Below are 56,458 nucleotides of genomic sequence, written 5' to 3' on the forward strand. Positions count from 1 at the left end.
CGATCTTGGCGGCGATGTCTTTTTCAGCGGCGAGTTTCACCGGCCCAGTCCTAGTCCCGTCGAGTTAAAATGCGCTTTAAGGCCGCGCCCGCTTGGCGCGGACGCGCGTCACGCCTAGAAGCCAAGCCATGATCCTCGTCGTCGATAACTACGACAGCTTCACCTACAATCTCGTCCACTACCTCGCGGAGTTGGGCGCACCGACGCATGTGGTGCGCAATGACGACCTGACGGTGGACGAGGCGTGGGCGCTGAAACCCGCCGCCGTCCTACTGTCGCCCGGCCCGTGCGCGCCCGATCAGGCGGGGATCTGCCTGCCGTTGATCACGACCGCGCCAGAGTCGATGCCAATTCTGGGCGTGTGCCTGGGTCATCAGGCCATCGGCCAGGCCTTCGGCGGCGACGTCATCCGCGCCAAGACCCTGATGCACGGCAAGACCTCGCCGATCTTGCATGAGGGCCAGAGCGTCTTCGCCGGCCTGCCCTCGCCGTTCACCGCCACACGCTACCACTCGCTGGCGGTCAAGCGCGAAACCCTGCCCGATTGCCTGGAGGTCACCGCCTGGACCGCCGACGGCGAGATCATGGGTTTGCAGCATCGCACCCGCCCGATCCACGGCGTGCAATTCCACCCGGAATCCATCGCCACCGAACACGGTCACGACATGCTGGCCAACTTCCTGGATATCGCCGGCGTAAAGCGCCTCGCGGCCGCCTGACCATGGACGACGGGTTCAAGCCGATCCTCGCCCGGCTGGTCGGGGGCCATGCCCTGACGTCCCAGCAGGCGCACGACTTCTTCGCCGCCTGCCTGCGCGGCGAGCCGACCCCGTCGCAGGTCGCCGCCGCCGTCACCGCCATGCGGATGCGCGGCGAGACCGTGGACGAGATCACCGCCTTCGCGGGCGCCATGCGTGAAGCCGCCCTGACGCTGGATCATCCCTATGAGGTGATCGACACCTGCGGCACCGGGGGCGACGGTCAGCACACCTACAATATCTCGACCGCCGCAGCCCTGGTTCTGGCCGGAGCGGGCCTGAAGGTCGCCAAGCACGGCAATCGGGCGATGTCATCGAAATCAGGGTCTTCAGACGTCTTGTCGATCCTGGGCGTGAACCTGATGGCGTCGCAGGCGCAGCAGAAGAAGGCGCTGGATGAGGCCGGTATCTGCTTCCTGTTCGCCCCTGCCTATCACGGGGCGATGCGTCATGTCGGGCCGGTGCGAGCCGAGATCGGTTTTCGCACTGTATTTAACCTGTTGGGACCGCTTTCGAACCCGGCGTCTGCAAGGCGACAAGTCATGGGCGTCTATGATCCGCGCCTGCTGGAGCCGCTGGCCGAGGTGCTGGGCCGGCTCGGCGCCACCCGGGCCTGGACCGTTCACGGCCAAGGCCTAGACGAACTGGCGACTTCCGGCCCCACGGACGTCGCCGAATGGAAGGACGGTGTGGTTCGCCGCTTCCAGGTCACGCCCGAGGACGCCGGCCTGCCGCGCGCCTCTATCGCAGACATTCGCGGCGGCGACGCCGAGGAGAACGCCGTCGCACTGCGCGCGCTTCTGGCCGGCGCGGCCGGACCCTACCGCGACATCGTGCTGCTGAACGCGGCCGCCGCCCTCGTGGTGTCGGACCGCGCGGCCGATCTGGCCGAGGGCGCCACGCTCGCCGCTGCCGCCATTGACGACGGTCGAGCCGCCGAGGCGCTGGATCGCTTGGCGCGCATAACCTCCACGCCGTTGGAAAGCGAAGAGTCCGAATGACCGACGTTCTGGACCGCATCGCCGCCTACAAGCGCGAGGACGTTGCCGCCCGCAAGTCGGCGACCTCGCAGGACGCGATCGAAGCCTTGGCCCGCGCCGCTTTGGCCCCGCGCGGCTTTCGCGCCGCCCTGGAGCGGGTCGGAGAGGAAACCGGTCGTCCCGCCCTGATCGCCGAGATCAAGAAGGCCAGTCCGTCCAAGGGCCTGATCCGGCCCGATTTCAATCCGCCGGCCCTGGCCCGCGCCTATGAGGCCGGCGGCGCGGCCTGTCTGTCGGTGCTGACCGATGCCCCCAGCTTCCAGGGCGACGACGCCTATCTGGGCCAGGCCCGCGAGGCCGTCGCCCTGCCCTGCCTGCGCAAGGATTTCCTGGTTGATCCCTGGCAGGTCGCCGAAAGCCGCGCCCTGGGCGCCGACTGCATCTTGATCATCTTGGCCATGGTCGATGACTGGTTGGCCGCCGAGTTGCTTTCGGAAGCCGAACGCTTTGGCATGGACGCGCTCATCGAGACCCACGACGAGGAAGAAATGGCCCGCGCCTGTGCGCTCGGCGGCGATCTCGTGGGGGTCAATAATCGTTCGCTCCGCACGTTCGAGGTCGATCTGGAAACCACAGAACGGCTGTCGATGCTCAGCCCCGTTCGGGCTCTGCTGGTCGCCGAGAGCGGCATCTTCACGCCCGACGACGTGGCGCGCGTTTCGGCTGCCCATGCCCAGGCGATCCTGGTTGGCGAGAGCCTGATGCGGCAGGCCGATGTCGAGGCGGCGACCCGTCAGTTGCTGGCCGTTTGAGCCAAGACGCGGCGGCAAGCCTCGCCGTTAAGTTGACATTAGCAAGGAACACTTACAGAACATCGACAAATGTTCACGGCCCGTTCCGATTCGTCGGCGGGCGCATGAGGGCCTGGCGATGCTCACGCGCAAACAGCACGAACTGCTGATGTTCATCCACGAACGCATCCAGGAGACCGGCGTCTCCCCTTCGTTCGACGAGATGAAGGAGGCGCTGGATCTGGCTTCCAAGTCCGGCATTCACCGGCTGATCACGGCCCTTGAGGAACGCGGCTTCATCCGCCGTCTCGCTCATCGCGCCCGCGCGTTGGAAGTCACTAAACTGCCCGAACAGGCGACGGCCGGCGCGCCGCGCGGTCGCGCCGGGTTCAAGCCCGACGTCATCGAGGGCGGCGGGGGTGTCCGACCTGCGGCCCCGATGGCGGCCAACGACACCCGCGAGTTGCCGCTGATGGGCAAGATCGCCGCCGGGACGCCGATCGACGCGATCGAGCATGAAACCGCCCGCTATCCGGTTCCGGAGTCGATGCTGGGCTCGGGCGAGCACTACCTGCTGGAGATCGAAGGCGACTCCATGATCGAGGCGGGCATCCTGAACGGCGACATGGTGGTGATAAAATCGACCGACAACGCCGCCTCCGGCGAGATCGTTGTGGCCCTGGTGGAAGGCGAGCAGGCGACGCTGAAGCGCCTTCGCAAGAAGGGCGCCTCGATCGCGCTGGAACCCGCCAACCGCAACTACGAGACCAAGATTTACGGCTCGGATCAGGTCGCGGTTCAGGGCAAGCTGGTCGGCCTCATGCGCCGGTATCACTGACGTCCGGATCGGACTGACGCGTCCAGGGGCGGTCGCCGCGAATGTCGGCCGTCCACACCGCGCGCCATCGATTCGGCTCGCCCGAACGGACACGCCACAACTCCACCGCCCCGCCTCTGGCGAAATCGATGCCGTCGAGCACCAGTCGATCCTGACAAGCGCTTGGGATCGATGTGAGGACCGCGCGCACGCTGATGACGAGCGCCGCGCGGCATAGGGCCACCATCTGGTCCAGACCGGGAGCCTTACGTCCCCACCAGATCGCGACAGGACCGACTTGCTCAGTCTCTGGCCGACAAGAAAAGCGCTCGCAAGCCCAGCCCGTCGCCGGCCGATCCATCATGGTCAGGCCGCGCCGACGCGACCACAGATCGACGGCGAACTCTCGGACGCCGGGCCTGACGACGACCGCCTCCTTCTCGCGGTGAAATGCGGCGTTTGTCCCCCCGTCTCCGATCCACAGATCCGGCGTCGGCGCGCGTGGCCAGACCAGAACGGCCGCCGCCAGCGGCAGGCCCAGCCACCTCAGTCGTCCCTGCCACAGACAGACGAACAGCACTCCCAGGAAGGCGATCGGCAGGACATAGTCCGGCGCGCTGGCCACCGTCCGCACCGCCCCCGGCAGCCCCGCCGTCCAGGTTCCGATCGCCAGCATCAGATCGACGCCCCATCCCGCAACCGCCAGGAAAGGCCCGCCCAATCCCAGCGGCTCCAACGCCGCGCCGATGGCCAGGGCCGGCATCAGGATGAAGTCTGCGACTGGCGACGTGCCCAGGTTCGCCAACAGCCCGTACATGGCCGTGCGATTGAAATGCTGCATGGCGAACGGCCCGGTCGCCAGCCCCGCCACGACGCTGGCCGCCAGGGCCGCCGTCAACCAGCCGCCGAACCGCTGGATCGCCAGAATCGGCCACGGGGCGGAAATCTCTCGCGTCCGCTTGGGCCAGGCCTCGACCAGGGCGACCAAGGCGGCGGTCGCCGCGAACGACATCTGGAATCCCGGCGTGACGATGGCTTCCGGCTGGATGGCCAGGACGATGAAGGCCGCAACGGCCAGGCCATGCATCGTCACCGCCTGCCGATCCAGCAGGATGGCCAGGAAGGCGATGGAGGCGGTGATGGCCGCTCGCTCGGCCGGGGGCGGCGCACCCGACACCACCAGATAGACGCCCACCGCCGTCAGTCCCGCCACGGCCGCGACCTTCTTGCCGTGAACCCTCAAGGCCAACCAAGGCCAAGCCGCCACGCCCAGACGCACGGCGAAGAAGACGAAACCGCCGACAATGGCCATGTGCAGCCCGGACACCGAAAGGATGTGCGCCAGGCCCGAATCCCGCATGACGTCCATATCCTCCTGACTGATCCAGGTCTCGTGGCTGGTGGTCATGGCGGCGGCGATTCCGCCAGTCCGCTCGCCCAGGCGCGCCACGATCCGCTCCGCCAAGGCATAACGCGCGCCATTTACGGCCATCGCCAACCGAAGCCGCCATGGGGGCGGCGCGAGATCAGCCGACCGCGTCTCACCCAGGGCGAAGGCCACACCGCCCATGCCCTGGAAAAAGGCGTTGCGGCCGAAATCATAGGCGCCGGGGCTGGCCGGCGCCGGTGGGGGATTGAGGATGCCGAAGAGACGGATCGCCTCGCCTGGTCTGGGCGGTTCGCCTCGCACCGTCGCCCGCAAACGCACGGGCGTTTGATCTGGCGTAAGCCCCCGTACCCAGACCGGTGCAATCACGATCCGCGCGCCCCTCTGGCCAGGACTGTCGACGTCCACGACCCAGGCCTCGATCACGGTCGGCTCGCTCATTGCGGGCGCGATGGGCGCGGCGACCATTTCGGTGCGGACCTTGGCGGCCGCCAAACCGCCGGCGACACAGGCCAGCATCAACAGCGGCCAGGTCAGACGCCGCGCCCATCCCCGCCGTCTCGCCGCGATCCAGGCTGAAAAGGCGACGACTGCGCCCAGCAACAGAGGCCACAACCCCGGCTCGGCACGCAGGGCGAAATAGACCGCAGCGCCGGCGCCGAATGCGACCGGCGTCCACAACCGCCATCGCAGCGTCTGTGCCGCGACCTCCTCCCCCAACCACGCGCGCAATCGCGCGGCGGGGGTAGGCTTTGCCGCGTCGGGGCGTATAAGGGCCTCGCTTACGGACCCATCGCCTATGACCTCACCCTCCTCGACTGTCGTCACCCGCTTCGCCCCCTCGCCGACAGGCTATCTGCATATCGGCGGGGCGAGAACCGCTTTGTTCAACTGGCTGTACGCCAAGAGACACGCTGGGCGTTTCCTGATCCGGGTCGAGGACACCGACCGCGAACGCTCGACCGATGAAGCGGTGAAGGCGATCTTCGACGGCCTGAGCTGGCTGGAGCTGTTCGCCGATGAAGAGCCGGTGTTCCAGCACAGCCGCGCCGACCGCCACCGCGAGGTGGTCGATCAACTGCTCGAAGCGGGCCACGCCTACCGCGACTTCACCTCTGCCGAGGACACGGGCCGTCTGCGCGACGAAGCCAAGGCCGAGAAACGCACCTTCGAATCGCCTTGGCGCGACCGCGAGCCCACGGTCGATGACCTGGCCCTGCCCCACGTCGTGCGCTTCCGCCGCCCCAAGGCGACGACCGTCACCGTCGCCGACGAGGTCCAGGGTTCGGTCAGCTGGTCCACCGAAGATCTCGACGACCTGGTGCTGCTGCGCTCGGACGCCGCACCGACCTATAACCTCGCCGTGGTGGTCGATGACCACGACATGGGTGTGACCCACGTCATCCGCGGCGACGATCACCTGAACAACGCCGCCCGCCAGAGCCTGATCTACGACGCCCTGGGCTGGACGCGTCCGACCTTCGCCCACATCCCGCTGATCCACGGTCCGGACGGCGCCAAGCTGTCGAAACGCCACGGGGCCCAGGCGGTCCACGAATATGCCGAGATGGGCTACTTGCCCGAGGCCATGCGCAACTATCTGGCTCGCCTGGGTTGGTCCCACGGCGACGACGAATTGTTCAGCGACGCCCAGGCCATCGAATGGTTCGATCTCGCCGGCATCGGCAAGGCGCCGGCCCGCTTGGACTTCGACAAACTGGCCCACGTCAATTCGCACTGGCTGCGTCTCGCCGACGACGAGCGGCTCGCCAAGCTCACACTGGATGCGCATCTGCAGAAGGGCCACGCCCTGGCGGAGGCGGACGAAGCCCGGCTTCAGCGCGCCATGCCTTTCGTCAAGGACCGCGCCAAGACGATCCTCGATCTGGCCGACCAAACCGCCTTCGTACTGAAATCGCGCCCGCTGACCCTGGACGACAAGGCGAAGGCGCTGCTGTCCGGTGAGACGCTGGATCGCCTCGCCCGCCTGCGCGAGCGGCTGTCCCTGTTCCAATCCTGGGATGTCTTTGCGCTGGAAGCCGAGCTCAAGGCCTTTGCAGAATCCGAGGGCGTTGGGTTCGGGAAAATCGGCCCGTCGATGCGCGCGGCCATTACCGCAGGGTCAACATCACCTGATATTGCACGAACTTTGTCGGCTCTTGGGCGCGACGAAAGTCTCGGGCGCTTGGATGATGCGCTGCAACAGACTAAGTGATCACCCACAAACCAAAAAGCGGCCGACGCCTCCCCGCGCCTGGACGTGTGATGCAAAGGGGCATTCATGACTGAACAAGCCAAACCCGCCGGCTCGGCGACCCTGTCCTTCGAGGACAAGACGATCGAGTTGCCGGTCCTTTCGGGCTCCACCGGCCCGGACGTCATCGACATCCGCAAGCTCTATGCGGGAACCGGCGCCTTCACTTTCGATCCCGGCTTCACCTCGACGGCGGCCTGTGAATCGGCTCTGACCTATATCGACGGCGACGCCGGCATTCTGCTTCATCGCGGCTATCCGATCGACCAGCTGGCGTCGAAGTCGAACTTCGTGGAGGTCTGCCATCTGCTGCTGCACGGCGAACTGCCGACCGCCGCTCAGTACGAAAAGTTCGAAAACAGCATCACCACCCACACGATGCTGCACAGCCAGTTCGATCGCTTCTTCGAAGGCTTCCGCCGCGACGCCCACCCCATGGCCATCATGGTCGGCACCGTCGGCGCCCTGTCGGCCTTCTATCACGACAGCCTTGACATCCACGATCCGATCCAGCGTGACATCTCGGCCATTCGCCTGATCGCCAAGATGCCCACGATCGCGGCCCGCGCCTATAAGTACCACGTCGGCCAGCCGTTCGTGTCGCCGCGCAACGACCTGTCCTACGCTGAAAACTTCCTGCGCATGTGCTTTGCCGTGCCGGCCGAGGACTATCACGTCGATCCGGCCCTGGTTCGCGCCATGGACCGCATCTTCACCCTGCACGCCGACCACGAACAGAACGCCTCGACCTCGACCGTGCGTCTGGCCGGTTCGTCGGGCGCCAATCCGTTCGCCTGTATCGCCGCCGGCATCGCCTGCCTGTGGGGCCCGTCGCACGGCGGCGCCAACGAAGAGGCGCTGACGATGCTCAAGGAAATCGGCACCCCGGACAAGATCCCGGAGTTCATCCAGGGCGTGAAGGACCGCAAGTACAAGCTGATGGGCTTCGGCCACCGCGTGTACAAGAACTACGACCCGCGCGCGAAGGTCATGCAGCAGTCGGCCTATGAAGTGCTGGCCGCCACGGGCCGCGAAAACGACCCGCTGTTTCTGGTCGCCAAGGAACTGGAGAAGGTCGCCCTGTCGGACGAATACTTCACCTCGCGCAAGCTGTTCCCGAACGTCGACTTCTATTCGGGCATCACCCTGTCGGCGATGGGCTTCCCGACCACCATGTTCACTGTCCTGTTCGCCTTGGCCCGCACCGTGGGCTGGATCTCGCAGTGGCAGGAAATGATGGCCGATCCGTCGCAGAAGATCGGTCGCCCGCGTCAGCTCTACACGGGCCCGACCCAGCGCGATTACGTGCCGATCGAACAGCGCGGCTGATACGAAAGCTGAAATGCAAAACGCCGGGGAGACATCCCCGGCGTTTTTCTTTGTCGTCAGACCAGCTTCAGATCCGCGAACCGTGCAGCCAGGTCGTCCAGATCGCGGTGCATATGGGCCACGCCGATCGCAGCAGCGCCCAGAGCCACATCGTCGCCCTCGACGGCCATGGACAGGGCCAGGCTTTGGTCGATTGCGCCCATGGGCTGGGCGGCCCTGCCATCAGACAGAGACTTGAGTTGTTCCACCGCACTCTCCGCGTCCTGCGACCAGGGATCCAGCCGGGCGCCAGCGCCCTCGGCCTGGAAACCACGCCCCAAGATGACGATGTCGCTGCGCACGCGCCAGAAGGCGCGCACGAGCGCAGCCCGATCCGCCGTCTCGCGTTGCGGACCGGGCAGATCGATGACGTTCTTGGCCGCCTGACCCAGCGCATCCAGTCGTCGCTTCAGATCGGCATGACGGCGCGAAATCTCGGAGGCATCCGCCGGGGCGGCCTTTGAGACCAAAGCCAGCAGCCCCGCCGCTTCGCCCGCCGCCTCGCGCGCCTGAAGCTTGAAGGATTGCCTGGCATGGCGCGGAAACAGAGCCAGAATCGCCAGAACCCCCACGCCGCTGCCGACCAGAATTTCCATGACCCGATCGAGCGCGAGGGACGCCGGCCCTTCCGCGCCCGTCCCGCCGGCGATGACGATAGTCGCCGTCACGGGCGCGACCTTCAGCCATGGCCGCCCGGTTGCAAAGAAGGCCAGCAGGCCCGCCGAGACGGCGATGCTGAGGGCCATGCTTTCCAGGCCCGGCGGACGAAGGAAGGCGAACACCGCCCCCGCCAGCGCTCCGGTCGCCGTGCCGATGGCCCGGTCGCGCGCAACGGTCAAAACGCCGCCGCCGACGCTCGCCTGGATGACGACGATGGCGGAAATCACGCTCCAGTAGGGGTGCGGCAGGTTCAGCCAAGTCGCGAGATAGAGCGCGGCCATCGCACCTACCGCCATCTGAAGCGCGGCGCGGACCTCGGCCGCACGTCGCGGACTGCGCGCCCGCGCCATCGTCAGCTCGCCGACTTGTCGGCGATGACCTTCAGCACCGCGTCGGCAGCCAGTTCGGACGGGTCCGGTCCTCCGCGTCCCATCAGGTCCAATGCCGCCGTCTGGCGACGTGCCTGCTCGGCCGCCAAGGCCGGGTCGGCCAGCAGCCGCCCGACCGCCGCCGTCAGAATGGCCGGGGTCGCCTCGTGCTGGATAAACTCGGGTGCGATCCGGTCGTCAGCCGCGACGTTGAACAGGGTGATGTGTTTGGCCGTCACGAACCGCTTCATCAGCTGATAGCTGAGCCCGTCGATCTTGTAGGCGATGACCATCGGCGCGCCCGCCAGCGCCAGTTCGGTCGACACGGTGCCGCTGGTGGCCAGGGCGACGGTCGCGGCGCGCATGGCGTCATACTTTTCGGCTTCGTCGACCAGGTGAACGCGGAAAGGCCAGGCGGCGACGCGGCCAGCAACGTCGTGAGCCACCGTCCCCGCGGCGACCACGGCGACTTCCAGACCGGAGTTGGTGGTCTTCAGTTTTCTGACCGTCGCCTCATAGACGGGGGCCATTCGGGTGATCTCACTGGGCCGGCTGCCGGGCAGCACCAAGAGAAGCTGCACATCGGCCGAGATCCCACGACGCGCGCGGAACGCTGCGCCGTCCGCACCATCCACGTTCACATGAAGCGCAGACGAACCGACCACGGTCGTCGGCAGGCCCTCGCGCTCGAACCAGGGCGCATCAAAGCCATAGAGGGCCAGCAAATGATCGACGGCGCCCGCCAAGGTCTTGGCCCGGCCCGGCCGTGAGGCCCAGACCTGAGGCCCGACATATTTGATCAGCGGCAGGTCCGGCCGCGCGGCCCGGATCGCCTTGGCCACACGGATGGTGAAGCCCCAACTGTCGATCAGCACAACGGCGTCGGGCTTTTCCCGCTCGGCCAGCGCCGCCGTCTGCTCGACGCGCCGCTTGACCTTGCCATAGGCGCGCAAACCCTCGATCCAGCCCAGGATCGACAGTTCGACGATGTCGAACGGGCTGACCACGCCTTCGGCCGCCATCTTGGGCCCGCCGACGCCGACAAAAGCCACGTCGTCCCTCAACCGCACCTTCAACGCCTTGGCCAGACCGGCGCCCAGCGCATCGCCCGAAGCCTCGGCCGCCACCAGCATGATCTTCAGCGGACGGCTCACCGAGCCTCGCCCCAGACGAACAGGCCCAGACGGTTCGCCGTCTCGACGATGGCCGCGCGATCGATCAGGATCAAACGTCCGGCCACGCCGCCGATACCCGCCAGACCCGCCGCCGCCGCCATTTCGACCGTGCGCGGTCCGATCACGGGCATATCGACGCGCAGATCCTGGATCGGCTTGGGCGCCTTGCCGAGCGCGCCCTTGGGACTATCGACCGCTCCACGCAAGTCGGCGGACAGATTGGCGACGCGGGTCAGCATCGCGTCCGTGCCTTCCTGCGCCTCAACCGCAAGGACCAGGCCGTCACAGACCACAGCGCCCTGACCGATATCCAGTTCACCTGATTTTTCGGCGACATGCAGCGCCTTTTTCAGATCGTCTAGCTGCTCCTTGGTCGGCGAGACGTCGCCCAGCGCGCCTGCGCCAAGCGTGTCGCCGCCGAGAATGTCGTCGGCGCCCTCGACGGCGAATCCTTCGGCCTCGAACACTGACAGGATCTTTCGCAGCAGGGCGTCGTCGCCCTTGGAGGCGGCGGCGACGATGCCCGGCAACAGGGTCGCCCCTTTGAAGTCGGGTCTCAACGTCTTGAAATCCGGCCGATTGACGATGCCGGCCAGACACACGGTCGTGCAGCGCTCTAACTTCAACGCCTTCAGGATCGCGCCGATCTGCGCCATGCCGAACTCGGCGCCGGGCCAGCGCGCCAGATGCTCGTCCGCGAACCCCGCCAGCCGGATCACGAAAACCGGCCGCCCGAGCGCATCGCAACGCGCCGCGACGGCCGCCGGAAGATCGCCGCCGCCTGCGATCAGACCCAGCTTTCCAGCCGCGCTCATTCCGCGTTGGGCAGGCACAGCGGACGCCGCCCGCCGTCGCGGATGAAGGCGATGATCTCCATGATCTCCGGCAGGTCGGCATAGCGTTCCGCCACGCCATCGATCCGACCGGCGAACTCGCCGTCGCCCTCGAACAGATCGCGATAGGCCGCGAGCAGGCGCCGCACCTGATCCTTGCCGTAGCCCTTGCGCTTCAACCCGATCAGATTCAGCCCACGCAGCCGCGCATGATTGCCCCAGGCCGAGCCATAGGGGATGACGTCACGCGTCACCGCCGCCAGACCGCCGATGATCGCGCCCTGCCCGACGCGGCCGTTCTGGTGCACAGCGCACAGTCCGCCCAGAAACACCTTGTCCCCGACCTGAGCATGACCGCCCAAAGTCGCGTTGTTGGCCATGACCACATTGTCGCCGACGACGCAGTCGTGACCGACATGGGCACCGGTCATGAACAGGTTGTTCGAACCCACGACCGTGACGCCCGTCCCCTGCGGCGTGCCTCGATTGAAGGTGCAGTGCTCGCGGATCAGGTTGTTCTCGCCGATCTCCAGCCGAACCGTCTCACCCTTGTAACCATTGTGCTGCGGGTCGCCGCCGATGACGGCGAACGGATGGATGACCGTCCCGCCCCCCACGGTCGTGTCCTGCTGGACCACGACATGGCTGACCAGGCGCACACGGTCGCCCAGCACCACATTCGGTCCTACCGTGCACCAGGGGCCGACCTCCACACCCTCGCCCAATGTCGCCGTCGCGTCGATCACAGCGGTAGGATGAACGGTCATCACGCCTCCGGCCTAGGCGAGGGCGTGGGCACAGTCACGACCATGGCCATGAACTCGGCTTCGGCCGCCAGCTTGCCGTCGATGAAGGTCTCGCCCCGGAACTTGTAGGCGTCGCCCCGCGCGCGGATCACCTTAACCTCCATGCGCAGTTGGTCGCCGGGCCGCGCGGGCTTTCTGAAGCGAACTCCGTCGATCGACATGAACATGATGACCTTGTCGGCCACGGCGACATCCAGCGTCTTGGACATCAGCAGGGCGCCGGTCTGGGCCATGGCCTCGACAATCAGCACGCCGGGCATGACGGGATCGATCGGGAAGTGACCGGGGAAGAAGGGCTCGTTGTGGGTGACGTTTTTGATGCCGACGATCGATGTCGCGGGCACGAAGTCTTCGGCCTTGTCCACCAGCAGGAAGGGATAACGGTGCGGCAGCCGCCGCATCACCTCGGCGTAATCGATCTTGCCTTCGACGGCAGTCGTGTCGCTCATCCCTATGATTCCTTCGGAGCCTTCTTCGATGAGGCCTGTTTGGCGAGCCAGACCGTCTCGCGCAAGAACTGTCGGATCGGGCGCGCCGGATAACCCGACCAGGTCTCACCGGCGGGAACATCGGACAGCACACCGGCTCCGGCCGCGACGCGCGCGCCCTCGCCGATCGTGATGTGGTCGCCAATTCCCGCCTTGCCGCCGAAGATGACATTGTCGCCCACGGTCACCGAGCCCGAGATGCCGGTATTGGCGACCAGCAGGCAGTTACGGCCGATGACGCAGTTGTGGCCGACCATGACCAGATTATCGATCTTGGTGTTTTCGCCGATGACCGTGTCGTCATAGGCGCCGCGGTCGATGCAGGAGTTGGCGCCCACCGTCACGCCGTCCTGAAGGATGACGCGGCCCAGTTGGGGAATATCCATGACCCCCGTCGCTGTCCCCGTGGCGCCAAAGCCCGCTTCGCCGATCCGGGCGCCGGCATACAGCTTCACCCGGTCGCCAATCAGGGCGAAGGCCACGCTGACGTTGGCGCCGATCACGCAATCACGGCCGATCTGCACGCCGGGCGCGATGACGCTGTTGGCGCCGATGCGGGACCCGCGACCGATGCGAACGCCTTGCCCCAGGATCGCGCCGGGTTCGACCACGACGCTGTCGTCCTCGCCCGCCTCGTCGCGGGTGATCGCCTTATCCAGAAGTATGGGCCGATGCAGCGCCAGCGACGCCTTGGCCCAGGCGGCTTGAGGCGTGCGCGAGACGATGACCGCGGCGGCCGACGGCGCGGCGTCCTTGGCTTCAGCCGGCACGACAACACAGCCGGCCTGCGTTGTCGCCAGCGCGGCCGCGAACTTGCGGTCGCCCAAGAACGCGATCGCGCCCTCGTCCGCAGAGGACAAGGGCGCGACGGAGGCGATCATGCGATCCCCTCCCCGCTCGACCTCGCCACCGATCTGGGCCGCCAGATCGGCGACGCTGAGGGGCGACAGGGTTTCGAAAAAGCGGGGATCGGGCATCGACGACTTAGTTGGCGGCGGCCGGTTGAGCCTGCGTCTGAGCCGGCACGGCCATACGGTTGAAGCTCAGCGTCGGCAGGGCCGTGTTCAGGCGCTGGATCGCCAGGTCGGTGACGTCCATTGCCGGGTTCATCATGAAGACGCTCTCCCGGTCCAACAGCAGGCCGCAGCCCTTTTCCTGATACAAAGCGGTCAGGATCGGCGAGACAGCCTCAGTGATGGCTTGGCGTTGCATGCCCAGGGTGTAGCGCAGTTCGTTTTCACGCGTGGCTTCCAGCTGTTGCGCCTCTTGCGCGCGCTGCTGCAGAGCCTGACGACGCTGTTGCAGTTGGTCGGCTGGCAGGCTCGAACCCGAGGCTTGCAGCTGTTGGGCGTCCGACTGGATGGACGTGGCGTAAGGTTGCAGTTCACCCTGAACTTCCTGGGCCAGCTGTTGCATGCGGGCTTCGACGGCTTGGCCGGCCGACGACTGGGCCAGCAGACGCGCGTTGTAGTAAACGCAGACGCCGGGGATGACCGGGCCGGGATTGGCGGGCGCGCCGGCCTGTTGCGCCGAGGCGGCGGTGGCGATGAGCGAAGCAGCGGCGGTCGCCGCGATGATCAGAGCTTTCATGGTGTTTCCTCGTGCGGTCGAAAAAGCCGCGATTAGAACTGAGTGGAGGTCGAGAAGCGGAAGGATTCCGTCTTGTCGTATTCTTCCTTGGACAGAACCTTGGAGATGTCGAAGCGGATCGGACCCATCGGCGACTTCCAGTGGATGCTGATGCCGGCCGATGCACGCAGCGACAGCTCGTCGGCGATATTGGTGTTCACCGTTCCGGTGGACGTCAGCTTGTAGCGATCATCCAGCACGCCCAGCGTACCGACATCGGCGAACAGCGAGGTCTTGATGCCGTACTGCTCGGGCAGATAGTTCGGCAGGGTCAGCTCCACCGTGCCGATGGCGTAGAAGTTGCCGCCCAAGGCGTCGGTCGTATTCAGGTCGCGTGGCCCCATACCGGCCGTCTCGAAGCCGCGGAAGCTGTTGCCGCCCTTGAAGAAGCGGTCGTTGATGCGGATCGGATCGCCGTTCCAGCCGCTGACGTAGCCAGTCGAACCCTGAACGCTGACGATCCAGCTCGGCGTGAAGCCGTAGTACCAGCTCGCATCAGCCTCGGTCTTCACATAGTTCACATCGCCGCCCAGACCCGCAAGGTCCTGACGCAGCGACCCAGCCCAGCCGCGCGTCGGACGGATCGGATCGTTGGTGTAGTTGACCTGAAGCGTATAGCCGACCGAAGAGTTGATGAAGCTGCCCACTTGATCGCACAGCGCCGATGACCCTTGACCAACGCCGGAGCAGAAGCCCGTCGGCACGATGATCTCATCGGACTTCAGGAAGTAGCGGGTGCTGAGCAGCATATTGCCGTTCAACGGATAGGACAGACGCAGGCCCGCGCCGGTCGAGCGATAGTCGTACGACGAATATTGGCTCAGATCGTAGCGCGAGTGGAACAGGTCAAAGCCGGCGCGCAGATCACGTCCCAGGAATTTCGGCTCCGTGAAGCGGAAGTCGACCTGCTGACGCAGCGAACCCCATTCCAGACGGGCGACCACGTTCTGGCCGCGCCCACGGAAGTTCCGCTCCGAGATGCCCAGGTTGACCGTAAAGGAGTCGACAGAGCTAAAGCCCGCACCGACGGACAGCTCGCCGGTGGGCTGTTCCTGAACGTTGACGTTGATGACCGAACGGTCCGGCGCACTGCCGCGCGTTTCCTCGACCGTCACGTCCTTGAAGAAGCCCAATGCGCGCAGGTTGTTGCGCGAGCGCTCCATCAGGGCGCGGTTGAAGGCGTCGCCCTCGGTCAGCAGCAGTTCGCGGCGAATAACCGGGTCGATCGTGCGCGTGTTGCCGACCACATTGATGCGATCGATGTACACCCGCTGGCCCTCGGACACGTTGAAGGTCACATCGACCGTGTCCGTCTCGGGATTGGCCTTATAGGTCGGATTGATTTCGACGAAGGCGTAACCGGCCGAACCCGCCGCGAAAGTCAGGGCGTCGACCGCCTGCTCGATCTTGTCGCTTTCGTACAGCTGGCCTTCCCGGATCGGCACCAGAGCCTTCAGGAAGTCGGCGTTCAGGCGGTCGTTCTGGGTGACGACCTTGATCTCACCGAAGTTGTACTTGTCGCCTTCGTTCAGCGTCAGCGTCAGCTGGAACGCCTGATCGTCCGGCTGCAACTCGGCGACCGAAGACACCACGCGGAAGTCGTAATAGCCGCGGTTGGTGTAGAACTTCCGCAACTGCTCCTGATCGTATTCCAGGCGGTTGGGATCGTAGTTGTCGTTGTTGGAGAAGAACTTCCACCAGGTCGACTTCTCGGTGACCATCACACCGCGCACATCACGATCGGAAAACGCCTCGTTGCCCAAGACGTTGATGGCGCTGATGCCGGTCTGCGGGCCTTCGTTGATTTCGAAGATCACATCGACGCGGTTCTGTTCCAGCTGGACCAGCTTGGGTGTCACGGTCGCAGAGATGCGGCCCTGCAGGCGATACAGTTCGACGATGGCGCCGACGTCTTCCTGGACCTTGGCGCGGGTATAGATGCCGCGCGGCGCCAGGGTCACTTCCTTGGTCAGCTTGTCCTTGGACAACGCCTTGTTTCCCTCGAACACCACCTGGTTGATGATCGGGTTCTCGACGATCTGGACGATCAGGTCGCCGTTCTGGATGCCCAGTTGCACATCGGCGAACAGGCCCGTGCGCGACAGGGTGCGCACCGCGACGTCCAGCACCGAGGCGTCGACCGCATCACCGGGGCGGATCGGCAGGTAGGACAGGACCGTCGTCTGGTCGATCCGCTGCGCGCCCTGAACGATGATGCGGTTGATCGTGATCGTCTGCGGCGCAGCAATCTCGACACGCGGTTCGGCGGCGCTCGCCGGGGCCGTCTGGGCTGGCATTTGAGCCGGCGCAGCAGGCGTCGTCGTCGCCGGCGCGGTCTGGGCCGGCGCAGTCTGCGCCAGCGCAGGCGCGCCCAGCCCAGCAGCGACCGCCAGAGCCAGCAGGCTGGAGCGGGCGCTCAGTCGAACGGCGGCGCGAGAGGTCATGTCATTCATTCGGGAAACCGTCGGGGGCTGGCGTCGGCTCACGAGACGAGCCCGCCGAGGAATTGGAAGATATTGAGCTTCTGTAGGTCGTTCCACGTTGCGAACAACATAAATCCCGCCAAAAGCGCAAGGCCTGCACGATAGCCCATCTCCTGGAACCGCGCCGACACAGGCTGTTTCGCCACAGCCTCATAGCCGTAGAAAAGCAGATGCCCGCCGTCGAGGACCGGAATGGGAAGCAGATTTAGAAAGCCGATTCCGATCGAAAGTATGGCGGCCAAGGTTGTCAGAGTCAGGATCAGGTTGATCGCCATCGCGCCAGGCGCTGGATTGGCCTCAACCGCAGCCGTGGTCAGCGAGCCCGTCGCCTTGGCCATGCCCAACGGACCGCTGAACTGATCGCCCGACTCGCGGCCCGTCGCCAGGCGTCCGAGGTAGGTCAGGGTCGAGCCGATGACGTCGGCCGTCTGGCGCGCGCCCTCGGCGACAGCCTCGACGGGGCCATAGCGCACATGGCGGACATCGCCGGCCAACGAGCCCAACCCCAGCCCGATGCGGCCGACCTTGACCCGTCCGGCGATGGGGTCGTTTTCCTCGCGACGTTCCGGCGTGGCGACCAGCTCGACAGGACGCCCGGCGCGCTCGACCTTGAAACGCACAGGATCACCGGTCGAGAGCATGACGGTGCGGGTGACCGCGCTTCCGTCCTTGATGGCCTTGCCGTTCACCTCGGTGATCAGGTCACCGACCTGGAACCCGGCGGCGGCAGCCGGCGATCCCGTTTGCACCTGAGCCACACGCGCGGGGCGCAGGGACACACCGACGGCCATGAACACGACGGCGAAGATGGTGATGGCCAGGATGAAGTTGGCGATGGGCCCGGCCGCGACGATCAGGGCGCGCTGCCACACCGGCTTGAAGTGGAAATAGTCGCGCTCGGCGCCGGGCCCACGTTCGGCGACCACGCGGCTGCGCAGTTCGTCCAGTCCGGCCCGGTCGGGCACGCTGGACGCATCCAGATCGCCCGAGAACTTCACATAGCCGCCCAGCGGCAGCCAGCCGAGACGCCATTCGATGCCGTGACGATCGGAGCGGCTGGCCACAGCCTTGCCGAAGCCGACCGCGAACCGGTCCACCTTCACGCCAAAGGCGCGCGCGACAAGGAAGTGACCCAGTTCGTGGATGGTGACGATGAAGGTCAGCACCAGCAGGAACGAGGCGATGGAGATCAGGACCTGACCCAGGACGCCCAGCATTCGAAAATCGTCTCCCCTGGCCTGCTGTCAGGCCGCATTCGCAAGGCCGGCGATGACGCTCTCGGCCATTCGACGCGTCTCGGCGTCGACCGAAAGGGCCGCGCCGCAGGCGTCTCCAGAACCGAAAGCCATCCCCGCTTTCGTCGCACGCTCAAGGGTTTCGGCGACGACTGCGGCAATATTGAGAAACGCCAGCTTGCGGTCAAGGAAGGCGAAGGCGGCGACCTCGTTGGCGGCGTTGAACACGGCCGGGGTCGCGCCGCCCGCCTTCAGGGCCTGACGCGCCAGATGGAGGGCGGGAAAGCGCGTCATATCGGGCGCTTCGAACGTCAGCCGACCTAGCGCAGCCAGATCCAGCTTGGGCGCCGGCCACGCGATCCGATCCGGCCAAGCCAGCGCGCAGGCGATCGGCGTGCGCATATCCGGCGGTCCCATCTGGGCCAGGGTCGAACCATCCACATATTCCACAAGGCTGTGGATGATCGATTCGGGGTGCACCACGACGTCGATCCGATCCTGCGGCATATCGAACAGATAGGCCGCCTCGATCATCTCCAGGCCCTTGTTGGCCATGGTGGCGCTGTCGACTGAAATCTTGGCGCCCATGCTCCAGTTGGGGTGGGCGACGGCCTGTTCGGGCGTGATGCCGACCATCTGCTCACGCGGCGTCTGGCGGAACGGTCCGCCCGATGCGGTCAGGATCAGCTTGGCAACCCGCTCAGGCACTTCGGCCGGAAACACCTGGAAGATGGCGGAATGCTCGGAATCGACGGGGATCAAGCGCCCCCCTGCCCGCCTGACGCGTTCGATCAGGGCCGGGCCGCAGCAGACCAGGCTTTCCTTGTTGGCCAGCGCCAGGGTCGCGCCCGTTCCCGCCGCCGCCCAGGCGGACTTCAAACCCGCCGCTCCGACGATGGACGCCATGATCCAGTCGGCAGGTCGCGTCGCCGCCTCGACGATGGCGGCGTCGCCAGCGGCGACAGAGACGTCCGTGCCGGACAAGGCGTCACGCAGTTCGTCCAATCGCGCTGGATCGGCGGTCACGGCCAGCTTGGGCCGCCAGCGCTTGGCCTGCTCGGCCAGTTTGGCGATGTTGGCGCCGCCCGTCAGGGCCTCGACCTCGAACGCGCCCGTGCCCGTCGCCTCGGCTTGAGCCATCAGGTCCAGCGTGGAGGCTCCGACCGATCCGGTCGCGCCAAGCACGGTGATGCGACGCCGGATCACGCCCCGCGCTCCAGCATCAGGACGGTCAATCGGCCAGCCGCGACGACCACGACCGCGAACATCAGGCCATCGACGCGGTCCAGCAGGCCGCCGTGGCCAGGAATGGTGTTGCCCGCGTCCTTGACCCCGAACCGTCGCTTCAGCGCCGATTCCCACAGATCGCCCGCCATGGTCGCCAAGGCCCCCGCAAAGCCCAGCACTGCGCCCCAGACGACGCTCAAGGCGCCCATATTGACCCAGGCCGTCATGACGGCGCCCGCAACCGCGCCGGCCGCAACGCCGCCGATGAACCCGGACCAGGTCTTGTTCGGCGAGAAGCGCGGCCACAGCTTGGGTCCGCCAAAGGTGGATCCCGCCAGATAGGCCACGATATCAGCCGACCAGGCGACGGCGAAGACCAGCACGGTCCAATGCAGGCCGATCAAACTGTCGACGTCACGCAGCCAGATCAGCAGGACCGAAGGCCAGCCGAGATAGAGCACGCCATAGGCGGCATCCAGCGCCTCCTGCCCTCGACTTCGGGCATAGACCCCGGCCGCGACCGCGCCGAACACCAGCATGATGAAGGCGACGGACATGGCGCCGAAATGGGCGCTGATCACCGCCGCCACGACGCCGAAGCTGACGGCGCCGCCCATGACGCGGCGCGCATGGGGCGCACTCATCGCCGCCCATTCGAACGCCAGGACGACGCTGGCGACGATCATCAGCCCCAGGAACCACACGCCGCCGCCCCACGTCGCAGCGACAGCGGCGGGCGCCAGCACGACGGCGGACGCAGCCCTGAGGGCGATATCTCGACCCTTGACCGCCATCAGGCCGTCGCGCGCTCAGGCGCAATCACGCGTCCGCCGAAACGGCGATCGCGCTGACCAAAGGCCGAGATCGCCTCAGCTAGGGCCTTCGGGCCATAGTCGGGCCACAGGATGTCTTGGAAAACGAGCTCGGCGTAGGCAGCCTCCCACAACAGAAAGTTCGACAGCCGCTGCTCGCCCGACGTGCGCACGATCAGGTCAAGCGGCGGCGAGCCCGCCGTGGCGAGGCCTGAGGTCAGGATCGCCTCGTTGAAAGGCTCGACCGTCTCGCCCGCCAGCACCCGCTCCATATGGCGACGCGCCGCGTCCACTAGATCCGCCCGACCGCCGTAGTTGAAGGCGACCTGCAATAGGAAACGGTCGTTATGGGCGGTCTGAGCCTCGGCCCGTTCGATGATGGCGGCGATGTCGGCCGGCAGTCCTTCGCGTCGCCCCAGGATCTTCAGCCGGACGCCGGCCTTGGTGAGGCGGGCCAGATCGCTGGCGACGTAGGACCGCACCAGTCCCATCAGGTCTGACACTTCGTCCTCGGGACGGCTCCAGTTCTCGGTCGAGAAGCCGAACACCGTCAGGCAATCGATGCCCAGATCCGGCGCCGCCTGGATGGTGCGCTTCAGCGCCTGGACGCCCTCACGGTGGCCCAGGGCCCGCGGCAGGCCGCGCGCCTTCGCCCAGCGTCCATTGCCATCCATGATGATGGCGACGTGGCGCGGGCCGTCCTGACCCTGCTTGTCTGGGCTTTGGCCTGAAGGCGCGGCGCGGTCTGCCGTCATCTGTCGTGCGATCCCTTCCGGACCCAGCCGTTTCGCCTCAGACCTGCATGATCTCTTGTTCCTTGGTCTTCAAGGTCTCGTCGATGCGCTTGATGGCCGCGTCGGTGTCCTTCTGGACCTCGGTCTCCATCTTCTTTTGCTCGTCCTGGCTGATCTCGCCCGCCTTCTCGGCCTTCTTCAGGTCGTCGTTGGCGTCGCGGCGGACGTTGCGAACCGAGATCTTCTGCTGCTCGGCGTATTTGCCGGCCAGCTTGACCAGATCCTTGCGGCGTTCCTCGGTCAGGGGCGGCACCGGAATGCGCAGGGTCTGGCCGTCCACGATCGGGTTCAGGCCCAGGTTGGCGTTGCGGATCGCCTTTTCGACGGCAACCACCATGCCCTTGTCCCAGACGCTGACGCTGATCATGCGAGGCTCTGGCACGCTGATGGCGGCGACGGCGGTCAGGGGCGAGGCCGAGCCGTAGGCTTCGACCCGCACGGGCTCCAGAAGACCGGCGTTGGCGCGGCCGGTGCGCAGACCGCTGAACTCTTCCTTCAGGGCGGCGACGGAGCGATCCATGCGGTCGCGATAGGTCTTCAGTTCAGGCTTTGCCATGGTCTTGGTCTCTCTTGTCTTTCCTGGTCAGGCGAACGTTCAGGCGACGTCCTGAATGACCGTGAACGTGCCTTCGCCGGTCAGGGTCCGGCGCAGCGAATTGTCTTCCCGAATGGAGAAGACCACGATCGGTATGCCCGTGTCGCGCATCATGGCGATGGCCGAGGCGTCCATGACCCGCAGATCCTTGGCCAGCACGTCCTGATAAGACAGCGTCTCGTAACGCGTCGCGTCGGGATCCTTCTTCGGGTCGGCGGTATAGACCCCGTCCACGCTGGTGCCCTTCAGCAGGGCGTCACAGCCCATTTCCGCCGCACGCAATGCCGCGCCCGAGTCAGTAGTGAAGAACGGTGCGCCCACGCCGGCGGCGAAGATCACAACCCGACCCTTTTCCAAATGACGCAGGGCGCGACGGCGGATGTAGGGTTCGGCGATGGCCGCCATCGGGATGGCGCTCTGCACGCGGGTCGACACGCCGATCTTCTCCAGCGCCGACTGCATGGCTAGGGCGTTCATGATGGTCGCCAGCATGCCCATATAGTCAGCCTGGGCGCGCTCCATGCCGGCCGCCGCCTTGGACAGGCCGCGGAAGATGTTGCCGCCGCCGATGACTAGGCAGATTTCCACGCCTTCGGCCGCGACGTCCGCGACGGCCTTAGCCACAGCATCGACGGTCTTCATATCGACGCCGAACGACTGGTCGCCCATCAGCACCTCGCCCGACACCTTCAGCAGGACGCGTTTGTAGCGGAAGGTCGAGGGGGCGTCGGGCATGCGGGAAGGTCCGTTTGACTGCGGCGCCATTGAATCAGGCGGCTTCTTATAGACGAAAGGCGCGCCGGCCATCAAAGCCGAACGCGCCCTTCTGATACAAAACCCTCACGAATGAGGGGAATGTTTTTAGTTGCCGCCCATCATGGAGGCGACTTCCGACGCGAAGTCGGGGCCTTCGACCTTCTCGACGCCTTCACCCAGCGCCAGGCGGACGAAGCCGGCCAGGTGCAGGTTGGAGGAGCCCAGTTCCTTGGCCGAGTTGGCGACCAGTTGTTCGATGGTCACGTCCGGATCCATGACGAACGGCTGCTTGGACAGCACCACGTCCTTCTGGAACTTGTTGATCTGACCTTCCACGATCTTGGCGATCATGGCTTCCGGGCGACCTTCTTCCTTGGCCTTTTCGGTCAGAACGGTGCGTTCCTTCTCGATGGCTGCGGGGTCCAGGTCGTCGGTGTTCAGCGACAGCGGCGCGGTGGCGGCGACGTGCATGGCGATCTTGCGGCCCAGTTCGCGAAGCGCGGTCTTGTCGCCCTCGCCTTCCAGCGCCACCAACACGCCGATACGGCCGACGCCCGGCGAAACCGCGTTGTGGACGTAGGTCGAGACAACGCCTTCCGAAACCGACAGGCGGGCGGCGCGGCGCAGTTGCATGTTTTCGCCGATGGTGGCGATCATGTTGGTCACTTCGTCCTGGACCGTCTTGCCGGCTTCCAGTTCGGCGCCGTGCAGGGCCTCGACCGAGTGGTGCTCCAGACCCAGTTGGGCGAACGACTTGGCAGCGTTCTGGAACAGCTCGTTACGGGCGACGAAGTCGGTTTCGGCGTTGAACTCGATGGCGGCGGCGACTTCGCCCTTGCCGTCTTCCTTCGACGCGACGGCGACCAGACCTTCAGCGGCGACGCGGTCGGCCTTTTTAGCGGCCTTGGACAGGCCCTTGGCGCGCAGCCAGTCGATTGCTGCTTCGATGTTGCCGTCGTTTTCGACCAGCGCCTTCTTGCAGTCCATCATGCCGACGCCCGAACGCTCGCGAAGCTCCTTCACGAGGGCGGCAGTGATCTCGGCCATGTTCTTCTCCTTGGGGGATTTCGTATGTGGGAACGGCCGGACTGATTTAGCCCGGCCGTGTGTCAGTTCGTCAGGCGGCGCTCAAGAACGCGAACGCCGCCCGGCGGGCGATCAGCCCTCGGCCTTCTCGGTTTCGGCAGCCGGCTCAGCAGCGGCTTCCAGTTCGGCAGCGGCGCCTTCCGTGCCAGCCGGCGCGGCTTCGGCTTCAGCCTTGGGGGCCGACGCTTCACGCAGCATCGGCTCAACCGGGGCTTCCGAAGCGCCCAGGTCGATGCCCGAGGCCGAAGCGCCGGCGGCCAGGCCGTCCAAGACGGCGTCGGCGATCAGGTCGCAGTAGGTCTGGATGGCGCGGGCGGCGTCGTCGTTGCCGGGGACCGGATAGGTGATGCCGTCCGGATCCGAGTTGGTGTCCAGGATGGCGATGATCGGGATGTTCAGCTTGCGGGCTTCCTGGATCGCGATCGCTTCCTTGTTGGTGTCGATCACAAACATGATGTCCGGGATCGAACCCATGTCCTTGATGCCGCCCAGCGACAGCTCAAGCTTGTCTTTCTCGCGCTGCAGGTTCAGCAGCTCTTTCTTGACGCGGCCTTCGCCGCCGTTTTCCAGAATGCCTTCCAGCTCACGCAGGCGAGCGATCGAGCCAGACACGGTGCGCCAGTTGGTCAGCGTGCCGCCGAGCCAACGGTTGTTCATGTAGTACTGGGCGCAGCGCTTGGCGGCTTCGGCGACCGGCTCTGCGGCTTGGCGCTTGGTGCCGACGAACAGAACGCGACCGCCCTTGGCGGCGACTTCGCGCACGGCCACCAGAGCCTGGTGGAACAGCGGCATCGTCTGCGACAGGTCGATGATGTGGATGTTCGAGCGCGAGCCGAAGATGTAGCGGTCCATCTTCGGGTTCCAGCGGTGCGTCTGGTGGCCGAAGTGGGCGCCTGCTTCAAGCAGGGTGCGCATCGAGAATTCAGGCAGAGCCATGATCGTTCAGTCCTTTTTCCGATCAAACGTGGCGCGGGGGATTAAAGGTCTAAAAGACCCTCGGAATGGTGCGGATCGGGATGTCTCCCCGAAGCGCGCCTCTCCCGCGTTGCGAAATGCGGGGGCCATGTAGTCCGGATGGGCCGCAATAGCAAGCGCAGCCCTGCAAATGCGGAAAAGGCGGCCCCTTTGGGGACCGCCTTTGGTCAGCAACGCGACGGCTGCCTTTACTTCATCGCGTCCAGCAGGGTCCGGGCGCGGTCCCGGTGCGCAGTGACCGGCGTCACCAGTTCGCGCGCGAGCGTGGCCAGAGCCGGCGCTTCGGTGTTGTCGGCAAAGCCGTTCAGCAGCGTCAGCGTCTCGTTGTGGGCGGCGACTTGTTGGTCCAGATAGACCTTGTCGAAGTCGTCCGGCGTGGCGGCGTTCAGATTGTCGATCAGGCCCTTGCGGCGTTCGTCCAACGTCGTGGGGATGACGACGTTGGGCGCGGCGGTTGCTTGGGCGGCGGCCAGCTTCTCGCCGGCGGCGGTGTGATCCTTGGTGATCATGGCGGCCAGGGCCTTCACGTCGGCATTCTTGGACTTGGCGGCGGCGATCTTGGCGGCTTCCAGCTCGTACATGTTGCCGGCGCCCAGACCGGTGACGAAACCGTCGACGGTGTTGGCGCCCATGGTCATGGCCGAGGTCTGGCCCACGACGCCGGAGGTAGCGTCCTGAGTGGCGTTGACCGCTTCGCCGGTGTTCTGGGCGGCGCTGTCGCCACCCTGGTTGCAGGCGGCGAGAAGGGCCAGCGAGGCGACGCTGGCGATGGCGAGATATTTCATTGGAACAGTCTCCCTATGGACTGACCAAACCCATCACGCGTCCGTGAGGTTCCGCAAAATCAGAAGCTTGACCATTGATCCTGGGCACACAGTCGACTGTCAGCGAAGCTTGTATTCCAGATCGTAGCGATGAACGCCGCCCTCGATCTTTAAGTGAAAGACGCCCGTGATCCCCGCCAAATCGCCTTCGCCGGACCCGGGAACGATGGTGATCAGCAAATCTTGGCTGCCCGCCTCCATAACCCCGCGATGGACCAAGGCGAAGGCGCCGCGTCGTCCGTCGAGCACCCCTGACACGCGTTCCATCGCGACATAGGCGCCGGAGCCATTGTTCAGAAGCCCCAGCATCTCGCCAGCGCCCTCGCCTTCCAGATCTCCGTGAAAGGTCTTGGACAGGCGCATCCGGCCGGGTGCAGCGGCGGGTGAGCCGGCCTCCGCCGCGACGGGCGTCATCTGAACCTCGAAGGTTCCGACAGCGTGGAACATGGTCTGGCTTTCCCTTGGTGCAACGGGCTGTGGGACTGCAGCGGCCGAGGGACCAGCCTCAGCAAGAGCCAAGCCGAAAATCAGCGCGGCGACGCACATCAGGCGTCCTCCAGCATGACGACGCCCGGCGCCGATTTCAGCGCGCCGCGCAATGCGCCGTCCAGGCGATAGCGGCCGGGAATCTTGACCTCGACCTCGCGCCCCTGCTCGAGGCCCGCGATCATCAGCGACACCTCTCCTCCCTTGCCGATCGCGCCCGATCGCGCGCGCTCAAGCCGCGCCTTCAGCGCCTCGGCGTCCGCGCTGCGGGCCGAGACATGGATGCGAAGGCCGATGTTGGCGTCGTCCAGCAGATTGTCCATTTGCGAGGCGTCGTCGCCGAAGAAGCGCACCTCCCCTTCCGACGACTTGGCGCGGACGCGCACCATGACCGAGGCGCCGGGTTCCAGCACCTCACGGCATTTGCGCAGTTGTTCGGGCGGGAACAGGCATTCGAACTCGCCGGTCGGATCCGAGAAGGTCACGAAGGCGAACTTTTCGCCCGTCCGCGCACTGGCCCGCTCCTGCTTGCGACGCACGACGCCGGCCATCTGGAACGCTTCGTGGCCGGACTCCGCCAGTGGAACCGCTTCGGCGACGAAGGTGACGCGCTTGCGCTTCAGGGCTGAGGTCATCTCGTCCAGCGGGTGACCGGACAGATAGAAGCCGACCGCCGACAGTTCGTGATCCAGTCGCTCCGGACCAACCCAGGGCTCGACGCTCTTCAGACGCGGGCGCGCGGCATGGGCCTGGTCGCCGCCGAACAATGACACCTGAGACGAGGCGCGTTCGGCCGCCACGCTCTGGCAATAGGCCATCAGAACGTCGGCCTGTTCCAGCAACTGACGCCGGTTGGAGTGGATGCTGTCGAAGGCCCCGGCCTTGGCCAGACCTTCCAGCGCGCGCTTGTTCACGCTGCGCGGATCGACGCGCTCGAGGAAGTCGAAGATGTCGGCGAAGCGTCCGCCTGTCTCGCGCACCTCGATGACGTGTTTCATCGCCTCGAGACCCACGTTTCGGATTGCGCCCAGGGCGTAGAGCACCGCCCCCTTGTCGTCGTCCCAGGCCACGTCGAAGTCGGCCGAGGAGCGATTGATGTCGGGCGCCAGGACGGGCACGTCGAACCGTTTGGCGTCCTGATAGAAGACCGCCAGCTTGTCAGTGTTCGACAAGTCCAGGCTCATGGAGGCCGCGAAGAACTCGACCGGCTGATTGGCCTTCAACCAGCCCGTCTGGAACGAGATCAGGGCGTAGGCGGCGGCGTGGGACTTGTTGAAGCCGTATCCGGCGAACTTGGCGACCAGGTCGAAGATGGAGCCGGACTGCACCTCCGGCACGGCCTTATCGGCGGCGCCCTTGACGAAGCGGAGGCGCTGGAAATCCATCTCCTCCTTCTTCTTCTTGCCCATCGCACGGCGCAGCAGGTCGGCCTCGCCCAGGCTGTAGCCCGCCAGGATCTGGGCGATCTTCATCACCTGTTCCTGGTAGATGATGACGCCGTAGGTTTCGGTCAGCACCTCTTTCAGACTGGGGTGCAGATAATCGACCTCGGCGCGCCCAAACTTGCGGTCGATATAGGTGTCGATCATCTCCATCGGCCCCGGCCGATAAAGGGAAATCAGGGCGGTGATCTCTTCGATGGAGCCGCAGCGCATCTTGCGCAGAGTGTCGCGCATGCCTTGGGATTCCAGCTGGAACACCCCTACCGTCTGGCCAGAGGCCATCAGCTCATAGGTGCGCGCATCGTCCAGCGGCAAGCTGTTCCAGTCCTTGGCTGCGCCTCGCCGTTCGAGATAGCCGCGCGCCCGATCCAGCACCGTCAGCGTCTTCAGACCCAGGAAGTCGAACTTCACCAGGCCTGCCGGTTCGACCCATTTCATGTTGAACTGGGACGCCGGAATGGTGGAGCGCGGATCCTGATACAGCGGCACCAGTTCCGTCAGAGGCCGGTCGCCGATGACGATGCCGGCGGCGTGGGTGGAGGCGTTGCGGTACAGCCCCTCCAGCTCCAGCGCGGTTTCCAGCAGGGCCTTCACCGCCGGCTCGGCGTCGCGCGCCTCCTTCAAGCGCGGCTCGATGTCGATGGCTTGGGCCAGGGTGACGGGCGCAGCCGGGTTGTTCGGCACCATCTTGCAGAGCCGGTCCACCTGGCCCAGCGGCATCTGCAGCACCCGGCCCACGTCGCGCAGCACGGCCCGCGCCTGAAGCGTACCGAAGGTGATGATCTGGGCCACCCGGTCCTTGCCGTAGCGGTCCTGAACATAGTCGATCACCTCTTCGCGCCGCTCCTGGCAGAAGTCGATGTCGAAGTCGGGCATGGAGACCCGTTCGGGGTTCAGGAATCGCTCGAACAGCAGGCCGAACCGCAGTGGGTCCAGATCGGTGATGGTCAGAGACCAGGCGACCAGCGAGCCGGCGCCGGAGCCCCGCCCCGGCCCCACGGGAATGCCGTGGGTCTTGGCCCATTTGATGAAGTCCGACACGATGAGGAAGTAGCCGGGGAAGCCCATCTGCTGGATGATCCCGACCTCCCATTCCAGGCGGGTCCAGTATTCCTCTTCGGGCACGGCCGGCGTGACCTCGGTCAGGCGGACCTTCAGCCCCTCGCGCGCCTGGTGGGCCAGTTCGTCAGCCTCAGAGCGCCCGGCCCCGGTGTCGAAACGCGGCAGGATGGGCGCGTGCGTATTGACCAGGAAGGCGCAGCGGCGCGCGATGTCGATGGTGTTGTCGCAAGCCTCGGGCAAGTCGGCGAACAGCTCGCGCATGACGGCGGCGGGCTTGAACCAGTGCTCGCCGGTGATGCGGCGGCGATCTTCCTGGCCGGTGAAGGCGCCATCGGCGATGCACAGCAGGGCATCGTGGGATTTGGCCTGCGCCGCCTTGGCGTAATAGACGTCGTTGGTGGCGACCAGCGGCACGTCATTGGCATAGGCCCATTCGACCAGCCCCGGCTCGGCGCGCTTTTCGTCCTCAAGCCCGTGCCGTTGCAGCTCGACGTAGAAGCGATCGCCGAACGCCGCCTTCATCGCCGCCAGCGCGGCGGCGGCTTCGGCCTTCTTGCCTTGGGCGAACAGCGGATCGACCGGGCCGTCCGGGCCGCCGGACAGCAGGATCAGGCCTTCGGAGCGGGCGACGACCTGTTCCCAGGCCACGCCCGGCTCGGCCATTTCTCCGGCGTCCAGATAAGCGGACGACGACAGGGCGCACAGGTTTAGCCACCCGGCCGTATCCTGGGCCAGCAGCACCACGGTCGGAACCTTGGCCCAGCGGGCGGTGATCTGGCCGCCGATGCCGAAGACTGGCAGGGCGCAGGCCACGAGCGGCTGAACACCTGCATCCTTCGCCGTCTGGCTGAACTCCAGCGCGCCGAACAGATTGGCCCGGTCCGCCACCCCAACCGCCGGCATTCCGGAGTCGGCCGCCAGCTTGCCGACCTTGGCCGCCTTGATCGCGCCTTCCAGCAGCGAATAGGCCGAACGGACCCGCAGATGGACAAAACCCTGACTGTTCACCGGCTCGTTCACGCCTTCTTCGACCCTGACCCGCTGCCGAGCCCTACCCTATCCTGAGTCTCATATCGGGCGTCGCGCGGCCATCGCAAACCGGTCGCCCGACAGATCGGCTGTGGATCGCTGGCTTCAGACGGTTCTCGAAAAAACACCGTCTAAAGCGTCTAATTCGTCTGATCTCAGGCGGTGACGCTGATCGCCACGGTCCAGACCATCCAAACAAAACCGCCGCACGACGCTAGCGACAGCATATCCCTCATCAAACGCGACATGACCTTGGCTCCGAGACATCCGATATGTTCTGCTAATGTTCTATGTTGGCATTTTGTTCCGGTCAAGGCGTTCTCGGTGAAACCGTTTGCCCGTTGCCGTCGTAGTCAATGCAACAGGAGTTGAGACCATGTCCCTTCGCACGACTTCCCTCGCCGCCGTTGCATCGTTGACCGTCGCTGCACTGGCGATCGGCGCGCCTCTGGCCCGTCAGGCCGAGGCGCAGACGGCGCTTCAGACCGCGATCTTCGCCGGCGGCTGCTTCTGGTCGGAAGAGAAGGCCTTCGATGACGTACCGGGGGTGCGTTCGGCCGTGTCCGGCTTCGTCGGCGGCCATACCGCCAACCCGACCTATGAGCAGGTGGTGCGCGGCGGCACCGGCCATATGGAGGCGGTGCAGGTCACCTTCGATCCGCGCGTGGTCAGCTATCGCACCCTGGTCGATCGCTATTGGCGCACCATCGACCCGACGGATCCTACCGGTCAATTCTGCGACCAGGGGCCGTCCTATCGATCCGCCGTCTTTGCGACAGCGGGCCAACGCGCGGACGCCGTCGCCTCGCGCGATGCGGCGATGCGGGTGTTGAGAAAGAGCTTCACCACGCCGGTCGTCGGCGCCCAGCGGTTTTGGCCAGCGGGCGAGGAGCACCAGAACTACGCCAAACGCCACGCCGCCAGCTATCAGGCCTACCGGATCGGATGCCGCCGCCCCGAACGCCTCAGAGCGATCTGGGGCGACGCCGCCGTCAGCTGAGCGATACGCATGGCTCAGTAGGCGTGGCTCTGGGCCTCGCGCTGTTCCAGATGACCGTCCTTCAGGGCGAAGACGCGGTCCATATGGCCGGCCAACTCCATATTGTGCGTGGCGATCAGGGCGGCGACGCCCGTGGTCTTGGCCAGGTTGCGCAGGGACTCGAACACCGACTGGCTGGTGGTCGGATCCAGATTGCCAGTCGGCTCGTCGGCCAACAGCAGGCGTGGGCCGTTGGCGAGCGCGCGCCCGATGGCGACGCGCTGCTGCTCGCCGCCCGACAGCTGGGCCGGCTGGTGCGTCAGACGCTCGCCTAGACCCAGCGCTGTCAGGGTGACCTCGGCGCGTTTGCGCGCCTCGTCCTGAGACACACCGGCGATCCGCATCGGCAAGGCGACATTGTCGCGCGCGTCGAACTCGGGCAGCAGATGGTGGAACTGATAGACGAAGCCGATTCGGCCCAGGCGCAGGCGGGTGCGGGCGCGTTCGTCCAGATCGCCGACCTGTTCGCCGTCGATGGCGACCGTGCCGCTGGTCGGCTTTTCCAACAGGCCGGCGGCGTGCAGCAGCGACGACTTGCCAGAGCCCGACGGCCCGATCAGCCCGACCAGTTCGCCCGGATAGACGTCCAGATCCACGCCCTTCAGCACGGTCAGGCCGCCTTGGGCCGTGTCATAGGTGCGGGTCAGGCCGCGCACCGAAAGGATGGGAGCCTTACTCATAGCGCAGCGCCTCCACGGGATCGATGCGAGACGCGTTCCAGGACGGCGGCAGGCTGGCGATACAGCTCATCAACAGGGACCAGAAGGCCACCCAGGTCACGTCCACCGGATCGACCAGGGCCGGGATGGCGTCCAGCATATAGACGTCGGAATCGAACAGCTTGGTCTGCAGGACGAACTCCAGGAAATGCTGGATTGAGCCGATGTTCCAGCAGAACAGCAGACCCAGGATCAGGCCCGCGATGGTGCCCGCGACCCCGATCATGGCGCCGGCCATGAAGAAGACGCGCAGGATCGCCGAGGGACTGGCGCCGATGGTGCGCAGGATGGCGATGTCGCGGCCCTTGTTCTTCACCAGCATGACGATGCCGGAGATGATGTTCATAGCGGCGATGGCGACGACGAGGCCCAGGATGATGCTCATTGCCACGCGTTCGACCTTCAGCGCGCCATAGAAGGCGGCGAGGCGCTCACGCCAGTCGCTGACGACCGAGCCAGGGCCGGCGGCGTCGCGGATGGCGGCGGTCAGGGCGCCGACCTGATCGGGATCATCGACCTTGATCTCGATCGCGTCCCAAACCCCTTCCTTGCCGAAGAAGAGCTGCTGCTGCTCCAGAGGCATGAAGATGAAGGCCCGGTCGTAATCGGCGGCGCCCGAGCGGAACAGGCCGCCGACGAAATAGGTCTTCTCAAGTCCCCCGAGGTTGCCGAAAGCGCTGTCGGCCCCGGTCGGCGAATACAGGGTCACAGGATCGCCGACGCGCAGGCCCATGGAATTGGCCAGGGCCGCTCCGACCAGAATGCGGTCGCCGCCATAAGGGCCCTTGCCGAAGCTGGCGCGTTCCTGCGGGCTTAAGCTGTCGAAGACATACTGGGTCTTGGCCAGATCCTCTGGGCGGATGCCCTTGGCGATGGCGCCGGTCGTATAGCTGCCGACGCGGATCAGGCTTTGGGCCTCGTTCAGCGGACTGGCGCTGGCGACGCCCGGCACGGCCTGGATGCGTTTCAGCGCGGCTTCGCGATCCGGCGAGGTCAGGACCTGCCCCTGCACATACATGTGGCCGTTGAAGGCCAGCATGCGGCCCAGCAGTTCGCTGCGGAAGCCGGACATGATGCTCATCACGCTGATCAGCACGGCGACGGCCAGCATGATGCCGATGAAGCTGATGACGGCGATGGTGGCGACGCCGCCTTCCTTACGCTTGGCGCGCAGGTAGCGCAGGGCCAGGCCGATCTCCCACGAGGAGAAGGCGCCGGACGGGCGAGACGGCAGGCTCAAGCGGTCAGCCTTTCGATAGCTTCGGCGAGCGGCACGGAGACCTTCTCGCCGGTGGCGCGGCGTTTCAGTTCGACCACGCCGTCCGCCAGCCCCTTGGGTCCGATGGTCAGCTGCCACGGCACGCCGATCAGGTCAGCGGTGGCGAACTTGCCGCCGGGACGTTCGTCGGTGTCGTCGTAGAGCACGTCCTTGCCGAGTTTCTCAAGCTGGGCCACCGCGTCCTCGCAGGCGGCCGAGACGGTCTCGTCATTGGCGCGCAGATTGATCACGACCACGTCGAACGGCGCGACCGCGTCGGGCCAGATGATGCCGCCGGCGTCGTGGCTCGCTTCGATGATGGCGCCCAGCAGGCGCGACACGCCGACGCCGTAGCTGCCCATGTGGACCTCGGCGTCCTGCCCGTCAGGCCCCGCGACCTTGGCCTTCATCGGGGCGGAGTATTTGGTGCCGAAGTAGAAGATGTGGCCGACCTCGATCCCGCGCGCCGAAAGGCGGTCGCCCTCGGCGGTCTTGGCCTCGAACTGCGACGGATCGTGCATCTCTTCGGTGGCGGCGTAGAGGGCGGTGCGTTCGTCGAAGACGGCCTGGACGGCTTCAGGGCTGAAGTCGTCGCCGGGCGCGGGCATCTCGACCAGCTTGCGGTCGCAGAAGACCTCGCTCTCGCCCGTTTCAGCCAAGACGATGAACTCGTGGCTCAGATCGCCGCCGATGGGGCCGGTGTCGGCGCGCATCGGCACGGCCTTCAGGCCCATGCGGGCGAAGGTGTTCAGATAGGCGACGAACATGCGGTTGTAGGCGACCCGGGCCGCGGCCTCGTCGACGTCGAAGGAATAGGCGTCCTTCATCAGGAACTCGCGCCCGCGCATCACGCCAAAGCGCGGACGACGCTCGTCACGGAACTTCCACTGGATGTGAAACAGGTTCAGCGGCAGCGACTTGTAGGACTTCACATAGGCCCGGAAGATGTCGGTGATCATCTCCTCGTTGGTCGGTCCGTATAGCAGCTCACGTTCGTGACGGTCGGTGATGCGCAGCATCTCGGGGCCATAGGCGTCATAGCGGCCGCTCTCGCGCCACAGGTCGGCCAGTTGCAGCGTCGGCATCAGCAGTTCGACCGCCCCGGCCCGCATCTGCTCTTCGCGCACGATCTGCTCGATCTTGCGCAGCACCTTCAGACCCAGCGGCAGCCAGGCGTAGATGCCGGCGGCCTCCTGCTTGATCATGCCGGCGCGCAGCATCAGCTGGTGCGAGACGATCTGGGCGTCCGAAGGAGCTTCCTTCAGCGTGGGCAGGAAAAAGCGCGACAGGCGCATGGTCGGGAATCCTAGGCGTAGAGACGGAACAAGGCTTTAGCCGCTCGGACGGGGCGAAAGCTAGGCCGATGCGTCGTTTAGACAGCCGGGCCGCTGGCGAAGTTCGGCAGGGGCAGCCAGCCCGTGAAGATCAGGACCATGACGAACACCCAGACCAGGGCCGAGACCCAGGTGGTGGTCAGGAACTTCTTCTTCAGATTGGGCGTCTTGGGCGCGCCCCATTGTGAGCCGTCGGTCGGCGGCTCGTGCGTCTCGCTCGCCGTGCCCAGCGGAAGCACGGCGAACAGCACCGTCCACCAGGCGATGATGTAGATGCCGACCATGGTGAAGACGCCGATGGGCATGACGAACCTCTAGGGATGGGGTCGGCCGACGCCGTAGCGGGCCGCCAGATAGGGAGCGATGGCGTGATCCTGAAGGAAGCGCCGACCGGTCGTTTGGCTGACCTCGGCCTCGGGCCAATCCAGCTCGCCGTCCAGGATCAGGATGGGGCAGCTCTGATGGGCCTCGCCGACCTGGTCGATGACCGGCTGGCGCGGGCGCGGATGGTCCAGATAGACGACGTCCAGCGCATCGCGAAGCCGAGGATAGAAGGCCAGCACGCCTTCGATATAGGCGCCGGGCGGGCAGAACCACGGACCGCCCTGGTCGTCGTGCCAGTCGGGATTCAACAGGAAGAGTCGCTCGGTCATCGGCGTGGATATATCCGAGTTGAGGCCGTCGGCGCGACCGCTATTCGCACGATGCGCCAAACCCCGGCGCCCGTAGCGCCAGAAGGATCGACGAGCGGGCCTGCTGCGTGATCGCCCCGGCGCCTTGCAGCACGCAGCCGACGGCGGTGTTCGAGTTCGGCGCCAGAAGGCCGTAGGTCAGACCTTCCTGCGCCAGGCGAGCCTGGGCGCCCTTCAACGTTTCGACGGCCGTCGCGACGCGCGCCGGGTCATTGGTGATGCGGGTCATCTCGTGCAGGGCCTCGCCCGAGCTGGGAAAGTCATAGGCGTTCGGATCGAACGGCGCGATCTCGGCCGACAACCGCTCGGGATGAATGTCGATGCCGAACTTGGCGTTCTGGCTGGCGGAGAAGGCGATGGCCGGCCCGCTTTCCGGCACGACCAGAATATAGGCGTGGCGCGGAAACAGCAGGTACTGCGCCATGAACTTGGTCACAGGCACCAGCGGCATCCCGTCCGGTCCCAGGGCATGGGCCCCGACATACACGCCGGACGGCACGCTGCGCGCATCGATACGGCCGTTCAGCTTCAAAATGCGATCGACCATGACGTGGTCCAGCAGAAAGACGCCGTCCTCCGCCTCGCGCTCGAGATAGGCATGGATGGCGGCGGTGTCGGGCGCCGGACCCAGATCGCGACCATAGACGGTCGGGAATGCGGTAGGGGACATCGGCTGGCCGTCGGGCGGGCTGAACCACAGCACGCGCAGCTCGTGAACCGTCCGCGCCAGAGGGTCTTCGCCCCGGAACGTCGACAGGCTGAGCACCAGATTGACGACGGCGAACAGGGCGACGAAGCCGACCAGCCCCTGCCCCGCAATCACCACCCATCGCCGCCACCCGCGCAGCGGATGCCGGGCGTGCCTGATCCGCTCCAGCAGGCGGCGCGCACGGGCAGGCTTTTTAGACATGCGTTTCCCCGACCGTTCAGGCGCACGACAAATGCGCCCGAACGGTCAAGGTTGCGTCAGACGCGCAGGACGACCGTCTCGACGATGGGACGACGATCCCAGATCTGCTGGCTAGCCTTTTTCAGCACGCGGGCGACGGCCTGTTCGATGACCATTTCGTCGTCCAGCGCATCGCCTTTCAGACCCTTGACCACCTGTTCGACGCGCTCGGCCAGCTTGTCCAGCGCATCGCCGAGCGGCGTGGCGGTGTCGCCGGGCAGGCCGACGCTGCGGATGTCGATGTCGCTGGCGATGCGGCCGCGCTTGTCCAGGGCGAAGCTGACGATCAGCACGCCGTTGGTCGAGGCGTGACGACGCTCCTTCAGGGCCTCGCCCTGCTCCGTCACCAGCATGCCGCCGTCGACGTACAGGCGGCCGTTCGGCACCTCATCGATGATCTTGGCAGGGCCAGGGGCCAGGCGGACCATGTCGCCGTTGCGCGGCGTCACCGTTTCGGGAACGCCCATGTCCTTGGCCAGGTTGGCGTGTTCCAAGAGGAAGCGACGCACGCCGTGGGTCGGCACCGCGATCTGCGGCCGGGCCCATTCGTACATCTGCTTCAGCTCGTCACGGCAGGGGTGGCCGGAGACGTGGATGCCGGGGTGATCCTTCTCGGTGTAGAGGCGCACGCCGCGGTCCGCGAGGCGGTCCTGCAGATTGCCGATCGCCAGTTCGTTGCCGGGGATCTGGCGCGACGAGAAGATGCAGTGGTCGCCCAGACCCAGTTTCACGACCGGGTGGGTGCCGTCGGCGACGCGCGACAGGGCCGCTCTCGCCTCACCCTGGCTGCCGGTGCACAGGTACAGGATTTGATCGGCGGGCCAGACGCGGGCCTCCTCGTCCGACAGGAAGGGTTTCACGTCCTTCAGCATGCCGACGTGTTTGGCCGCCGCCGTGATCCGGTGCATCGAACGGCCGGCCAGGGCCACGCGACGCCCGCAGGCCTCTGCGGCGCGGATCACGCTGTCCATCCGGGCGACGTTGGAGGCGAAGCAGCCGACCGCGACGCGCCCCTTCAGGCTGGCGATCAGTTTGGAGATGGCGACGGCGACATCGCCCTCGGACCCGGCGACGCCCGGCACGAAGACATTGGTCGAATCGCAGACCATGGCCAGCACGCCTTCGTCGCCCAGGGCGCGGATGACGGGGGCGTCGGTCTTTGTGCCGATCACCGGCTGGTCGTCGATCTTCCAGTCGCCGGTGTGGAACACCATTCCCAGCGGCGTATCGATGGCCAGGCCGCTGGGCTCGGCGATCGAGTGGGTCATGTTGACGAAGGTCACGCCGAACGTGCCGATATCGACGGTCCCGCCCAACGGCACCTCGATCAGTTCGACCTCGTCCAGAATGCCGCGCTCGCGCAGCTTGTCGCGGATCAGATAGGCGGTGAAGGGCGTGGCGTAGATCGGCGCCTTGATGCGCGGCCACAGCCAGCCCAGGGCCCCGATGTGATCTTCGTGCGCGTGGGTCAGCACGATGCCCTTGATGTTCTCACCCTCCAGGAAGGTGGGATCAGGCACGATCACGTCCACGCCGGGCGTGGACAGGTCGCCGAAGGTGACGCCGACATCGACGATCAGCCAATCACGGTTCGCCTCAGGGCCGAAGCCATAGGCGTTCAGGTTCATACCGACCTCGTCCGAGCCGCCCAGCGGCAGGAAAACGAGTTCGTCTTGGGTTTGCTTTTTCATTCAATCAGTCAAATGGGCGTTACGACGCCAGATTTCGAGGAGGCCGCGAATAGTCAGGTCGGGATCGAAGTGATCGATGCTGTCGGTCGCGCCTTCGAACAGGCTGGCGACCCCGCCGGTGCCGACGACGGTCATGGGCTTGCCCCACTCCGCCTTGATGCGTGCGGTCAGGCCTTCGATCAACGAGATATAGCCCCAGAAGACGCCGGACTGCATGGCCTCGACCGTGCCCTTGCCGATGACGTTCTCGGGTTTCTGAATGGCGATGCGCGGCAGTTTGGCGGCCGCTTCGTGCAGGGCCTGAAGCGACAGATTGATGCCGGGCGCGATCAGACCGCCCTCGAACGCGCCGTCCCCCGAGACGATATCAAAGGTGGTCGCCGTGCCGCTGTCGATCAGCAGCAGGTCCCCGGGGTACGTCAGCGAGGCCCCAACCGCATTCACCAGACGATCGGCGCCAGCCTCACTGGGCTTGGCGATCCGCACCTCGATGCCCAGTTCGGCGTTCTCGCCGATGACCAGCGGTTCGATGTTCAGATAGCGCCGCGCCAGATTGCGCAGGTTGAAGATCGACTGGGGCACGACGCTGGAGATGATGCAGCCGCCGAGCGCGTCGAACTTGAGCCCCTTCATCACCATCAGCTGGTTCAGCCAGACCGCGTATTCGTCAGCCGTGCGACTAGCCTCGGTCGCGGCGCGCCATTGGGCGATCCAGTCCGAACCGTCATAGACCGCGAACAGCGTGTTGGTGTTGCCCTGCTCGATGGCGAGAAGCATCAGGCGGCTTTCCCGAAGAAGACGTCGCCGGCGGAAATCAAACGCACGGAGCCGTCGGCCAGACGCAGGCGCAAGGCGCCATCGGGCTCCACGCCCTCGGCCAGGCCCTCGATGGTCTCGTTATCTAGCCGCGCGACGCACGGTCCGTTCAGCCCCGTCAGGCGGCTGGTCCAGGCGTCGAGCACGGGCTCGAAGCCCATCGTCTGCCAGCGCCCCCACCAGACGGCGAAAGTCTCGGCCAGGATTTCGGCGGCGGCCTCGATCGGCGGGACATAAGCCAGGTCGGCGCGAAGACGCTCGGCGACCGAGGTCGCCCCCCGCTCGGTGCCCTCGGGCGCATGGGCGAGGTTCACGCCGATGCCGACGGCGAGCCAAAGGTCGCCGTTCGCATGCCGGCCGGATTCCACCAGGATGCCCGACACCTTGACCCCATCCAGCAGGACGTCGTTGGGCCATTTGATCGAAACGAGCGCGGGCGAGACGAAAACGTCCAGCAGGTCCGCGACGGCCAGGGCCGCGATGAAGGTGGCCTGGGCCGCCTCCGCCGCCGACTTGGGCGTGGTGATCAGAAGGGTGGCGGCCAGATTGCCCTGATCGGTGTCCCACTTGCGACCCCGCCGACCGCGGCCGGCGGTCTGGCGGCGCGCCACAATCCAGCGCGGGCCCGCCTCTCCGGCCTCGGCGAGGCGGCGCGCCTCGGCGTTGGTCGAGTCGATCTCGTCGAGGATGACCAGTGGGACGGGCGCCAACGCCCTACCCGTTCCCGAAGCCGGCGCTCGCAGCCTTGGTCAGCGGCTCCAGCCAGGTCAAACCGACGATCACCAACGGGAAGGCAAAGGCGGCGCAGGCCCAGCCGATCCACTTGGCCTCGGCCGGCGCGGCGTCGGTCGCGATGTCGTCTAGCGGCGCATCGAACCACATCAGCTTGAGGATTCGCAGATAGTAGAAGGCGGCGACGACCGAGGCGACCAGACCAGCGGCCGCAACGGGCCACAGTCCTGCATCAGCGGCGGCCCCGAACACATAATATTTGCCCCAGAAGCCCGAGAACGGCGGCATGCCCAGGACCGACAGCGATAGGATGGTCAGGGCCACGGCGGTCAGCGGCCGATCCTTCTTCAATCCGGCCAGATCGGCGATGCGGCGGATCGGACGGCCGGACTTGGACAGGCTGAGCAGGATGGCGAAGAAGCCCAGTTGGTCGATGACATACAGCGTCATGAACATCAGCATGGCCTGCAAACCCTCGGCCGTGCCCGCCGCAATACCCAGCAGCGCGTAACCGATGTTGGCGATCGAGGAATAGGCCAGCAGGCGCTGGATGTCCTTCTGCGCCAGGCCGCCAAAGGCGCCGACGACGAAGCTGATCAGGGAGATGGCGATCAGGACCTGCGACCACTGCGCGTGAGCGTCGCCGAAACCGTTTTCCAGCGCGCGGGCGATCAGCACCATGGCCGCCACCTTGGGCGCCGTGGCGAACAGGGCCACGACCGGCGTCGGCGCGCCTTCATAGACGTCGGGCGTCCACATGTGGAACGGCGCGGCCGAAACCTTGAACGCCAGGCCGCAGATCAGGAAGACCAGGCCGAACACCAGACCCGGGCCGGGATTGTCGGCGGCGACGGCGGCGATGTCCTCGAACCGCATCGATCCGGCGAAGCCGTAGATCAGGCTGGCGCCATACAGCAGCAGACCCGACGACAGCGCGCCAAGAACGAAATACTTCAGGCCCGCTTCCGACGCCTTGACGTCGTTGCGGTGGAAGGCGGCCAGAACATACAGGGCCAGCGAGTGCAGCTCGATCCCGACATACATGGAGATCAGGTCGCCCGAGGACGCCATCATCCCCATGCCGGCCGAGGCCAGCACGATCAGGACCGGATATTCGAACTTGGCGATGCGCGTGCGCTTCATCCAGCCGTCGCCCAGCACGACCGCCACGGCGGCCGACAGATAGATCAGGCTCTTGGCGTAGATGGCCAGAGGATCGGCGACATAGGCGCCGTTGAAGGCGACGCCCCACGGCCCGACGATCGAGATGACCGATGCGGCGATCAGCAGCAGGACCGACAGGATCGAGACCAGACGGGCGCTCTTGTCGCCCATGAAGGCGCCGACCATCAGCAGGACCAGGGCGCCGACCGCGAGGGTGACTTCCGAGGCGGCGAGATGCAGGGCGGAGGATAGATCAGGCATCTGTAAGTCTCACCCGCCGATCGCGGCGCGATACGCGCTGGTCAGGGCCTCGACGGCAGGCCCGGTGTAATCGAGCACGGAGGCCGGATGGACCCCCAGCCAGATGGTGCCGACGATCAGGGGCACGAACAGCAGCAGCTCGCGCTTGTCGATGTCGGTGATGGTCTCAAGCTTCGGATTGGTGATCTCGCCGAACATGACCGCGCGGTACAGGGTCAGGGCATAGACCGCCGAGAAGATGACGCCCGAGGCCGCGACCAGCGCCGCCCAGGTCGAGGCGTTGTAGGCCCCGGTCATGGTCAGCACTTCGCCGATAAAGCCCGAGGTGCCGGGCAGGCCGACGTTGGCCATGGTGAACATCAGGAAGATGGCGGCGTACCACGGCATCTTGGACGTCAGGCCGCCGTAGAAGGCGATCTCGCGAGTGTGCATCCGGTCATAGACGACGCCGACGCACAGGAACAGCGCGCCCGAGATCAGGCCGTGGCTGATCATCTGGAAGATGGCGCCCTGCATGCCGATGTCGTTGCCGGCGAAGATGCCCAGGGTCACAAAGCCCATGTGGGCCACGGACGAATAGGCGATCAGCTTTTTGATGTCCGTCTGACGCCAGGCGACCAGCGACGTATAGACGATGGCGATCACCGACAGGGTGAAGACCAGCGGCCGGAACATCTCCGACGCCATCGGGAACATCGGCACGTTGAACAGGATGAAGCCGTATCCACCCAGCTTCAGCAGGATGCCGGCCAGGATGACCGAACCGGCCGTCGGCGCCTGAACGTGGGCGTCGGGCAGCCAGGTATGGACCGGCCACATCGGCATCTTGACCGCGAACGAGGCGAAGAAGGCCAGCCACAGGATCGGCTGGACGGCCGGATCGAAGGCGAAACGCTTCAGCTCGGGAATGCTGGTCGTGCCTGCTTCATGCGCCATCCACAGCATGGCCAGCAGCATCAGGACGGACCCCAGCAGGGTGTAGAGGAAGAACTTGTACGCCGCATAGATGCGGTTCTGACCGCCCCAGATGCCGATGATCAGGAACATCGGGACCAGGGTGCCTTCGAAGAAGATGTAGAAGAGGAACAGGTCCAGCGAGGTGAACACCCCGATGACCAGCGTCTCCAGCACCAGGAAGGCGATCATATATTCGACGACGCGTGTCTCGACCGACTTCCAGCTGGCCAGGATGCAGATTGGCATCAGGAAGGCCGTCAACAGGACGAACAGAATCGAGATCCCGTCGACGCCCAGGTGATAGCTGGCGCCCGCGAACCACGGCACCATCTCGACGAACTGATAGCTGGTGTTGGCCGGATCGAAGCCGGCGACCAGCACGACCGACACGGCCAGGGTCACCAGGGTGGTGATCAACGCGATCCAGCGCGCGGCCGGCGCGGTCGCATCGGTCGACTTGGACGTCAGCCGAGCGGCGAAGATCGCCAGGGCCCCGACCAGGGGCAGGAATGTAACGAGGCTCAGGATGTAGGGCACGAGATCAGGCTCCCCACGCGAGGATGGCGAAGGTGAGCAGACCAGCCACCCCGAGCAGCATCACGAAGGCGTAGTGATAGACATAGCCGGACTGGATCTTGCCCAGTCGAGCGGCGGATTTCAGCGACACCCAGGCGGCGCCGTTCGGGCCCAGACCGTCGATGATCTTCACGTCGCAGATCTTCCAGAAGAAGTTCCCAATGGCGCGGAAGCCGCGCACGAAGACGAAGTCGTACAGCTCGTCGAAATACCACTTGTTGTAGAGGAAGCGGTAGATGACGCCGTTCCGCTCGGCCATGCGACGGCCCATGCCCTCGCGAACGACGTAGATCCAATAGGCGAAGGCGGTGCCGATCAGCGTCAGGATCAGCGGCGACCATTTCACCCAGGTCGGAACATCGTGGCTTTCGTGCAGGACGTGGTTGTTCGCGCCGGTGAAGATCGCACCGCGCCAGAACTCGCCTTCGTGGTGGCCGATGAAGTGCGGCGCGAAGACGAAGCCAGCGGCGACGGCGCCGACCGACAGCAGGATCAGCGGAACCAGCATGACCAGCGGGCTCTCATGCGGCTTCAGCGGGCCATGATGACCGTGGTCGTCATGGGCATGATCGTCGGGATGATCGCCGACCGGCTCGGAATGGGTTTCCAGCTGGGCGTGGGAAGCGTGGTCGTCAGCATGATGCGCGTCCCCCTCTTCCTTCCACACCGGCTTGTTGTGGAAGGTCATGAAGACCAGGCGCCACGAATAGTAGGCCGTCAGACCGGCGGCGATGATGCCGACGAAGAAGGCGAACAGGCCGATGGCCGAGTGGCCCGAGGCCGCCGAAGCATAGGCGCTCTCGATGATCGAATCCTTGGAGTAGAAGCCGGCGAAGCCGCCGACGCCGGGGATGCCCAGGCCGGTGATGGCGATGGTGCCGATGGTCATCACTGCATAGGTGACCGGCAGCAGCTTCCACAGGCCGCCCATTTTCCGCATGTCCTGCTCGTGGTGCATGCCGTGGATCACCGAGCCGGCGCCCAGGAACAGCAAGGCCTTGAAGAAGGCGTGAGTGAACAGGTGGAACATGGCCGCCTGATAGGCGCCGACGCCCGCCGCGAAGAACATGTAGCCCAGCTGCGAACAGGTCGAATAGGCGATGACCCGCTTGATGTCGTTCTGAGTCAGGCCGACCGTGGCGGCGAACAGGGCCGTGATCGCGCCGATGATGGCGATGATCTGCGATGCGCCCGGCGCATACTCATAGATGGGGCTCAGCAGGCAGACCATGTAGACGCCGGCGGTGACCATGGTCGCGGCGTGGATCAGCGCCGACACCGGGGTCGGGCCTTCCATCGCGTCCGGCAACCAGGTGTGCAGGAAGAACTGGGCCGACTTGCCCATGGCGCCGATGAACAACAGGAAGCCGGCGAGATCCAGTGCGGACCACTGGACGCCCAGGAACTCCCACGTCGTGTTCGCCTTGGTGGCGATCAGCGGGAACAGTTCGGCGAAGTTGATCGTGCCGTACATCCAGAAGATCGTCATGATCCCCAGGACGAAGCCGAAGTCGCCGACGCGGTTGACGACGAAGGCCTTGATGGCGGCGGCGCTGGCCGTCGGCTTCTTGAACCAGAAACCGATCAGCAGATAGGACGCCAGGCCCACGCCTTCCCAGCCGAAGAAGATCTGCATGAAGTCGGCCGCCGTCACCAGCGCCAGCATCATGAAGGTGAACAGCGACAGATAGGCGAAGAAGCGCGGCCGGCTGTCGTCCTCGGCCATGTAGCCCCAGGAATACAGGTGAACCAGCGAGGACACGCTGGTGACCACGATCAGCATGGTCGCCGACAGGGCGTCGATGCGGATCGACCAGGCCGATTGGAAGTCGCCGACGTTGATGAAGGGCGCCAGGCGGATGGTGAAGGGCTCCAGATGGCCCCAGGTCCATTGGCCGAACACCGTCCAGGCGACGGCGCACGAGAAGAACAGCAGGCCGGTCGTAACGGCCTGCGACGGGATGTTGCCGATCCGGCGTCCGAAGAAGCCGGCGATCGCCGCGCCTAGCAGCGGGGCGAAGATCCCGAGAATGACGAGGGTATGGAAGATCACGCTCAGCCCTTCATCACGGAGGCGTCGTCCACGGCGATGTCGCCGCGGTTACGGAAGAAGGTCACCAGGATCGCCAGGCCGACGGCGGCCTCGGCTGCGGCGACGGTCAGGACGAACATCGCCATGATCTGCCCGCTGATCTCGTTCAGATAGGCCGAGAAGGCGACGAAGTTGATATTCACCGCCAGCAAGATCAGCTCGATCGACATCAGGATGATGATGACGTTCTTGCGGTTCACGAAGATGCCGAACACACCGATGGTGAACAGGATCGCAGCGACCGTCAGATAGTGGGTCAGACCGATCATCAGAGAAGCTCCTCGGCGCTGACGCCTTCGCCCGTGGCGGCGGACTTGATCTCGACCGACTTGCGACGGTCACGGTTCACCTGGTCGCCGGGGTTCTGGCGTTTGATGTGCGGCTTGTGGCGCAGCGTCAGGGTGATGGCGCCGATCATCGCGATCAGCAGCACGATCCCGGCCGCCTGGAAGAAGTAGACATAGTCTGTGTAGAGCACGCGGCCGATGGCCTCGACGTTCGTCACGCTGGCGTCCGGCGCGCCCGGCGCCGGCAGGCCTGCAGCGGCGCCGCCCTGAACCACGGCGACCGAGACGATGATCATCTCGACCAGAAGCACGGCGGCGATGATGGCGCCCAGCGGCAGATAGCGCGCGTAACCTTCGCGCAGCTTCAGGAAGTCCACGTCCAGCATCATGACGACGAACAGGAACAGCACCGCGACCGCGCCCACATAGACGACGACCAGCAGCATCGCCAGAAACTCGGCGCCCAGCAGGACGAACAGACCCGCCGACGAGAAGAAGGCCAGGATCAACCACAGCACGCTGTGTACCGGGTTGCGCGCGGTCACGACCAGAAGGCCGGAAACCGTGGCGACCGCCGCCAGCAGATAGAAGGCTATGCCTTGCAGCATGTCGGGACGAAGCCCCTTTCGTATCGGCCGCGACCCCCATTCAGGAATCGCCGACCCGTTTAGCGAGATGCGCCTTAGCGGTAAGGCGCGTCGAGTTCCAGATTCTTGGCGATCTGCCGTTCCCAGCGGTCGCCGTTATCGAGCAGGCGTTGCTTGTCGTAGAGCAACTCTTCGCGCGTCTCGACGGCGAACTCCGAGTTCGGCCCTTCCACGATGGCGTCCACCGGGCAGGCCTCCTGGCACAGGCCGCAGTAGATGCATTTGACCATGTCGATGTCGTAGCGGGTCGTGCGGCGGCTGCCGTCGGCGCGCGGCTCGGCCTCGATGGTGATGGCCTGGGCGGGGCAGATGGCTTCGCACAGCTTGCAGGCAATGCAGCGTTCCTCGCCGTTCGCATAGCGACGCAGCGCGTGCTCGCCGCGGAAGCGCGGCGACTGCGGATTGCGCTCGAACGGATAGTTCACCGTCATCTTGGGACGGGCCATATATTTCAGCGACAGACCGATGGCGCCGATGACGTCCAGCATCATCGCGCCCTTGGTCGCCTGGACGATACGGGTGAACATCAGGGCTTATCCTTGGGAGCGGGCGGCGTCTTGGGGGCGGTCTGGGAAGCGGTCTGGCTGGCGCGCCAGTCGTGTTCGATGCGGTCCTGGCGTTGCTGCCATTGATAGCTCGACTCAGGCATGCGCGACGCGTCGGGCGCGCAGGCGGCGGTCATCGTCAGAAGACCGAAGCCGATGATGACGCCGCGCATCACGACCCCACCACGAAGACGCGCCAGGCCGACACGATCACGACCGCGACCAGCGACGTCGGCAGGAAAATCTTCCAGCCCAGACGCATCAGCTGGTCATAGCGATAGCGCGGCACGAAGGCCTTCACCATCGAGATCATGATGAACCAGAAGACCGTCTTGGCCATGAAGGTCAGCAGATAGATCGTATAGGCGATCCAGGCCGGCAGACTGTCCATCCAGGCCTGCGGCACCCCGGGGTTCCAGCCGCCGAAGAACAGCAGGCTGATCATCGCCGACATGAAGACGATGTTGACGTACTCGCCCATCATGAACAGCAGATACGGCGTCGAGCTGTATTCGACCTGGTAACCGGCGACCAGTTCGGACTCGGCCTCGGGCAGGTCGAACGGCGGGCGGTTGGTCTCGGCGAGGGCCGAGATGAAGAAGATGATCGACATCGGGAACAGGATCACGACCAGCGGCCAGGTGTCGGCGCCGCCGCCGAAGCCGTACCAGTTCCAGAACATGCCCTTCTGGCTGTCGACGATGGCCGACAGGTTCATGGTGCCGGCCAGCAAGATGACATTGATGATGATCAGGCCCAGCGAGACTTCATAGGACACCATCTGCGCCGCTGAACGCAGCGAGCCCAGGAACGGATACTTCGAGTTCGAAGCCCAGCCGCCCATGATGATGCCGTAAACGCCCAGCGACGACACCGCGAAGATGTACAGGATGCCGACGTTCAGGTCCGACACCACCCACCCGGGCGCGAAGGGAATGACCGCCCAGGCCATGAAGGCCAGGATGACGGTGATGATCGGGGCGATGATGAAGACCGCCTTGTCCGCGCCGGCCGGGATCACGACCTCCTTCAGCACGAACTTGATCATGTCCGCAAAGGATTGAAGCAGGCCGAACGGGCCGACGACGTTCGGACCCTTGCGCATCTGCACCCCGGCCCAGACCTTGCGGTCGGCCAGCAGCAGGAAGGCGACGGCGATCAGCACGCCGACCGTGATCAGCAGGACCTGGCCGACCGTGATCAGCGTCCAGCCCAGAGGCGTGGCCCAGAAGGAAACGGGGTCCATGGCTTACTCCGCCGCCATTGCGACCGGCTGGGTCCGCAGGGCGGACAGCTCGGCCATCGTCGCGCTGGCGCGCGCTATCGGATTGGAAAGATACGGGTCGGTCACGGCCGAGACAAAGGCGCGGTCGCCCAGATCGCCCTTGGCGCCCAGGGCCGCCACGTCGAACGCCGCCGGCGCGGGCAGATAGTCGATCCGGCCGAACGTCGGATGATCGCCCATCAGCTTGGCGCGCAGTTGCTCCAGCGTGTCGTAAGGCAGGGTCTGATCGACGCGCGCCGACAGGGCGCGGATGATGGCCCAGTCTTCCTTGGCTTCGCCCTTGGGGAAGACGACGCGTTCGGCCATCTGCACCCGGCCCTCGGTGTTGACGTACAGGCCGGCCTTCTCGGTATAGGCCGCGCCCGGCAGGATCACGTCCGCGCCGTGCGCGCCGCGGTCGCCGTGGCTGCCCAGATAGACGCGGAAGGCGTTCGAACCGGTCGGATCGACCTCGTCTGCGCCCAGCAGGAACAACACGTCCAGCGCGTCCGGCTTCAGCATCTCGGCGACGGTCAGGCCGCCCTCAGCCGGCACGAAGCCCATGTCCAGACCGGCGACGCGCGACGCGGCGTGGTGCAGGACGTTGAAGCCGTTCCAACTGTCGGCGACGACCCCGACGGTCTTGGCCAGGGCGCCGAGCGCGTTCAGGACGGCCGGACCGCCCTCCCCGCCCAGCGCGCCGGAGCCGACGATGATCGCCGGACGCTCGGCCTTTGTCAGGAAGTCCAGCGCCGACTTCGGCAGCTTGGCCAGGATCTGCGTGCCTGCGCCCAGATAGGCGTAGTCGAACGTCAGGTCGGCCTGTTCGCCGATCAGACCGATCTCCATGTCGCCCTTCAGCCAGGCCTTGCGCAGGCGGGCGTTCAGCAGCGGCGCCTCGGTGCGCGGATTGGCGCCGACGATCAGAACGGCGTCAGCCTTTTCAATGCCTTCCAGGCCGGAGTTGAACAGCCATCCCTCACGCGGGCCCCCACCCTTAGAATCGGGGCCCACGGCGGCGCCGTCCTGGCGGCAGTCGGTGTTGTTCGAGCCCAGGGCGCGGAACAGATCCATCGTCGCCTTCATCGACTCGGCGTCCTGCAGATCGCCGGCGATGACGCCGATGCGGTCGGCCGGTGCGGCCTTCAGCTTGGCGGCGACGGCGTCCAGCGCCTCGTTCCACGAGGCGGCGCGCAGCTTGCCGTTCTCACGGATCCACGGACGGTCCAGACGACGCGCGGTCAGGCCGTCGACAACATAGCGGCTCTTGTCCGACAGCCACTCCTCGTTGATGCCCTCATTAACGCGCGGCAGCACGCGCATGACCTCGGACCCGCGATAGTCGGCGCGGATGTTCGAGCCCAGGGCGTCCATGACGTCGATGGTCTCGGTCTTCTTCAGTTCCCACGGACGATAGTGGTACTGCCATGGACGGTGCGTCAGGGCGCCGACAGGGCACAGGTCGTTGACATTGCCCGACAATTCCGAGGCGACCGACTTCTCCAGATAGGTCGTGATCTCGGCGTCCTCGCCGCGCGAGATCATGCCGATGTCCGGCACGCCGGCGACTTCGGTGATGAAGCGGACGCAGCGCGTGCACTGGATGCAGCGCGTCATGAAGGTCTTGATGGTCGGACCCATCGCCTTTTCTTCGACCGCGCGCTTGTTCTCCGAATAGCGCGAGCCGTCGCGGCCGTAGCCGACCGACTGGTCCTGCAGGTCGCACTCGCCGCCCTGGTCGCAGATCGGGCAATCCAGCGGGTGGTTGATGAGCAGGAACTCCATCACCCCTTCGCGGGCCTTCTTGACCATCGGCGTATCTGTGAAGATTTCCTGCCCTTCGGCGGCCGGAAGCGCGCACGAGGCCTGCGGCTTCGGCGGTCCAGGCTTCACCTCGACCAGGCACATGCGGCAGTTGCCGGCGATGGACAGGCGCTCGTGATAGCAGAAGCGCGGGATCTCTTGTCCGGCGCGTTCGGCGACCTGGAGCACGGTCATGCCGGGCTCGAACTCGGTTTCGACGCCGTTGACCTTGGCGATAGGCATCAGCGGGCCTCTTGCTTGGCGGCGGGAGCCGCCATTTGTACATCCACGGACATCCGCTGACCGTCGCGGAACAGGCCCGCGCCGTCGGCTTCCGCCCGGCATTCGAATTCCAGCCTGCCGCCATCGACCGGCGCGCGCCACGACACCTGGGCTGTGCGTTCGCCGGTGGCGGTGAAGGCGACGGCGTCGCCTTCCTGGCCATACATGCGGTTCACCACGTCGCGGCAGGCCGCTTCGAGGTTCGCCGGAGCCGCCGCGGTCGCGACAGACGCTACTTCAGCAGGAGTCGGTGTCGCGGGCGCGGTCGGCGCTTCAGGCGCAGCCTTTTCCCCCTCGCCGCAAGCGGCGAGGATCGGAAGCGTCAGCAGCAGGGCGACGGCGAGGCGCATCTCTACTCCGCCGCGATCGCGTGGCCGGCGAAGTTCGCGCGGCGGCTGCGATAGTTGGCGATCCGCTCTTCGATCTCGTGACGGAAGTGACGGATCAGCCCCTGAACCGGCCAGGCGGCGGCGTCGCCCAGGGCGCAGATGGTGTGCCCCTCGACCTGTCCGGCGACGTCCAGCAGCAGGTCGATTTCCGACGGATCGGCCTCGCCCACGGCCATCCGCTCCAGCACGCGCCACATCCAGCCGGTGCCTTCGCGGCACGGCGTGCACTGGCCGCAGCTCTCATGCTTGAAGAAATAGCTGATGCGGGCGATCGCCTTCACGATGTCGGTGGATTCGTCCATCACCGTCACGCCGGCGGTGCCCAGCGAAGAGCGAACCTCGCGCATGGAATCGAAGTCCATCAGGACCGTTTCGGCCTGTTCGCGCGTGATGACCGGGCAGGACGCGCCGCCCGGGATGATGGCCTTCAGATTGCTCCAACCGCCGCGCACGCCGCCGCCATGATCCTCGATCAGCTGACGCAGCGGGATCGACATGGCCTCTTCGACCACGCAGGGCGTGTTCACGTGGCCGGACAGGGACATCAGCTTGGTGCCGGTGTTATTCGGGCGGCCGAAGCTGGCGAACCAGTCGGCGCCGCGACGCAGGATCGTGCCGACGACGGCGATCGACTCGACGTTGTTCACCGTGGTCGGGCAGCCGTACAGGCCCGCGCCGGCCGGGAACGGCGGCTTCAGACGCGGTTGACCCTTCTTGCCTTCCAGCGATTCCAGCAGGGCCGTCTCTTCGCCGCAGATGTAGGCGCCCGCGCCGTGGTGGATATAGACGTGGAAGTCCCAGCCGTGGACGTTGCCGTCGCCGATCAGCTTGGCCTCATAGGCCTGCTTGACGGCGGCTTCCATCCGCTCGCGCTCCAGCACGTATTCGCCGCGCAGATAGATGTAGCAGGCATTGGCCTGCATCGCGAAGCTGGCGATCAGCGCGCCTTCGATCAGCAGGTGCGGATCATGGCGCATGATCTCGCGGTCCTTGCAGGTCGCGGGCTCGGATTCATCGGCGTTGATGACCAGGTAGTGAGGACGATCCTTCACTTCCTTGGGCATGAACGACCACTTCAGGCCGGTCGAGAAGCCCGCGCCGCCACGGCCGCGCAGACCCGAGGCCTTGACGTTGTTGATGATCCAGTCGCGGCCAAGGTCCAGCATGTCCTTGGTGGCGTTCCAGGCGCCGCGGTTCTTCGCTCCGTCCAGCGTCCAGTCGTGGAAGCCGTACAGGTTGGTGAAGATGCGATCCTTGTCTTCGAGAATGCCGACCATGGCCCTCAGAGTCCTTCCGCCAGACGGCGCTTGTGGTGGCGCGTGCGCATCCAGATGGCCGCGATGACCATCACCCAGCCCGCCGCCAGCATGAAGTAGGAGAGATTGACCGCCCACGGCCCGACTGCGCCCTGACGCGAGATCAGGATCAGAACGGCCGCGCCGACGACCATGGCCAGGCCGCCAGCGCGCAGCGGACGCCCGACGTTGCGCAGTTCCTTGCGGTAGGCTGCGCGGCCCTCCTCGGTGTTCAGATCCGGCGGCGACATCAGGCCGGCGCCTTCTCGACCGGCGCGGGGTCGCTGTTCGGCAGCTTCTTGATCGGATTGGCGGCCGAGCCGTCATACAGCGTCGCATCGAGCAGGGTCTTGGCCCCGCCCTCCGGCGCCGCATTGGTGCGACCGATGTAGGAGCCCGGCTCGGGCGTCTTGCCGGCGGCGAAGTCGTCGATGATCCGGCCGATCGTCTCGGGCGTCAGATCCTCGAAATAGTAGTCGTTGATCTGGGCCATCGGCGCGTTGGAGCAGGCGCCCAGGCACTCGACTTCCTGCCAGGTGAAGCGGCCGTCGGCGGACAGATGATCCTTGGGACCGATCTTCTCCTTGCAGACGCGCATCAGCTCATTGGCGCCGCGCAGCATGCACGGCGTGGTGCCGCACACCTGGATCAGCGCCGTCTTGCCGACCGGCTCCAGCATGAACATGGTGTAGAAGGTCGCGACCTCCAGCACCCGGATGTAGGCCATGTCCAGCAGCTCGGCGATGGCGCGAATGGCGGGTTCGGACACCCAGCCTTCCTGCTTTTGCACCAGCCACAGGATCGGGATCACCGCCGACTGGCGACGACCTTCAGGATATTTCTTGATCCACCATTCGGCCTTGGCGGTCGTATCGGCCGAGAAGGCGAACGAGGCGGGCTGTTCCTTGGCGAGACGACGAACGCTCATCGGTCCACTTCTCCGAAAACGATGTCGAGCGAGCCCAGGATGGCGGACACGTCGGCCAGCTGGTGGCCGCGATTCATCCAGTCCATCGCCTGCAGCGAGCGGAAGCCCGGCGCCGAGATCTTCACGCGATAGGGTTTGTTGGTGCCGTCCGACACCAGATAGATGCCGAACTCGCCCTTGGGCGCCTCGACCGAGGCGTAGACCTCGCCCTCAGGCGTCTTGAAGCCTTCGGTGTAGAGCTTGAAGTGGTGAATCAGCGATTCCATCGAGCGCTTCATCTCGCCACGGCGCGGCGGGACGATCTTGTTGTCCTCGACCATCACCGGCTCGCCGGGGCAGTTGCGCAGCTTGTGGATGCACTGCTCCATGATCCGCACCGACTGCTTCATCTCCTCGATGCGCACCAGATAGCGGTCCCAGCAGTCGCCGTTCTTGCCGACGACCACGTCGAAGTCGAGCTCGGCATAGCACTCATAAGGCTGCGACTTGCGCAGGTCCCAGGCGATGTTCGAGCCGCGCAGCATCACGCCGGTGAAGCCCCATTCCAGGGCCTGCTGCTTGGACACCACGCCGATGTCGACGTTGCGCTGCTTGAAGATGCGGTTCTCGGTGACCAGGCTTTCGATGTCCTTCAGCGCCGGCGGGAACTCGTGGCACCAGCGGCCGATGTCGTCGATCAGGTCCATCGGCAGGTCCTGGTGGACTCCGCCGGGACGGAAGTAGTTGGCGTGCAGACGGGCGCCGCAAGCGCGCTCGTAGAACACCATCAGCTTTTCGCGTTCCTCGAAGCCCCAGAGCGGCGGCGTCAGGGCGCCGACGTCCATGGCCTGGGTCGTCACGTTCAGCATGTGCGACAGGATGCGGCCGATTTCCGAATAAAGGACGCGGATCAGCTGCGCCCGGTACGGAACCTCGATGCCCAGCAGCTTCTCGATCGCCAGGCAGAAGGCGTGCTCCTGGTTCATCGGCGAGACGTAGTCCAACCGGTCCAGATACGGCACGTTCTGAAGATAGGTGCGCGCCTCCATCAGCTTTTCGGTGCCGCGGTGCAGCAGGCCGATGTGCGGGTCGACGCGCTCGACGATCTCGCCGTCCAGCTCCAGCACCAGGCGCAGCACGCCGTGCGCGGCCGGGTGTTGCGGACCGAAGTTGATGGTGAACTTGCGGTCTTCCATCTCGCGCGCATGGGCGGTGCGGGTGTCGAGGTCGTCCTCGAACACATCGACGCCCAGCGGCGCCACGGTGGGGTTTCCGTCAGCCATTACGCCTGGCCTCCCGCCTTCTCGTCGCCGGGCAGGACCGGCGCGGGGTATTCGGCGCCCTCCCAGGGCGATAGGAAATCGAAGGTGCGGAACTCTTGGGTCAGCTTGACCGGCTCATAGACCACGCGGCGCTGTTCCTCGTCGTAGCGGACCTCGACATAGCCCGTCATCGGGAAGTCCTTGCGCAGCGGATGGCCTTCAAAGCCATAGTCCGTCAGCAGGCGACGCATGTCCGGGTGGCCCGAGAACAGCATGCCGTACATGTCGTAGGCTTCACGCTCGAACCAGTTGGCGGCCGGATAGGCCGAGATGACCGACGGCACCGGCTGGGTCTCATCGGTCGAGACCTTGACCCGCAGGCGCGCGTTCCGCGTCATCGACAGCAGGTGATAGACCACCTCGAACCGCTCCTTGCGATCCGGATAGTCCACGCCGCACAGGTCGAGCAGTTGCTGGAAGCCGAACTGATCGCGCAGCGTCGTCAGCACCTCGACGATCCGCTCGCGCGGCGCGACCAGCGTCAGTTCACCGAACGCCACCTGAGCCTCAACGCCCAAGGCCCCGACCATCTCGGCGCCCAGCGGCGTCAGCGCGGCTTCGTGTTGCGCTTGAACAGCCAGAGAGGTCATCGGTCGATGGTCCCCGTGCGACGGATCTTCTTCTGCAGTTGCAGCAGGCCATAGAGCAACGCCTCGGCCGTCGGCGGACAGCCGGGCACATAGACGTCCACCGGCACCACGCGGTCGCAACCGCGCACGACGCTATAACTATAGTGGTAGTAGCCGCCGCCGTTGGCGCAGCTGCCCATCGACACGACATAGCGCGGATCGGGCATCTGGTCGTAGACCTTTCGGATAGCCGGGGCCATCTTGTTGGTCAGGGTGCCGGCGACGATCATCAGATCCGACTGACGCGGGCTGGCGCGCGGCGCCATGCCGAAGCGTTCGACGTCGAAGCGCGGCATCGACATCTGGATCATCTCGACGGCGCAGCAGGCCAGGCCGAACGTCATCCACATCAACGAGCCGGTGCGGGCCCAGTTGATGACGTCGTCGGCGGCGGCGACCAGATAGCCGCGCTCGCCGAGCTCCATGTTCACGGCCTCGAAGAACTTGTCGTGGACCTTGGGGTCATAACCCTCGACGGTCGAACGCGCGCTGGCGCCGGCCGGAACCAGCGGCGCGCCCGATGCGGACACCAGGCCTGCGGGCTTGGAAGCGGCGACTACTCCCATTCCAGGGCTCCCTTCTTCCATTCGTAGATGAAGCCGATGGTCAGAACGCCCAGGAAGACCATCATCGACCAGAAGGCGAACACCATGCCGGCGTGCGACAAATCGAACATCGACACCGCCCACGGGAACAGGAAGGCGACTTCCAGGTCGAAGATAATGAACAGGATCGACACCAGATAGAAGCGGATGTCGAACTTCATCCGGGCATCGTCAAAGGCGTTGAAGCCGCACTCATAGGCCGACAGCTTCTCGCTATCGGGGCTCTTCGGCGCCAGCAGCAGCGGCAGCACGATGAAAAGAATGCCGATGAAGGCGGCTACGCCGGCGAAGACCAGGACCGGGAGATATTCGAGAAGGAATGCGTTCATTCGAAGAACCTCGTCCGCCGGGGAGAGGCGGGATTCGGCGCTTCTTAGACCCAAGACCGCCGCCGTTCAAACCCCTGCGGCCATTGGATTTTCATTGAGAACGGCTCGCAACTTTGCGCGCCATATGTCGCAGGGCCGATGCTTGCGCGCCGCCGGGCTGCAAAGGCCTATTGGCGAGCCGATCGCGTAACCGAAAGTCATCCGAATGAGCCTAGCCAGCCGCGCCCTGAACGCTGTCGAACGGATCGGCAATCGACTGCCCGATCCCGTCTTCCTGTTCCTGTGGCTGATCGGCGGTCTGATCGTGCTTAGCATGGTCGGCGCCGGCCTGGGCTGGTCGGCCGTCAATCCAGTCACCGGCGATCAGCTGGTCGCCAAGAGCCTGCTGTCGGCCGAGAATCTGGAACAGTTGATCATCGGCATGCCGCGCACCCTGGCGGACTTCCCGCCCCTAGGCATCGTCATCACCATCATCTATGGCGCGTCCGTCGCCGAACGGGCCGGGATGTTCGCCACCGCCATTCGCGGCGCCCTGCTGAACGCCCCGCGTTCCATACTGACGCCCGTCGTTGTGATCACCGGCATGGTGTCCCATCATGCGTCGGACGCCTCCTATGTTGTGGTCATCCCGCTGGCGGCCGTCATCTTCGCCGCTGCGGGCCGCCATCCGCTGGCGGGTCTGGCCGCAGGCTTCGCCGCCGTGTCGGGCGGATACGCCGGCAACCTGTTCCCCGGCGCCAGCGACGCCTTGATCCTGGGCATCACCGAGCCGGCCGCCCGCCTGATCGATCCGTCCTATTCGGTCAACATCGCCGGCAACTGGTTCTTCATCGTGGGAGTCGTCTTCGTCTTCACCCCCATCGTCTGGTTCCTGACTGACCGGGTGATCGAGCCGCGCCTTGGCGTCTGGAAGCCGTCAGAGGGTGTCGCCGCACCGAACGCCTCGGAAAAACAGCCCCTGACCGCGGCCGAAAAGCGTGGTCTGAGGTTCGCCGGCCTGGCGCTTCTCGGCATGATCGCGCTTTGGGCCCTGCTGACCTTCATACCGGGCTCGCCGTTCGTCGATCCCGAGGTGGACCCGGAGCAGAAGTTCAATCCGCTCTACAAGTCCCTGGTCGCCTTCTTCGCCATCACCTTCTTCGTCACCGGCGGCGCCTATGGGGCCGGAGCCGGCACGATCCAGTCGCACCGCGACATGGTCACGATGATGCGCGACGGGATCGCGCAACTGGCGCCCTATATCGTGCTGGCCTTCTTCGCCGCCCATTTCGTGGCCATGTTCAACTGGTCGGGCCTTGGGCCGATCCTGGCGGTGAATGCGGCGGCGGGCCTGAAGACCCTGGCCCTGCCCGCCCCTCTGCTGTTGATCTGCGTCGTCTTCGTCTCCTGCTTCTTCGACCTGTTCATCGGCTCGGCCTCGGCCAAGTGGTCGGCCCTGGCGCCGATCGTGGTGCCGATGTTCATGCTGCTGGGCATTTCGCCCGAGATGACGACCGCCGCCTATCGCATGGGCGATTCCGTCACCAACATCGCCACGCCGTTGATGAGCTACTTCCCGCTGATCCTGACCTTCGCCCAGCGATGGGATCCGCGATTCGGCCTTGGCTCCCTGATGGCGACCATGCTGCCCTACGCCGGGGCCTTCCTGGTCGCGGGCTTGGCGATGGTGGCGGCCTGGGTCGCCTTCGACCTGCCGCTGGGGCCGGGCGTCGGCGTCCACTATGAGCCGCCGCCTCCTGCCGTGGCGGCCCATGAGCCTGCCGACGGCGGCTTAGCGGGCCCGCACAGCCCGCCCCAGGCGGCGATCGTCACACCGTCCACAGCCCCATCGCGTTGAGGGGCGCGTTTCTCCGAAAAGGTCGCTTGACGCGATGTGTCAGCCCGCCTAAACGACGCCCCTCGCCGGGGCGCACAGCCGCTTCGGCCGGGAAACGCGGGTGTAGCTCAGTTGGTTAGAGTGCCGGCCTGTCACGCCGGAGGTCGCGGGTTCGAGCCCCGTCACTCGCGCCACTCTTTCTAGAAATAGAAGAGTGGCGCACACCGCCTTCCCAAAAAGCTTTCGAAACAGCTCAAAAGTTTCGACCTGATACGCGGGTGTAGCTCAGTTGGTTAGAGTGCCGGCCTGTCACGCCGGAGGTCGCGGGTTCGAGCCCCGTCACTCGCGCCACTTCTTTTCAAGACATCGATAAAAGAAGTGGCGCGCTCCCGTTTTCGGAAACGCGCCATTCGAACGCGTCGTGGCCTTCGCCGCCTCAGTGCAGCGGCAAGGCAACATCCGAATTCACGAACGCCGCTTCGCCCGTCAGCTCGCCATAGACCATGCACAGATCCTCGAAGACGCGGTTCCAGGCGAACCGGCTGACCGCCTTCTCGCGCGCCGCCCGGCCGATCGCGTCAATATCACGCGCGAACAGGGCCTCGACCGCTTGGGCGTAGTCGTCGGCGTCCGCGCTGGCGGCCAGTTGCCCCACGCTTTCGTCGACGGTTTCGGCGACCCCGCCCGCATTGACTCCGACCACGGGGCGACCGCAGGCCATCGCTTCCAACACGATCAGTCCGAACGGCTCTTTGTCATTGGCATGAACGAAGGCGTCGCAGCTGGCGATGATCTTGGCGACCGCCCTGGGATCGCTTTCATAGGGCATGGAGATGACGCGGTCCTCTTCCGGCATTCCCGCGCCTGCGCCGACCAGCACCAGGTGATAGGGCGCGCCTAGCTTCTGAACCGCCTCGATCAGCACGTCGACGTTCTTT

56 protein-coding genes and 2 tRNA genes (2 of these 58 cut by a window edge) are annotated in these 56,458 nt (G+C 65.6%); 10 read left to right on the forward strand and 48 right to left on the reverse strand.

Annotated elements, in window-relative coordinates:
• Window positions 1-40: the 5' end (the start) of a peptidoglycan-binding protein gene (locus HNP47_RS03355; RefSeq protein ID WP_174085151.1), read on the reverse strand. It extends 164 nt beyond the left edge of the window; 40 of the gene's 204 nt are visible here — the first part of the coding sequence; the start codon lies at window positions 38-40; its stop codon lies off the left edge, out of view.
• 88 nt (window positions 41-128) lie between these two features.
• On the opposite strand from HNP47_RS03355, the gene HNP47_RS03360 reads away from it, so the two are divergent.
• The 4 genes from HNP47_RS03360 to lexA all read left to right on the forward strand — a co-directional run bounded on the left by HNP47_RS03360 (window position 129) and on the right by lexA (window position 3,367).
• Window positions 129-719 (forward strand): aminodeoxychorismate/anthranilate synthase component II, encoded by a 591-nt coding sequence (locus HNP47_RS03360; protein ID WP_184278334.1) that lies wholly within the window; start codon window positions 129-131, stop codon window positions 717-719.
• Between the two features lie 2 nt (window positions 720-721).
• On the forward strand, window positions 722-1,759 hold the full coding sequence (gene trpD / locus HNP47_RS03365) for an anthranilate phosphoribosyltransferase (RefSeq protein ID WP_184278335.1): 1,038 nt from the start codon (window positions 722-724) through the stop codon (window positions 1,757-1,759).
• Window positions 1,756-2,550, forward strand: coding sequence for an indole-3-glycerol phosphate synthase TrpC (gene trpC / locus HNP47_RS03370; protein ID WP_184278336.1), 795 nt, complete (start codon window positions 1,756-1,758; stop codon window positions 2,548-2,550). The genes trpD and trpC overlap by 4 nt, the downstream gene beginning before the upstream one ends.
• Before the next feature lie 118 nt (window positions 2,551-2,668).
• Window positions 2,669-3,367: a transcriptional repressor LexA gene (gene lexA / locus HNP47_RS03375; protein WP_039247444.1), complete on the forward strand. Its 699-nt coding sequence runs from the start codon at window positions 2,669-2,671 to the stop codon at window positions 3,365-3,367.
• Here lexA and HNP47_RS03380 read toward each other — a convergent pair.
• Window positions 3,348-5,453 carry a ComEC/Rec2 family competence protein gene (locus tag HNP47_RS03380; protein WP_221414901.1) on the reverse strand — a complete coding sequence of 702 codons (2,106 nt, stop codon included), beginning with the start codon at window positions 5,451-5,453 and terminating at the stop codon, window positions 3,348-3,350. The two genes, lexA and HNP47_RS03380, sit on opposite strands and share 20 nt — an antisense overlap.
• A gap of 79 nt (window positions 5,454-5,532) precedes the next feature.
• Here HNP47_RS03380 and gltX point away from each other — a divergent pair, with 79 nt between their 5' ends.
• Both gltX and gltA read left to right on the forward strand, forming a co-directional pair.
• Window positions 5,533-6,948: a glutamate--tRNA ligase gene (gene gltX / locus HNP47_RS03385; RefSeq protein WP_184278338.1), complete on the forward strand. Its 1,416-nt coding sequence runs from the start codon at window positions 5,533-5,535 to the stop codon at window positions 6,946-6,948.
• A gap of 66 nt (window positions 6,949-7,014) precedes the next feature.
• Window positions 7,015-8,316, forward strand: coding sequence for a citrate synthase (gene gltA, locus HNP47_RS03390; RefSeq protein WP_184278339.1), 1,302 nt, complete (start codon window positions 7,015-7,017; stop codon window positions 8,314-8,316).
• Window positions 8,317-8,372: 56 nt separating this feature from the next.
• On the opposite strand, the gene HNP47_RS03395 is transcribed toward gltA, so the two are convergent.
• The 19 genes from HNP47_RS03395 to dnaE form a co-directional block, all read right to left on the reverse strand.
• Window positions 8,373-9,365 carry an FUSC family protein gene (locus tag HNP47_RS03395; protein WP_311770015.1) on the reverse strand — a complete coding sequence of 331 codons (993 nt, stop codon included), beginning with the start codon at window positions 9,363-9,365 and terminating at the stop codon, window positions 8,373-8,375.
• A 2-nt stretch (window positions 9,366-9,367) separates the two neighbouring features.
• Complete coding sequence (gene lpxB / locus HNP47_RS03400; protein ID WP_184278341.1) at window positions 9,368-10,537, reverse strand: lipid-A-disaccharide synthase; 1,170 nt, start codon at window positions 10,535-10,537, stop codon at window positions 9,368-9,370.
• Window positions 10,534-11,373, reverse strand: coding sequence for a UDP-2,3-diacylglucosamine diphosphatase (lpxI, locus tag HNP47_RS03405; protein WP_184278342.1), 840 nt, complete (start codon window positions 11,371-11,373; stop codon window positions 10,534-10,536). The genes lpxB and lpxI overlap by 4 nt, the downstream gene beginning before the upstream one ends.
• Entirely contained in the window at window positions 11,370-12,158 is a 789-nt protein-coding gene (lpxA, locus tag HNP47_RS03410; RefSeq protein ID WP_184278343.1) for an acyl-ACP--UDP-N-acetylglucosamine O-acyltransferase, read from the reverse strand. Before lpxA ends, lpxI begins: the two co-directional genes overlap by 4 nt.
• Window positions 12,158-12,652 (reverse strand): 3-hydroxyacyl-ACP dehydratase FabZ, encoded by a 495-nt coding sequence (gene fabZ, locus HNP47_RS03415; RefSeq protein ID WP_409360147.1) that lies wholly within the window; start codon window positions 12,650-12,652, stop codon window positions 12,158-12,160. The genes lpxA and fabZ overlap by 1 nt, the downstream gene beginning before the upstream one ends.
• Window positions 12,649-13,662, reverse strand: a complete 1,014-nt coding sequence (gene lpxD, locus HNP47_RS03420; RefSeq protein WP_184278345.1) for a UDP-3-O-(3-hydroxymyristoyl)glucosamine N-acyltransferase — start codon at window positions 13,660-13,662, stop codon at window positions 12,649-12,651. Before lpxD ends, fabZ begins: the two co-directional genes overlap by 4 nt.
• Before the next feature lie 7 nt (window positions 13,663-13,669).
• Complete coding sequence (locus HNP47_RS03425) at window positions 13,670-14,275, reverse strand: OmpH family outer membrane protein (protein ID WP_055753512.1); 606 nt, start codon at window positions 14,273-14,275, stop codon at window positions 13,670-13,672.
• Between the two features lie 32 nt (window positions 14,276-14,307).
• A complete protein-coding gene (gene bamA, locus HNP47_RS03430; protein WP_184278346.1) occupies window positions 14,308-16,767 on the reverse strand; it encodes an outer membrane protein assembly factor BamA in 2,460 nt (819 codons plus the stop codon).
• Between the two features lie 29 nt (window positions 16,768-16,796).
• Window positions 16,797-18,014 (reverse strand): RIP metalloprotease, encoded by a 1,218-nt coding sequence (locus HNP47_RS03435; RefSeq protein WP_184278347.1) that lies wholly within the window; start codon window positions 18,012-18,014, stop codon window positions 16,797-16,799.
• A 27-nt stretch (window positions 18,015-18,041) separates the two neighbouring features.
• Entirely contained in the window at window positions 18,042-19,238 is a 1,197-nt protein-coding gene (dxr, locus tag HNP47_RS03440; RefSeq protein WP_184278348.1) for a 1-deoxy-D-xylulose-5-phosphate reductoisomerase, read from the reverse strand.
• Complete coding sequence (locus HNP47_RS03445; RefSeq protein ID WP_184278349.1) at window positions 19,235-20,053, reverse strand: phosphatidate cytidylyltransferase; 819 nt, start codon at window positions 20,051-20,053, stop codon at window positions 19,235-19,237. The genes dxr and HNP47_RS03445 overlap by 4 nt, the downstream gene beginning before the upstream one ends.
• Window positions 20,053-20,826: a polyprenyl diphosphate synthase gene (gene uppS, locus HNP47_RS03450; protein WP_017503963.1), complete on the reverse strand. Its 774-nt coding sequence runs from the start codon at window positions 20,824-20,826 to the stop codon at window positions 20,053-20,055. Before uppS ends, HNP47_RS03445 begins: the two co-directional genes overlap by 1 nt.
• A 37-nt stretch (window positions 20,827-20,863) precedes the next feature.
• Window positions 20,864-21,421 (reverse strand): ribosome recycling factor, encoded by a 558-nt coding sequence (gene frr / locus HNP47_RS03455; RefSeq protein WP_055753507.1) that lies wholly within the window; start codon window positions 21,419-21,421, stop codon window positions 20,864-20,866.
• Between the two features lie 39 nt (window positions 21,422-21,460).
• Complete coding sequence (pyrH, locus tag HNP47_RS03460) at window positions 21,461-22,195, reverse strand: UMP kinase (protein ID WP_045811327.1); 735 nt, start codon at window positions 22,193-22,195, stop codon at window positions 21,461-21,463.
• 126 nt (window positions 22,196-22,321) lie between these two features.
• Window positions 22,322-23,263, reverse strand: coding sequence for a translation elongation factor Ts (gene tsf / locus HNP47_RS03465; protein ID WP_055753506.1), 942 nt, complete (start codon window positions 23,261-23,263; stop codon window positions 22,322-22,324).
• 111 nt (window positions 23,264-23,374) lie between these two features.
• Entirely contained in the window at window positions 23,375-24,238 is an 864-nt protein-coding gene (rpsB, locus tag HNP47_RS03470; protein WP_017503967.1) for a 30S ribosomal protein S2, read from the reverse strand.
• A gap of 227 nt (window positions 24,239-24,465) precedes the next feature.
• Window positions 24,466-25,062 (reverse strand): DUF4142 domain-containing protein, encoded by a 597-nt coding sequence (locus HNP47_RS03475; protein ID WP_184278350.1) that lies wholly within the window; start codon window positions 25,060-25,062, stop codon window positions 24,466-24,468.
• A gap of 99 nt (window positions 25,063-25,161) precedes the next feature.
• Complete coding sequence (locus tag HNP47_RS03480; RefSeq protein ID WP_184278351.1) at window positions 25,162-25,548, reverse strand: DUF3224 domain-containing protein; 387 nt, start codon at window positions 25,546-25,548, stop codon at window positions 25,162-25,164.
• Window positions 25,549-25,646: 98 nt separating this feature from the next.
• A complete protein-coding gene (dnaE, locus tag HNP47_RS03485) occupies window positions 25,647-29,111 on the reverse strand; it encodes a DNA polymerase III subunit alpha (RefSeq protein ID WP_184278352.1) in 3,465 nt (1,154 codons plus the stop codon).
• 385 nt (window positions 29,112-29,496) lie between these two features.
• Between dnaE and msrA the strand changes: the two genes are divergently transcribed.
• A complete protein-coding gene (msrA, locus tag HNP47_RS03490) occupies window positions 29,497-30,120 on the forward strand; it encodes a peptide-methionine (S)-S-oxide reductase MsrA (protein WP_184278353.1) in 624 nt (207 codons plus the stop codon).
• A gap of 14 nt (window positions 30,121-30,134) precedes the next feature.
• On the opposite strand, the gene HNP47_RS03495 is transcribed toward msrA, so the two are convergent.
• From HNP47_RS03495 to HNP47_RS03620, 26 genes are all read right to left on the reverse strand, one after another.
• Window positions 30,135-30,839 (reverse strand): ABC transporter ATP-binding protein, encoded by a 705-nt coding sequence (locus HNP47_RS03495; RefSeq protein WP_112862088.1) that lies wholly within the window; start codon window positions 30,837-30,839, stop codon window positions 30,135-30,137.
• A complete protein-coding gene (locus HNP47_RS03500; RefSeq protein WP_082465008.1) occupies window positions 30,832-32,118 on the reverse strand; it encodes a lipoprotein-releasing ABC transporter permease subunit in 1,287 nt (428 codons plus the stop codon). The genes HNP47_RS03495 and HNP47_RS03500 overlap by 8 nt, the downstream gene beginning before the upstream one ends.
• Window positions 32,115-33,431: a proline--tRNA ligase gene (proS, locus tag HNP47_RS03505; protein ID WP_184278354.1), complete on the reverse strand. Its 1,317-nt coding sequence runs from the start codon at window positions 33,429-33,431 to the stop codon at window positions 32,115-32,117. Before proS ends, HNP47_RS03500 begins: the two co-directional genes overlap by 4 nt.
• A gap of 77 nt (window positions 33,432-33,508) precedes the next feature.
• Window positions 33,509-33,775 (reverse strand): DUF1467 family protein, encoded by a 267-nt coding sequence (locus HNP47_RS03510; protein WP_055753501.1) that lies wholly within the window; start codon window positions 33,773-33,775, stop codon window positions 33,509-33,511.
• Between the two features lie 9 nt (window positions 33,776-33,784).
• Window positions 33,785-34,123: a DUF3088 family protein gene (locus tag HNP47_RS03515; RefSeq protein ID WP_184278355.1), complete on the reverse strand. Its 339-nt coding sequence runs from the start codon at window positions 34,121-34,123 to the stop codon at window positions 33,785-33,787.
• Window positions 34,124-34,163: 40 nt separating this feature from the next.
• Entirely contained in the window at window positions 34,164-35,072 is a 909-nt protein-coding gene (locus HNP47_RS03520; protein ID WP_184278356.1) for a hypothetical protein, read from the reverse strand.
• Window positions 35,073-35,128: 56 nt separating this feature from the next.
• Window positions 35,129-36,802, reverse strand: coding sequence for a ribonuclease J (locus HNP47_RS03525; protein WP_184278357.1), 1,674 nt, complete (start codon window positions 36,800-36,802; stop codon window positions 35,129-35,131).
• The gene (locus HNP47_RS03530) at window positions 36,803-37,582 is read right to left on the reverse strand and encodes a type III pantothenate kinase (protein WP_184279088.1); all 780 of its coding nucleotides are present in this window, start codon (window positions 37,580-37,582) and stop codon (window positions 36,803-36,805) included. It abuts the gene before it with no gap.
• Window positions 37,579-38,328, reverse strand: a complete 750-nt coding sequence (locus tag HNP47_RS03535) for a biotin--[acetyl-CoA-carboxylase] ligase (RefSeq protein WP_184278358.1) — start codon at window positions 38,326-38,328, stop codon at window positions 37,579-37,581. The genes HNP47_RS03530 and HNP47_RS03535 overlap by 4 nt, the downstream gene beginning before the upstream one ends.
• Window positions 38,329-38,332: 4 nt before the next feature.
• Window positions 38,333-39,775 carry an NADH-quinone oxidoreductase subunit NuoN gene (nuoN, locus tag HNP47_RS03540; RefSeq protein ID WP_184278359.1) on the reverse strand — a complete coding sequence of 481 codons (1,443 nt, stop codon included), beginning with the start codon at window positions 39,773-39,775 and terminating at the stop codon, window positions 38,333-38,335.
• Window positions 39,776-39,784: 9 nt separating this feature from the next.
• Complete coding sequence (locus HNP47_RS03545; protein ID WP_184278360.1) at window positions 39,785-41,269, reverse strand: NADH-quinone oxidoreductase subunit M; 1,485 nt, start codon at window positions 41,267-41,269, stop codon at window positions 39,785-39,787.
• A gap of 4 nt (window positions 41,270-41,273) precedes the next feature.
• Window positions 41,274-43,361: an NADH-quinone oxidoreductase subunit L gene (nuoL, locus tag HNP47_RS03550; protein WP_184278361.1), complete on the reverse strand. Its 2,088-nt coding sequence runs from the start codon at window positions 43,359-43,361 to the stop codon at window positions 41,274-41,276.
• Window positions 43,362-43,363: 2 nt separating this feature from the next.
• Entirely contained in the window at window positions 43,364-43,669 is a 306-nt protein-coding gene (nuoK, locus tag HNP47_RS03555; protein WP_039247409.1) for an NADH-quinone oxidoreductase subunit NuoK, read from the reverse strand.
• The gene (locus HNP47_RS03560) at window positions 43,669-44,295 is read right to left on the reverse strand and encodes an NADH-quinone oxidoreductase subunit J (protein ID WP_017503986.1); all 627 of its coding nucleotides are present in this window, start codon (window positions 44,293-44,295) and stop codon (window positions 43,669-43,671) included. Before HNP47_RS03560 ends, nuoK begins: the two co-directional genes overlap by 1 nt.
• Window positions 44,296-44,369: 74 nt before the next feature.
• Window positions 44,370-44,861 (reverse strand): NADH-quinone oxidoreductase subunit NuoI, encoded by a 492-nt coding sequence (nuoI, locus tag HNP47_RS03565; protein ID WP_017503987.1) that lies wholly within the window; start codon window positions 44,859-44,861, stop codon window positions 44,370-44,372.
• On the reverse strand, window positions 44,861-45,052 hold the full coding sequence (locus HNP47_RS03570; protein ID WP_184278362.1) for a hypothetical protein: 192 nt from the start codon (window positions 45,050-45,052) through the stop codon (window positions 44,861-44,863). Before HNP47_RS03570 ends, nuoI begins: the two co-directional genes overlap by 1 nt.
• On the reverse strand, window positions 45,052-46,125 hold the full coding sequence (gene nuoH, locus HNP47_RS03575) for an NADH-quinone oxidoreductase subunit NuoH (protein WP_184278363.1): 1,074 nt from the start codon (window positions 46,123-46,125) through the stop codon (window positions 45,052-45,054). The genes HNP47_RS03570 and nuoH overlap by 1 nt, the downstream gene beginning before the upstream one ends.
• 3 nt (window positions 46,126-46,128) lie before the next feature.
• Complete coding sequence (nuoG, locus tag HNP47_RS03580; RefSeq protein WP_184278364.1) at window positions 46,129-48,189, reverse strand: NADH-quinone oxidoreductase subunit NuoG; 2,061 nt, start codon at window positions 48,187-48,189, stop codon at window positions 46,129-46,131.
• Window positions 48,189-48,578 carry a hypothetical protein gene (locus tag HNP47_RS03585; protein ID WP_184278365.1) on the reverse strand — a complete coding sequence of 130 codons (390 nt, stop codon included), beginning with the start codon at window positions 48,576-48,578 and terminating at the stop codon, window positions 48,189-48,191. Before HNP47_RS03585 ends, nuoG begins: the two co-directional genes overlap by 1 nt.
• A gap of 2 nt (window positions 48,579-48,580) precedes the next feature.
• Window positions 48,581-49,894 (reverse strand): NADH-quinone oxidoreductase subunit NuoF, encoded by a 1,314-nt coding sequence (gene nuoF, locus HNP47_RS03590; RefSeq protein WP_184278366.1) that lies wholly within the window; start codon window positions 49,892-49,894, stop codon window positions 48,581-48,583.
• A gap of 5 nt (window positions 49,895-49,899) precedes the next feature.
• On the reverse strand, window positions 49,900-50,163 hold the full coding sequence (locus HNP47_RS03595) for a hypothetical protein (protein WP_017503994.1): 264 nt from the start codon (window positions 50,161-50,163) through the stop codon (window positions 49,900-49,902).
• Window positions 50,163-50,840 (reverse strand): NADH-quinone oxidoreductase subunit NuoE, encoded by a 678-nt coding sequence (nuoE, locus tag HNP47_RS03600; RefSeq protein WP_184278367.1) that lies wholly within the window; start codon window positions 50,838-50,840, stop codon window positions 50,163-50,165. The genes HNP47_RS03595 and nuoE overlap by 1 nt, the downstream gene beginning before the upstream one ends.
• On the reverse strand, window positions 50,837-52,015 hold the full coding sequence (locus HNP47_RS03605; protein ID WP_088582886.1) for an NADH-quinone oxidoreductase subunit D: 1,179 nt from the start codon (window positions 52,013-52,015) through the stop codon (window positions 50,837-50,839). Before HNP47_RS03605 ends, nuoE begins: the two co-directional genes overlap by 4 nt.
• A gap of 86 nt (window positions 52,016-52,101) precedes the next feature.
• Window positions 52,102-52,731: an NADH-quinone oxidoreductase subunit C gene (locus HNP47_RS03610; RefSeq protein WP_017503997.1), complete on the reverse strand. Its 630-nt coding sequence runs from the start codon at window positions 52,729-52,731 to the stop codon at window positions 52,102-52,104.
• Window positions 52,728-53,357 (reverse strand): NADH-quinone oxidoreductase subunit B family protein, encoded by a 630-nt coding sequence (locus HNP47_RS03615; RefSeq protein ID WP_184278368.1) that lies wholly within the window; start codon window positions 53,355-53,357, stop codon window positions 52,728-52,730. The genes HNP47_RS03610 and HNP47_RS03615 overlap by 4 nt, the downstream gene beginning before the upstream one ends.
• Complete coding sequence (locus HNP47_RS03620) at window positions 53,327-53,704, reverse strand: NADH-quinone oxidoreductase subunit A (protein ID WP_017503999.1); 378 nt, start codon at window positions 53,702-53,704, stop codon at window positions 53,327-53,329. The genes HNP47_RS03615 and HNP47_RS03620 overlap by 31 nt, the downstream gene beginning before the upstream one ends.
• A 205-nt stretch (window positions 53,705-53,909) precedes the next feature.
• On the opposite strand from HNP47_RS03620, the gene HNP47_RS03625 reads away from it, so the two are divergent.
• The 3 genes from HNP47_RS03625 (at window position 53,910) to HNP47_RS03635 (ending at window position 55,871) form a co-directional block, all read left to right on the forward strand.
• A complete protein-coding gene (locus HNP47_RS03625) occupies window positions 53,910-55,541 on the forward strand; it encodes an AbgT family transporter (protein ID WP_184278369.1) in 1,632 nt (543 codons plus the stop codon).
• Window positions 55,542-55,637: 96 nt separating this feature from the next.
• Window positions 55,638-55,714, forward strand: a tRNA-Asp gene (locus HNP47_RS03630).
• 80 nt (window positions 55,715-55,794) lie between these two features.
• Window positions 55,795-55,871: transfer RNA gene (locus HNP47_RS03635), tRNA-Asp, on the forward strand.
• 85 nt (window positions 55,872-55,956) lie between these two features.
• On the opposite strand, the gene HNP47_RS03640 is transcribed toward HNP47_RS03635, so the two are convergent.
• Window positions 55,957-56,458, reverse strand: partial view of a glycosyltransferase gene (locus HNP47_RS03640; RefSeq protein ID WP_184278370.1) — the end only. 749 nt of this gene lie beyond the right edge of the window; 502 of the gene's 1,251 nt are visible here — the last part of the coding sequence; its start codon lies off the right edge, out of view; it ends in the stop codon at window positions 55,957-55,959.

The organism is Brevundimonas vesicularis, assembly GCF_014204545.1.
Taxonomy (GTDB): Bacteria; Pseudomonadota; Alphaproteobacteria; order Caulobacterales; family Caulobacteraceae; genus Brevundimonas; species Brevundimonas vesicularis_B.

Excerpts from the sequence above, each read along its gene's own strand:
- nuoI (WP_017503987.1), bottom strand. The coding sequence starts at position 44,861 with ATGTTCACCCGTATCGTCCAGGCGACCAAGGGCGCGATGATGCTGGAC.
- trpC (WP_184278336.1), top strand. The coding sequence starts at position 1,756 with ATGACCGACGTTCTGGACCGCATCGCCGCCTACAAGCGCGAGGACGTT.
- lpxD (WP_184278345.1), bottom strand. The coding sequence starts at position 13,662 with ATGCCCGATCCCCGCTTTTTCGAAACCCTGTCGCCCCTCAGCGTCGCC.
- HNP47_RS03425 (WP_055753512.1), bottom strand. The coding sequence starts at position 14,275 with ATGAAAGCTCTGATCATCGCGGCGACCGCCGCTGCTTCGCTCATCGCC.
- HNP47_RS03595 (WP_017503994.1), bottom strand. The coding sequence starts at position 50,163 with ATGTCGCCGCCGGATCTGAACACCGAGGAGGGCCGCGCAGCCTACCGC.
- uppS (WP_017503963.1), bottom strand. The coding sequence starts at position 20,826 with ATGACGGCAGACCGCGCCGCGCCTTCAGGCCAAAGCCCAGACAAGCAG.
- HNP47_RS03520 (WP_184278356.1), bottom strand. The coding sequence starts at position 35,072 with ATGTCTAAAAAGCCTGCCCGTGCGCGCCGCCTGCTGGAGCGGATCAGG.
- HNP47_RS03570 (WP_184278362.1), bottom strand. The coding sequence starts at position 45,052 with ATGCGCGGCGTCATCATCGGCTTCGGTCTTCTGACGATGACCGCCGCC.
- proS (WP_184278354.1), bottom strand. The coding sequence starts at position 33,431 with ATGCGCCTGTCGCGCTTTTTCCTGCCCACGCTGAAGGAAGCTCCTTCG.
- HNP47_RS03360 (WP_184278334.1), top strand. The coding sequence starts at position 129 with ATGATCCTCGTCGTCGATAACTACGACAGCTTCACCTACAATCTCGTC.
- HNP47_RS03585 (WP_184278365.1), bottom strand. The coding sequence starts at position 48,578 with ATGCGCCTCGCCGTCGCCCTGCTGCTGACGCTTCCGATCCTCGCCGCT.
- tsf (WP_055753506.1), bottom strand. The coding sequence starts at position 23,263 with ATGGCCGAGATCACTGCCGCCCTCGTGAAGGAGCTTCGCGAGCGTTCG.
- nuoG (WP_184278364.1), bottom strand. The coding sequence starts at position 48,189 with ATGCCTATCGCCAAGGTCAACGGCGTCGAAACCGAGTTCGAGCCCGGC.
- HNP47_RS03605 (WP_088582886.1), bottom strand. The coding sequence starts at position 52,015 with ATGGAAGACCGCAAGTTCACCATCAACTTCGGTCCGCAACACCCGGCC.
- trpD (WP_184278335.1), top strand. The coding sequence starts at position 722 with ATGGACGACGGGTTCAAGCCGATCCTCGCCCGGCTGGTCGGGGGCCAT.
- pyrH (WP_045811327.1), bottom strand. The coding sequence starts at position 22,195 with ATGCCCGACGCCCCCTCGACCTTCCGCTACAAACGCGTCCTGCTGAAG.
- HNP47_RS03515 (WP_184278355.1), bottom strand. The coding sequence starts at position 34,123 with ATGACCGAGCGACTCTTCCTGTTGAATCCCGACTGGCACGACGACCAG.
- bamA (WP_184278346.1), bottom strand. The coding sequence starts at position 16,767 with ATGAATGACATGACCTCTCGCGCCGCCGTTCGACTGAGCGCCCGCTCC.
- HNP47_RS03610 (WP_017503997.1), bottom strand. The coding sequence starts at position 52,731 with ATGACCTCTCTGGCTGTTCAAGCGCAACACGAAGCCGCGCTGACGCCG.
- nuoN (WP_184278359.1), bottom strand. The coding sequence starts at position 39,775 with ATGCCTGATCTATCCTCCGCCCTGCATCTCGCCGCCTCGGAAGTCACC.
- rpsB (WP_017503967.1), bottom strand. The coding sequence starts at position 24,238 with ATGGCTCTGCCTGAATTCTCGATGCGCACCCTGCTTGAAGCAGGCGCC.
- msrA (WP_184278353.1), top strand. The coding sequence starts at position 29,497 with ATGTCCCTTCGCACGACTTCCCTCGCCGCCGTTGCATCGTTGACCGTC.
- HNP47_RS03620 (WP_017503999.1), bottom strand. The coding sequence starts at position 53,704 with ATGAACGCATTCCTTCTCGAATATCTCCCGGTCCTGGTCTTCGCCGGC.
- lpxA (WP_184278343.1), bottom strand. The coding sequence starts at position 12,158 with ATGACCGTTCATCCTACCGCTGTGATCGACGCGACGGCGACATTGGGC.
- HNP47_RS03625 (WP_184278369.1), top strand. The coding sequence starts at position 53,910 with ATGAGCCTAGCCAGCCGCGCCCTGAACGCTGTCGAACGGATCGGCAAT.
- HNP47_RS03395 (WP_311770015.1), bottom strand. The coding sequence starts at position 9,365 with ATGGCGCGGGCGCGCAGTCCGCGACGTGCGGCCGAGGTCCGCGCCGCG.
- HNP47_RS03495 (WP_112862088.1), bottom strand. The coding sequence starts at position 30,839 with ATGAGTAAGGCTCCCATCCTTTCGGTGCGCGGCCTGACCCGCACCTAT.
- HNP47_RS03560 (WP_017503986.1), bottom strand. The coding sequence starts at position 44,295 with ATGCTGCAAGGCATAGCCTTCTATCTGCTGGCGGCGGTCGCCACGGTT.
- nuoH (WP_184278363.1), bottom strand. The coding sequence starts at position 46,125 with ATGGACCCCGTTTCCTTCTGGGCCACGCCTCTGGGCTGGACGCTGATC.
- gltA (WP_184278339.1), top strand. The coding sequence starts at position 7,015 with ATGACTGAACAAGCCAAACCCGCCGGCTCGGCGACCCTGTCCTTCGAG.
- HNP47_RS03480 (WP_184278351.1), bottom strand. The coding sequence starts at position 25,548 with ATGTTCCACGCTGTCGGAACCTTCGAGGTTCAGATGACGCCCGTCGCG.
- HNP47_RS03510 (WP_055753501.1), bottom strand. The coding sequence starts at position 33,775 with ATGCCCATCGGCGTCTTCACCATGGTCGGCATCTACATCATCGCCTGG.
- HNP47_RS03445 (WP_184278349.1), bottom strand. The coding sequence starts at position 20,053 with ATGGCGGTCAAGGGTCGAGATATCGCCCTCAGGGCTGCGTCCGCCGTC.
- lexA (WP_039247444.1), top strand. The coding sequence starts at position 2,669 with ATGCTCACGCGCAAACAGCACGAACTGCTGATGTTCATCCACGAACGC.
- frr (WP_055753507.1), bottom strand. The coding sequence starts at position 21,421 with ATGGCAAAGCCTGAACTGAAGACCTATCGCGACCGCATGGATCGCTCC.
- nuoK (WP_039247409.1), bottom strand. The coding sequence starts at position 43,669 with ATGATCGGTCTGACCCACTATCTGACGGTCGCTGCGATCCTGTTCACC.
- nuoF (WP_184278366.1), bottom strand. The coding sequence starts at position 49,894 with ATGGTCGGCATTCTCGAAGACAAGGATCGCATCTTCACCAACCTGTAC.
- HNP47_RS03525 (WP_184278357.1), bottom strand. The coding sequence starts at position 36,802 with ATGAAAAAGCAAACCCAAGACGAACTCGTTTTCCTGCCGCTGGGCGGC.
- HNP47_RS03475 (WP_184278350.1), bottom strand. The coding sequence starts at position 25,062 with ATGAAATATCTCGCCATCGCCAGCGTCGCCTCGCTGGCCCTTCTCGCC.
- lpxI (WP_184278342.1), bottom strand. The coding sequence starts at position 11,373 with ATGAGCGCGGCTGGAAAGCTGGGTCTGATCGCAGGCGGCGGCGATCTT.
- gltX (WP_184278338.1), top strand. The coding sequence starts at position 5,533 with ATGACCTCACCCTCCTCGACTGTCGTCACCCGCTTCGCCCCCTCGCCG.
- HNP47_RS03435 (WP_184278347.1), bottom strand. The coding sequence starts at position 18,014 with ATGCTGGGCGTCCTGGGTCAGGTCCTGATCTCCATCGCCTCGTTCCTG.
- nuoE (WP_184278367.1), bottom strand. The coding sequence starts at position 50,840 with ATGAGCGTTCGTCGTCTCGCCAAGGAACAGCCCGCCTCGTTCGCCTTC.
- HNP47_RS03615 (WP_184278368.1), bottom strand. The coding sequence starts at position 53,357 with ATGGAAGAAGGGAGCCCTGGAATGGGAGTAGTCGCCGCTTCCAAGCCC.